Raw genomic sequence first — 56,871 nt, 5'->3', positions numbered from 1 at the left:
ACGCCGAACTCGCCGCCGCGCTCGGCAGGAAGAGCCGCACCACGATCGTCATCGCCCACCGCCCCGCGACCATTCGCCGGGCCGACCGCATCGCCGTCCTCGAAGCCGGCCGCATCGCGGAGGAAGGCACCTGGGAGCAGCTCACCGCCCGCCCCGACAGCGCGCTGAACCGCGTACTGGCCGTCACGTCACCCTGACGCCGCCGGCCGGAGACGACCGGGTGTTCAGAATGCCCGGGGGTAGAGGCCCGCGGCGATGTCGGCGACGGCGTCGACGTTGCCGAGGGTGCCGGGGTAGACGTCGGAGGCGGAGATGGCGATGAGGCGGTCGTTGCGGACGGCGTCGAGGTCGGGGAAGGTGCGGGTGAGGTAGTCGCGGGTGGCCTGCTCGTGTTCGGGGCTGTTGACGGCGAAGACGAGGGCCTGTGGGTTGCGTTCGGCGAGCGTCTCGGGGTTGATCTGGGCGGCGAAGAAGTCGGCGAACGCGGCGTCGTCGGGGCCGAAGACGTTCTCGCCGCCGGCGCGGCGGATGATGTCGTACTCGATGCCGGCGCCGATCGCGGAGAGTGTGCTGCCTTCGACGTAGACCTGGGCGACGGTCACGGGCTGCCGGCCGGCGACGCGTTCGGCGACGTCGTCCAGGGTGGCCTGGGCCTCCTCGGCGAGCTGGGTGGCGGCCCGGGTCACGCCGAGGGCGCGGCCGAGGCTGTCCAGGTCGGTGAAGAGGTCGTCGACGGTGCCGGTCATGCGGCGGTCCTCGCAGCCGCCGGTCGCGATGTAGGCGGCCACGCCCGCCTGGTCGAGCTGCTCGATGCTGGCAAAGCCCTGTTCGGCGGTGAACTCGTAAGCGGTGGGGGCGACCACGAAGTCCGGCCCGGCCTGCAGCAGCACCTCCCGCGTCGGCGGGGCGTCCTGGCTGAGCACCGGAATGTCCTTCGCCTCCTCCCGCAGGTCCTGGGGCAGCGGCGCGGTGGCGGTCTGCGCCTGGCCCACCATCCGCTCACCCACGCCCAGGCGCAGCAGCAGCTCGGTCTGGGAAGGGCTCAGTCCCACGATCGCCCCGGGTGTGGTGGAGAGTTCGACCTGGCGGCCGCAGTTGGTGACCACGGTGGGCTGCCGGCCGCCGGCGCCCTGGCCGTCGTCCTGCGGTTCGGTGACGCCCGAGCCGCAGGCGGTCAGGGCGAGCAGGCCGAGACAGGCCAGGCCCGCCCCCGCGACAGCGAGCCGGGAGGGGTGGGTGGGTCGGGTGGGGCGGGTCATGGTGCGTGCTCCTTGGCGTGCTGCTCGGGTGCCGGGTCGTGTGGTGCGGGGGATGGCCGGGGGGAGAAGGCGATCAGGGGCCGCCCGGTGGCCGGGTGGCTGAGCCGGTGTGCCCGCACGCCGAAGACCTCGCCGATCAGCTCGGGCGTCAGGACCTCCTGCGGCGGTCCGTGGGTGATGATCCGCCCCTGGTTCATGACGGCGACGACATCGCAGTGGGCCGCCGCCAGGTTCAGATCGTGCAGTGCCGCGAGCGTGGTCAGCCCCAGTTCGCCGATGATGCGCATGAGTTCGAGCTGGAAGGAGACGTCCAGGTGGTTGGTGGGCTCGTCGAGCACCAGCACCCTGCTGTCCTGCACCAGGGCACGCGCCAGCAGCACCCGCTGCTTCTCCCCGCCCGACAACCCGGCGAAGAGGCGTCCCGCCAACCCGGTGGCTCCGACACGGGCCAACGCCCGGTCCGCAAGCTCCAGATCGAGCGCGGAGTCACCCCCGAAGCCCCGGTGGTGGGGCAGACGGCCCAGCAGCACCACGTCCAGCACATCCAGATCGAAGTCGGCGGTCGTCTCCTGCGTCATGACCGCGACCTGCCGCGCCACCACCCGCGGCGGCAACTGCCACACGTCCTTCCCGCCGATGCCGACCGTGCCGGCTTCCGGCCGGACGACCCGGTACAGACTGCGCAGCAGCGTGGACTTCCCACTGCCGTTGGGGCCCACCAGCCCCGCGACCTGACCCGGCTCCACACTGAACGTCGCCCCGTGCACGATGCGGGTACCGCCCAGCGCCACCGCCACATCCGCGAAGTCCACCCTCATCGCAGCATCCCCGCCCGGGCCGCGCGTCCCTGGCGTATCAGCCACAGGAAAAACGGCGCACCCACCACCGCGGTCACGATCCCGATGGGAATCTCCGTCGGCTCCGCGACCGTCCGCGCCAGCACATCGGCAGCCATCAGGAACAACGCACCACCCAGGATGGCGACCGGCAGCATCCGGCGGTGGTCGGCCCCGACGAGGATGCGGGCGGTGTGCGGGATGACCAGCCCGACGAATCCGATGCCGCCGCTGACCGCCACGACCGCGCCGGTCAGCAGGGAGGCGGCGATCACCAGGCGTCCACGCAGCCGGTTGACGTTGACACCCAGCGCCGTGGCGCTCTCATCGCCCACCAGCAGGGCGTTCAGCGCCCGGGCGTTGGCCAGCGCGTAGAGCGTGACGGCGGCCAGCGCGGCGGCCGGGACCGCCAGCTGATCCATGGTCGCCGCCGAGACACTGCCCAGGAGGAAGAAGAGCACGCTGAAGACGTTCTGGGCCTCGGTGGTCAGCGTCAGGTAGCTCGTCACCGCGCTGAGCAGCGAGCCCAGGGCGACCCCCGCCAGGATCATGCGCGTCGGCGCCAGCACCCCGTCCTGCCGGGCCAGCAGGTAGACGGCAGCGGTCGCACCCAGCGCGCCGAGGAACGCCGCACCGCTGAGCGGGAGCCCGCCCACGGCGGCCGAGCCCAGCGTGATCACCGCCACCGCACCGACACCCGCCCCGGCCGAGACCCCCAGCACATACGGCTCGGCCAGCGGATTGCGCACCGCCGCCTGCATCAGCGCACCCGCCAGCGCCAGCCCCGCCCCCGCCAGACCGGCCAGCAGCGTACGCGGCAGCCGGAACTGCCACACCGACTGATCCTGGAGCAGGCTGATCGAACCGTCACTCATCCACGGCGCGTCGGGGATGAGGTGACCGACGATGATGCGCACGGCATCGACCGCCCCCACATCCGCCGGCCCGGTCGCCGCGGAGACCACGAGAACGGCCAGGATGGCCAGCACCAGGCCGAGGTACGCGCCCACCAGCGCCCCGGCGGACCGGCGCCGCCCCCGCAGTCTCGCGGCCTGTCTCGCGGCCTGTCTCGTGGCGGACAACGACGCGCCCCTCCATCTGCCACTCGTTGAAAACGGTTTTCGTGACCGTATCCATTAACCCCGCCGACGGGCAATGCGTCACGCACGGATGTGAAGACGATCACCAAGGAGCGGCCTCGTACGGCGCCACCAGGTGACGGCCGGTCAGGCTCCCGGCCCGCGGGGCTACCGGGCGCTGGTCCGCGGGCGGAGCAGCGTCAGGGTGCCGGCGGGGTTGAGCGCGGAGTCGAGCCGCAGGCCGGCGGCGCCCGCGAGTTCGTCGAGCCGCTCGTCGCCGGCGTCCCGCGCCGAGAACCGCTGGTCGGCGGCGAGCCCGTCGAACTCGTAGCGCACGGTGGCGGTGAGCACGCCGTCCCGCCGCTGAACGCCGGTCAGCGTGAAGCGCACGCCGTCGCGCTCGCGGCTGGACTCGGCGCAGGTCGCCACCCATCCGGGCGGGTAGCGCTCGGCGACGACGAGGCCCTCGTCCCGCAGGTGGCGGCGCGCGGTGCGCAGCGCGGCCGCGACGAACGCCTCGTCCGCGACGTTGATGAGGTGGCTCATGAGGAGCACCGCGTCGAAGCGCTCGCCGCCCAGGTCGAGGGCGGCGATGTCGGCGCACACGGGGGTGGCGGAGCGCAGGTGGGCCAGCATCTCCGGCTCGTTGTCCACGCCGGTGACCGGGTGCCCGAGCCGGGCGAGGGGCTCGGCCAGCCGCCCGGTGCCGCAGCCGAGGTCGAGCACGCTGCCGCCCTCGGGGAGCAGCCGGTGGAGGAGCGCGGCGTCGTCGGATCGCTCGGGCAGGCGGCGGTAGAGCGCGACCGGGCTGCCGTCCGGGGCGGTGTGCATGCCCTCCATCCTCGGACATCCCTCGGGCGTTCCTCGGGCATCGGCGCAACGCCGGACGCGCCCCGGACTCCGCGCGCGTGGTGGGAGGGGGTCGCGCGGAGGTCCGGGGCGGCGCCGCCCGGTGTTCGGCCTCCCTCGCCCCCCGTGGGCGAGGGAGACCCGGCCGCGTCGGTCGCTTCGCGGCGTCGGGCCGTCAGGTGCCCTCGATCAGGCGCATGGCGATGTCGGGGCTGAACTGGCCGGCGGGGACGTCGGGTGCCATGCCGCACTCGCCGTCGGAATCGCCGGGGACCTTGATCCACAGGAGGAGTTCGGCGCCGCTCGCGCCGCCCTCCTGCGGCGGGGCGCCGAGCATGCGGCCGGACGGGTTGCACCACTCGCCGCCCAGCGGGCCGCTGCCGTTGCGGCTGGTGTCGACGACGAAGGGGCGGGTGTAGCCGTGCCGGGCCGAGAGCTGGGCGTTGAGGGACTGGGCGTAGGAGGCGGAGTCCTGCGTGGTCTTGTAGTTCGAGACGTTCACGGAGAAGCCGTGGGCGTGGGCGAGCCCGGCGGAGGCGAGGCGCTGGGCCATCACGTCGGCGGCGATCCAGCCGGCGTTGCCCGCGTCGTGGTAGGTCCAGGTGCTCGGCGCCTGGGCGGCCAGCCGGTCGGTGGCGTAGCGCAGCAGGTCGAGCCGGGTGCGCTGCCCGGCGTCGTCGAGGCAGGCGTCGAGCTGAGCGAGGGCGTCGGGCTCGAGGATCACCAGGGCGGGCCGCTGGCCGATGCCGGCGGCGAAGGCGTCGATCCAGGCCCGGTAGGCGGCGGCGTCCTCGGCGCCGCCGCCGGAGTGGCTGCCGCAGTCGCGGCCCGGGATGTTGTACGCCACCAGGACCGGCAGCCGGTCGGCCAACGCGGCGGCGTCGACGTACGCCGCCACGTTGGTGCCGATGTCGAGGTCCCAGTCGCCGAACCAGCGGGCGAGGGGCCTGCCGGCGATCTGCTCCCGGATGGGCCCCGCGCGCCCGTCGCCGGCGTTGGCCGCCACCCAGGCGGCCGGGTTGGAGTTCGGGTCGACGTAGAAGCCGTCCGTCATCTCCAACGGGTTTCCGGCCGCCGGCCGGTGGACCCCGGCCGGCGTCGCACCGGCTGGGTCCCCGTCCGACGAGGCGCCGGCCGCGTAGGGGGCGACGCCGAGCGCCGTCGCCGCGACGACACCGGCCGCGGCCGCTCGTAACCGCCGCATGGCGTTCCCCTTTCCTTCGTGCTTTCCTTGCGGACGCCGAGGATCGTGCCGGGGCGGCGAGGTCGCGGTCCAGGCACGGGGGCCAGGACGGAACGACGGGGAACGTTCCATCGCGGTGAGCTGGGGAAACGCGCGCGGCGAGGGAACGTTCACGGCGCGGTTGTGCCGCGCGGGAGCGGTGACTAGGGTCTACGGGAGTGAGAAGTGGGCACTGGAGGCCGTTACCCGAGAAGCTGCCGGCCGCGGCTCGGGAACTCGCCGAACACTTACGCACCATGCTGGATGAGAGCGGCATCAGCCTGCGGCAGCTGGCCGGCACGAAGGACGTTCACTACAGCCTGACGTCCCTTCACCGCTTCTTCGCCGGCCGGGCGCTGCCTCCCCGTCAGCTCGTGGAGCTCCTGGGCAGCCGGTACGGCCGGGACGACGCCGCCCGCGAGCGGCTGATGCTGCTGTACGAGCGGGCCGCCGCCTCCGCCTCCGCCTCGGACTCCACCCCGGCCCCGGCCGCCGCCGAGCAGGCGGAGCGCCAGGAGCCGCCGGAGCACGAGAAGGCGCGGGAGAAGGAGCGGGAGCCGGAGCCCGAGCCGCCACCCGCCGCCCCGGAGCCGGAGCCCCCCTCCCCCGCCGGCACCGGCCGGCGGCGGCTGATCATCCCCGGCGCGCTGGTCCTGCTGGCCGGGACCCTCGCCGGGGCCGGGGCCGCTGTGGGCACCGGGCTGCTCGGGGGCTCCTCGCGCGAGCCCGGCGAGCCGTCCGACGTCGAGCTGCTGCGCAACGGCGGCTTCGACACCGGGCGCGTCCACCCGTGGTGGCCGCACGGCGAGGTGGAGCCCCGCATCCAGCAGGGCGCGCTGCGGGTCGGGGTCCGCGGCGGCACCGAGCAGCCGTGGGACGCCATGGTCGGGCACAGCGGCGTGGGGCTGCGCGAGGGCGTGAGCTACACGCTGCGGTTCACGGCCTGGGCGAGCGTGGCGGCCGAGATGTTCGTCACGGTGCTGCGGGAGGAGCAGCCGCGCCAGCCGCTGGTCGAGGTCCGGACCTGGCCGGTGCACCTGGGGACGGCGCCGCAGAAGTTCTCCTTCGGCTTCGAGTCCATCCTGACCAGCGACTTCGGCCAGGTCACCTTCCGCTTCGGCGGCGGAAAGGACAGCTTCACCGCCTTTCTCGACGACGTTTCCCTCACGCCGACGCCTGGGTCCGCGCGGCGTTAGGAAGGCGGGCGCACGGGTACCCGGACGCGACCGAGGCGACGGAGTGCCGACCCCGAGGGAGGGCGTTCGCATGACCACTGACCAGTACCTGGCCGAGCTCGGGCAGCAGCTCCGCGTGGACTCGGTGCGCGCCAGCTCCACGGCCGGCTCTGGCCACGCCACCTCGTCGCTGTCCGCGGCCGACCTCATGGCGGTGCTGCTGGCCCGGCACCTGCGCTACGACATCAACTGGCCGGCACACCCCGGGAACGACCGGCTCGTCTTCTCCAAGGGGCACGCCTCGCCGCTGCTGTACGCCATGTTCAAGGCGGCCGGCGCCATCTCCGACGAGGAGCTGCTCACCTTCCGCGAGCTGGGCAGCAGGCTGGAGGGCCACCCCACGCCCCGGCTGCCGTGGGTCGACGTGGCCACCGGCTCGCTCGGGCAGGGGCTGCCCATCGGCGTGGGCATGGCGCTCGCGGGCCAGCGGCTCGGCGACATCCCCTACCGGGTGTGGGTGCTGTGCGGCGACAGCGAGATGGCCGAGGGCTCCATCTGGGAGGCGTTCGACCACGCCGGGTACGAGCGGCTCGGCAGCCTCACCGCCATCGTCGACGTCAACCGGCTCGGGCAGCGCGGGCCCACGCGCTTCCAGTGGGACCTCGAGGCGTACGGGCGCCGGGCGCGGGCCTGCGGCTGGCACACCGTCGAGATCGACGGGCACGACCCGGCCGCCATCGACGCGGCCTACGCCGAGGCGGCGTCCGTCACCGACCGCCCCACCGCCGTGATCGCCCGGACGCTGAAGGGACGCGGCGTCGCCGCCGTGGAGAACCGGGAGGGCGCCCACGGCAAGCCGGTGCCCGACGCCGAGGAGGCCATCGCCGAGCTGGGCGGCGACCGCGGGCTGCGGGTCGAGATACGCCCGCCGGCCGCCGCGACCGCGCCCCGCCGGCCGCGCGAGGCGCCGGTGGCGCTGCCGCGCTTCGAGGCCGGCGAGAGGGCCGCCACCCGCGACGCCTACGGGCGGGCCCTGGCCGCGGTGGGCGCCGCCCGTCCCGAGGTGGTGGCGCTCGACGGCGAGGTCAGCGACTCCACGCGGGCGGAGCACTTCGCCAAGGAGCACCCCGACCGGTTCTTCGAGTGCTACATCGCCGAGCAGCAGCTGGTGGCGGCGGCGGTCGGCATGCAGGTCAGGGGCTTCACGCCGTTCGTCACCACCTTCGCCGCGTTCTTCACCCGCGCCCACGACTTCATCCGCATGGCGGCCGTCAGCCGGGCCGGGATCTGCCTGGTCGGCTCCCACGCCGGCGTCGCCATCGGCGAGGACGGCCCCTCGCAGATGGGCCTGGAGGACCTGGCGCTGATGCGCTCGGTGCACGACAGCACCGTGCTCTACCCGTGCGACGCCAACCAGACCGCGCACCTGGTCGCCGCCATGGCCGACGGCACCGGAGTGCGCTACCTGCGCACCACGCGCGGCGCCTCGCCGGTGATCTACGGCCCCGACGAGCGGTTCCCGGTCGGCGGGAGCAAGGTCCTGCGCGCCACCGGGCGCGACCAGGTCACCATCGTCGCGGCCGGCGTGACGGTGCACCAGGCGCTGGCCGCCGCCGACGCGCTGGCGCGCGAGGGCCTCCTGGCGCGCGTCATCGACCTGTACTCGGTCAAGCCCGTGGACGTGCCCACGCTGCGGGCGGCGGCCGAGGAGACCGGCTGCCTGATCACGGTCGAGGACCACCGTCCCGAGGGCGGCATCGGCGACGCGGTGCTGGAGGCGTTCGGCGACGGCCGCCCGCCGCCCCGGCTCGTGCGGCTGGCCGTGCGGAACATGCCGGGATCGGCGACCGAGGCCCAGCAGCTCCACGCGGCGGGCATCGACGCGGAGTCCATCGCCGAGGCCGCGCGCCGCGTCCACGTCCCGGCCTGACGCGGGGCCTCCCGCCGGAGACCGCCAGACCCGGTGGGGGCGGCGGCCGGCGCCTGCGGGAGCGCGGGCGGCTCCCGGGCTACGCGCCGCTGTGCACAAGGGCCGCCCAGGTCCAGGGGCGGCGGGGAGCCGCCTGGCGCATGCGGCGGGTGACGGCGTGCAGGGCCAGGGCGGCCGGGAGGCGGCCCGGGGCCGGCAGCGCGGGGGCGAGCTCGCGGTGCACCTCGGCGGCCACCCGGGCGGCGACGTCGTCGCCGATCTCCCACAGGGTGCCGACGGCCTGGGCGTATCCGGCGAGCTGGAACGCGGACACCGCGTGGACCGCCTCGTCGGCCAGGCGGGTGCCGCCGCGGGCGGTGCCGCAGGCCGAGAGGTACGCCAGCTCGGCGGCGTTCAGGTGCAGCCTGCTGAGCTCGGTGACGCTCAGCGGCCCGTCGTGCAGCAGCAGGTGGCTGGCGGCGGGGTCGTTGCGGTCGCTCGCGGCGTGGCAGGCGAAGTGCGCCACGGAGGCCGCGGGCAGTGCGGCCAGCACCGCCTGGCGGGTCGCGGCCGGGCCGGTCAGCTGCCCGGGCCCGGGCAGCCGCGCGGTGAGGGTGGCGGCCTCGCCGACGGTGCGGGGCAGCGGCGCGTGCCCGGGGGTCTCGGGCATGGCCACGGCGAGCGCGGAGCGGGCGCCCGGCTCGGGTACGCGGTGCGAGCGGGCGTGCATCAGCGCCCGCACGTTCGGCGTGTAGGAGGAGGCGACCCGGTCCAGGACAGAGGCCCCCGCCTCGCCGTGGTGGCCCGCGGCGTGCACGGGCAGGAAGGTCAGCGCCCCCGTCGGCGACCACCACAGCCGTGGCCAGGGGACGCCGTGCTCGACCGGTCCGGCGAAGCCGAGCGCGGTGAGTACCGGTTCGGCCAGCACCTCCCACAGCCAGCCGAGGGTGTCGGTGACGGTCTGCCGCGCCTGGCCGGCGGCGAGCGCGCCGCCCCGCCCGCCGGTGAGGAGGCCGAGCGCGTCGTGGAATGCCTCGGCACGCTCGGCGACCTCGGTGGCGGCCAGGGCCGGCAGCTCGACGAGGCGGACGCCGTCGCGCGTCAGCGCCAGCGCGTCGCAGCGGCGGTGGTTGACGTTGACGGTGACGACCGGGCCCTCGGCCGCGGCGGCGCGGAGGTCGGGCACGCCAAGCGGCAGCGGCAGCAGGAACCGGTCGAAGTCGGGGAGTGCCTGGATGCGACCGACGAGTTCGTGCCACTCCCGGGCGAGGTCCCGGTAGCGCTGGAGGTCCCCGGCGGGCCGGGGTTCGAGGCCGGGGTTGCCGAAGTCCGAGAGCCGCGCGCGCAGCTCGGCGAACCGGTCCGCCAGCCGCGGGTCGGCGCGGCGCAGTGCCTCGGCCTCGCGGCGGGTGCTGATCGCCTTGGACAGCAGGTACGCCCGGCCCTCCTCCAGGGCCTCCAGCGCGCCGGGGCCGTCGCGGTAGGAGGCGGCGTGCGCGGCCTGGTCGGAGGCCAGCCGGGCCATGCCGCTGGAGGGGATGGCGTCCTCGCCTGCCTCGGGCGGCGGGTGCTGGATCCTGGCGACGACCGCCCGCCCCCACGCGCAGACCAGCATCGGGTCCGGCGGCAAGGAGGCGGCCACCAGCTCGCGTGCCAGCTCCCGGCCCTCGGCGTAGCTGGGCTCGTCGTGCAGGAGCTCGAAGTGGTGGAAGAGGGTGTTGGCCAGGGCGGTGCGCTTGGCGGTGTGCTCAGGGGTGCCGGGCGTCAGTGCGCTCAGCTCGCGCCGCTGGCGCCGCAGGTGCTCCTCTGCCTGGGCGAGGGCCTCGAACGGCGAGGCGAGGGCGGTGCCCATCACCACGGTGCTCTGCAGCGCGGTCCAGGGGATGTCCACCGCACGGAGGATCTCCGGCAGCACCGTCATGGCCTCGGTGATCGCCTCGGTCATCGCGGCGAGCCGCTCCTCGGTGGGCGGGGCGTCGGGCCGCAGCCAGTCCACCATCCGCAGCTGCAGGCGTATCAGCCGTACCAGCGGCAGGTGCTCGTGGTCGGGCGGCAGCTCGCGCAGCGCCCGCTCGCACGCCTCGGCGACCGGCGCCACCTCGGCGGGGTCCGGCCGGCGGGCCGGCGGCGGGTTCTGGTCGAGGAACCGGGCGATCGCCTGGGGGCGTTCGGCGGGGTCCAGGTGCTCGAACTGCCGCTGCAGGCCGTCCATCGCGGCCGCGATGACGTCTTCGAGGCCGGCGCGCCGCGGGTAGTTCATGAGGAGGCCGACCATGTCCATGAGCTGCGCGTTGCGGCTGCCGTCGTCCTCCGCGCCGGCGCCCAGGAGGCGGAAGGCGAGGGCGAGCATGCCGGCCAGCTCGCCGCCGGGGCCGTCGGGGCCGTCTCGTCCTGGGGCGAAGGCGTCGTACGCGACGGCGTCGATGGCGTCCATGCGGCGGCGCGTGGCGGGGTCGTGCCGCTCGCGGACCGTCTTCGGGACCTGCTGCATGACGGCGCGCTCGAGGACGAGGCCGAGGGGTATCCGCTCCGGGCTGTCCTCCGGCAGCGCGGCGAGCGCCTCGCGCAGCAGCCGGACCGGCTCATCCACGTCCGTTCCGGGCGCGTCGGGCCCGAGGTCGCCGGCGATCCGGCGGTGTTCCAGCTCGACCAGCACCAGGCCGAGGCGGGCCTGCCGCAGGGGGTGTTCGGGCGAGCCGGGCGGGGTGGCGGCCAGCAGCCGCCGCAGCACCGCGGCGGCCTGGCGCAGGTCCCCGGGCTGGGCCCCGGCCTCGTCGTAGCGGAGCTGGAGGGCCCCGGCGAGCAGGTCCAGGCGTTCGGGCAGCTCCGGCGCGTCCTCGGGCGAGAGCGCGACGGCGTTCGCCAGCGCGGTGACCGCCTCGTTGACGGCCGCGTGGTCCGAGTCGGCCCACATCAGCAGCGAGGAGCCGAGGTCGGCGTGTATCTGCGGCAGGTTGTCGTCCACCTCGGTGGCCGTGGCCACGGCGGTGCGGAAGTGGCCGATCGCCTCGCCCAGCGCCTCCCGGTCGCCGCTTTGGAACGCCTTGGCGCGCAGCGCCTGGGCCAGCCCGTTGGCGCAGCGGGCGTAGTTGAGGTGGCCGCGCTGGGTGGTGTCGAACGCCTCGCGCAGGACGCGCAGCGCCTCGTCGACGTGCGGCATCGCCGCAGCGCCGGGCTGGACGGGGGCGGCGGGGTCGTGGGCGGCGATGCCGGTCAGCAGCAGGGCGTACCCGAGGTTGCACAGCACCACCGGGCGCGAGGGGTGCCCGGGTGGCAGGCCGTGCGCGGCGGTGCGCAGCAGCCGCAGCGCCGCGGTCATGGCCGGGCTCTCCCCCGCCTGGATGCCGCGCCGCATCAGGAGCATGGCCAGGTCCGACAGCGCCTCGGCATGGACGTGTGTGCGGTCCCGCCCGGCCGCCGCGGTCGCGAAGGAGGCGCGCACCGCCTCGGGCAGGGCGTCGGGCCGGGTGAGGGCGAGGGGCATGAGCAGGGTCGCGGCCAGGGCGGCGTCGGCCTCCCGGTCGGCCACCGGGTCGTGGGGGCCGGCGACCGCGGCCCGCGTCCAGTGGAAGACGCCGAGGGTGCGCAGCACCTCGGGGTCGACGCCGCGCTCGGTGGCGAGGAGGCCGAGCAGCGATTCGGCCTGCGGCCCGGCCTCTGGCGCGCGGACCCCGCCGGGGCCGCCGCGGCCGTCCTCCGCGTCGATGCGGGCGGTGAGCGCCGCGAGTAACTCCTCACGCGTCATGGCGTCACGCTAGCGCGATCTTCCGGCCCGGGGCTGGCCGGGTGCGGGCCGCGGCGGAGACGGCCCACGGGCCAAGGAGGCTGGTGGGCGCGGGATCGGCGTCGGGGGACGGGGGCGGGGCCCCGGGCTCAGGGGCGTTCGAAGCGGGCGGCGGCCACGAAGTCGGGGCGGGGGTCGAGCGCGGCGGCGAGCCGGAAGTGGGCGATGGCCTCCTCGTCGCGGCCGGCGCGCTGCAGCGTGCGGGCGAGCGCGAAGTGGCCGTAGGCGTTGTCCGGCTCCCGCTCCACCACGTGCCGGAAGTCGCGCTCGGCGGAGCGCAGCTGGGCGGAGAGGAAGTACGCGCGGGCGCGCAGCAGGCGCGCGCCCCGGTGCTCGGGGTGGGCGGCCACCACTGGGTCGAGCAGCTTCAGCGCGCCCCGCGGGTCGCGGGCGGCCAGCAGTTGCTCGGCCGCGCGGTAGGCGACGAGGTGGGTGTGGGGGGAGGCCTCGGGCATGGTTCTCTCCTTGCGCTCTCCGTAGAGTCCGGACAACGCCGCGGACGAGGGGCCTATTCCCCGTGGGGCCGCCCGGGACTCGGCCGGGCCCGGCCCGGTTTGCCCCGGGATCGGGGGCCGGGTTGTGCGGCGCCCGTGCGGCGGGGAGCCTTAGGACGATGCCGACCGAACCCTCCCCACCCGGGACACTTCCCCGCCGCCGCCGGCTGGTCGTGCTGGCGATCTGCTGCATGAGCCTGCTCATCGTCGGCCTGGACATCACCGCGCTCAACGTCGCGCTGCCCTCCATCCAGCGGGAGCTGGGCGCCGAGGTGTCGGGGCTGCAGTGGACGGTCGACGCCTACACGGTGGTGCTCGCGGCGTTCCTGATGCTGTCGGGCTCGACCGCCGACCGCGTCGGGCGCCGCCGGGTGTTCCGCACGGGCCTGGTGGTCTTCACCGCCGGCTCCGCGCTGTGCGCCCTGGCGCCGGGCCTGGGCTGGCTGATCGCCTTCCGGGCGCTGCAGGCGCTGGGCGGCTCGATGCTCAACCCCGTGGCCATGTCGATCATCACCAACACCTTCCGCGACCGCAGGGAGCTGGCCCGCGCCATCGGCGTGTGGGGCGCGATGGCGGGCATCTCGATGGCGCTGGGCCCGGTGCTGGGCGGCGCCCTGACACACGCCTTCGGCTGGCGGGCGATCTTCTGGCTCAACCTGCCGTTCGGCCTGCTGGCGCTGTTCCTCACCGCGCGCTGCGTGCCGGAGTCGCGCGCTCCCCGGCCGCGCCGGCTGGACCCGGTGGGGCAGATCCTGATGGTGGCGCTGCTGGGCTCGCTCACCTTCGGCATCATCGAGGGCGGCGAGGCGGGCTGGACCTCGCCGCCGATCCTGGGCTGCTTCGCCGCCTCGGCGTGCGTCCTGGCCGGGCTGCTGGCGTACGAGCCGCGCCGCCGCGACCCGCTGCTTGAGCTGCGCTTCTTCCGCAGTGTGCCGTTCACCGGCGCGGTCGCGATCGCGGTCTGCGCCTTCTCCGCGATGGGCGGCTTCCTCTTCCTCAACACGCTCTACCTGCAGGACGTGCGCGGGCTCGATCCGCTGGCCGCCGGGCTCCACCTGCTGCCGATGGCGGCGACGACGCTGGTGTGCTCGCTGCTGTCGGGGCGGCTGACCGGCCACCTCGGGGCGCGGCTGCCGCTGCTGCTGGGGGGCACGGCGGTCACCGCGAGCGGGGTGCTGCTCGCGGCGGGCGTGGCCGAGGCGTCCACGCTGTGGCTGTTCACCTCCTACGTGCTGTTCGGCGTCGGCTTCGGGCTGGTGAACGCCCCCATCACCAACACGGCGGTGACCGCGATGCCCCGGGCGCAGGCCGGGGTCGCCGCCTCGGTGGCGGCGACGGGGCGGCAGGTGGGCTCGGCGCTGGGCGTCGCCGTGGCCGGCAGCGCGCTGGCGGCGGGTTCGCGGACGGCGGGCTGGTGGGTGGTGGCGGGCTGCGGCGCGCTGGTGCTCCTGCTGGGCGCGGCCACCACGGGCCGCCGGGCGCAGGCGACGGCGGAGCGCGCGAAGCGGCGGCTGGGCGACTTCTCACGGGTTCTCACCTGATGGGAAACATGCGCGTCATCCGCTGAGACTATGATCTGCCTCACACACGACCCCGCATGGCCTGACGGCGGCCTCCCGCCGTCGGCGGCTTTTGCCTGCGTGGTCCCGGTGATGAGAGGAGTGTCGCGATAGCTCTACGGATATGGCTCAGCAGCGCAGGGGCAGCCACGACTCAGGTGGTGCGGATGTTGCGCGACAATCCCGACGGCGCTCCGGTGCGCATCTACGGCACCAACGTGGACCCTGCCGCGCCCGCACTCGCGGCCTGCGATGTGGGCGAGGTCGAACCCCATCGAGTGAACAACGACGTCTACGCCGACTTCGCTGTCGATTTCTGCCGACGGCACCGGATCGACGTGCTGATACCTCCCCGGCGCCTCGACGCGCTGGCCGGCCGGGCGGACGAGTTCGCCGCGGCCGGCACCCGTCTGATGTGTTCCTCGCCCGCCTCGGTCGCCGTGCTCACCAGCAAGAGCCGGACCTACGAGGTGGCGGCGGCGCAGGGCGTGCCCGTGCCCGCCTGGCGGGTCGTCTCCGACGCCGACGGCCTGCGTCAGGCGGTGGAGGAGCTGTCCCTGTCCGGCGAGACGGTCTGCATCAAACCGGCCGGCGAGTACTCGGCGTTCGGGTTCCGCATCCTGGACGACGCGCCGCTGCGGATGCGGGACCTGCTCGCCCCGGCGCGCCCGCTGGTCTCCGTCGACGCGGTGGCGGAGGCGCTGAAACGGGCCGCGGACGAGGACGAGAAGGTGCCGCAGTTCATCGTCATGCCCTACCTGGACGGGCCCGAGGTCAGCGTCGACTGTCTCTCCGCCCCGGGGGGCACCCTGCTGACCGCCATCGCGCGGGCCAAGCAGGGCCGTTACCGGCGGCTGTACGCCGATCCCGAGGTGCTCGGGATCGCCGAACGGCTGGTCCGCCACTTCCAGCTCGCCTATCTCTCCAATGTCCAACTGCGTCACCGGCGTGGCAAACCGGTGCTGCTCGAAGCCAATCCCAGGGCGTCGGGAGGCATCTTCCAGACGGCGTTCAGCGGCGTGAACCTGCCGTGGGCCGCCGTGCGGCTGCTGCTCAGCGGCGACCCCGGGCCGCTCGACGGCCTGCGCCTGGGCGGCCGGGTCGCCGTCACGGAGACCGTCACCGAGGTCACCGAGGTCACCGACGTCGCCGGCTTCACCGAGGTCGCCGAGGCACGCTCCGGGACGCTGGCGGCGGCGGGCCTGCCGTCGCCGTCCACGGCCGCCCCGGTCTGAGGCGAGGCCGGAGGGAGCGGGCAGGAGAGGGAATCGCCGCGGAGGAGGCCCCTCCGCGGCGGCTCACGGTGCGGGGGCGGTGGTCCCCCGCTGCACGAACCGGGCGGGCGGCGACTGGCGGTGCCCGACCGGCTCGCCGTCCAGCAGCCGCAGCACCGCGTCGGCGACGATCACGCCGAACTCGTGCACGTCGACGCTCATCACGGAGAGCGCGGGCGAGGCCAGGCGGCACAGCGTCGAGTCGTCCCAGGCGATGAGGGACAGCTCGGCGGGCACCGACACGCCGAGATCCTTGGCCGCGCCGAGGCCCGCCACCGCCATCACGTCGTTGTCGTAGATGATCGCCGTCGGCGGCGTCTCGCCCTTGAGGAGGCGTGCGGTCAGCCGGGCGCCGGACTCGGCGGAGTAGTCGCCCTTCACCAGCGTCGGCTCGATCCCGGCCCGGGCACAGCCCTCGCGCAGCGCGGCCGTCCTGGCCCGGGTGTGCAGCAGCGCGGCGGGCCCGGTGACGCGGGCGATGCGCCGGTGGCCCAGGCGCAGCAGGCGGCTGAGGGCGTCGTGCATGGCGCCGGCGTGGTCGCTGCGCACGGCCGGGGTGACCGGCCCGCCCGGCTCGTCGTCCCAGGTGCCCACCAGCAGGGCGGGCAGTCCCAGTTCGTGCAGCACGCCGGGGCGGCGGTCGCCGGCGATGAGGTCGACGACGACGACCGCGTCGACCAGGCCGCGCTCGGCCCACCGCCGGTGCGTGGCGATCTCCTCGGTCTGGGTGGGCACGACGTGGAGCAGCACCGACAGGCCCCGCACGGCCAGGCGTTCCTCGATGCCGGCGATGAACTCCATGAAGAACGGCTCCACGCCCAGCAGCCTGGCGGGCCGGGCGAGGACCAGCCCGATGGCTCCCAGCGTCTCCATCCCGCGCTCACCGCCTCAGCGAGTTGACGCTGCGCAGCACGAGGGGGCCGGTGAAGGCGTCGGGGTCGACGTCGGCGCCGGTCCGCACGGTGAACGCCCGCGTCTCGCCGGCCAGCAGCGGCACCAGCATCTCGTCGACCTCGGCGTCGGGGGCGACGCGGTCGGCGAGGATCGCCACGTCCCGGGCGAAGGAGGCGGCGCGCACCTCGACGCGGTAGCCGCCCGGGACGGCGGTCGCCGTCGCGCGCAGCGCGCCGGGGTCGTACGCCAGGTCACGGTCCTCGCCGAACAGGTGCAGGGCGCGGGCGTCGTCCGCGGTCGCCACCAGCACCTCCCCCCTCGCGTCCGCGGGCTTGGTCAGCGCGTCGGACAGCTCGAACCCGGCGACGGAGCGCGCCGGAACGTCGAGGGAGAGGGTATCGCCGTCCAGGACCTCGCCGCCGAAGGTGGTGCGCCGCAGGGTGAGCTCGGCGCGCCAGGGGGTGTCGGTGTCGTTGACGGCGAGCAGCGTGGACCGCCCGTCGCGGGGCTGCACGGTCAGCAGTCGGGGGGCGAAGACCCGGCGCAGGGCGTACCACAGCGGCTTCCTGCGCTCCTCGCTGTCGACGGCGGCCCAGGAGGTCACCGGCCAGCAGTCGTTGATCTGCCAGACGAGGGCGCCGGCGGTGTACGGCCAGTGGGAGCGGAAGTGCTCGATGCCGTAGGCCACGGCGCGGGCCTGGTTGAGCTGGGTGGCCCAGTGCCAGTCGTCGAAGGTGCGGGGGTCGGGCAGGTGGGGCGCCATGCCGCGCTCCAGCTTGCCGTTGCCGTCCTCGGCCTTCTGGTGCAGCAGGAACGCCGGGGATGTGGGGGCGAGCGGCTCGTCGTGGATCCAGGCGGTGAGCGTGGCCCAGGTGGGCGGGCCCTGGAAGCCGAACTCGGAGCAGAACCGGGGGGTGTGGTCGCGGTAGTGGGTGTAGTCGATCCGGTTCCACACCTCCCATTCGTGGCGGGTGCCGTGGTGGGCGTCGTTGGGGTGCTTCTCCTCGGGCGCGTGGCGCGGGGTGTAGGGGCTGCCGTCGGCGTAGGCGCGGGTGGGGTCGAGTTCGGCGACGATGGCGGGGAACAGCTCGGTGTAGTAACGCCGTCCCCAGGTGCTCTCGCCCAGCTCCTCCCGCCAGCCCCAGTCCATGTAGCCCCAGAGGTTCTCGTTGCCGCCGTTCCACAGGGCGAGCGAGGGGTGCGAGGCGAGGCGGGCGACGTTCTCGCGCGCCTCGGCCTCGAACTCGCTCCACAGCGGCTCCTCCTCGGGGTAGGCGGCGCAGGCCAGGAGGAAGTCCTGCCAGACCAGGACGCCGCGCTCGTCGCAGACCTCGTAGAAGTCCTCGGTCTCGTAGATGCCGCCGCCCCAGACGCGCAGCATGTTCATGTGGGCGCCGAGGGCCTGGTCGACGCGGCGGGCGAGGCGCTCGCGGGTGATGCGGGTGAGGAAGTGGTCGTCGGGGATCCAGTTGGCGCCCTTGGCGAAGACGGGCCGGCCGTTGACGACGAAGGTGAAGGGGGTGCCGGTGTCGTCGGGCGTGGTGTCGACGGTGATGGTGCGGAAGCCGATGCGGCGGACCGCCATGTCGAGAGGGGTGTCGAGGGGCGCGTCAAGCCGGGTCCCAGCGGCCTCCAGGGTGATCTCCAGGCCGTACAGCGGCTGTTCGCCGTAGCCCGCGGGCCACCACAGGCGGGGGGCGGGGACCTCGACGGTGGCCACGGCCGTGGTGGCGCCGGCGGGGATGGTGGCCGTGGCGCGGTGGCCGTCCACGGTGGCGGTGAGGGTCAGCTCGGCTGCGTCCTCGGCGGCATCGCCGAGTCCGGCGCGCTCGACGACGGCGTGCACCTCGACGCGGCCGGTGCCGTCCTCGGCGACCGTCACCAACGGGCGTACCTCGGCCAGGCGCGCGGTGCGCCAGCGCTCCAGCCGCACCGGCTTCCAGATGCCGGCGGTCTGCAGGTCCGGGCCCCAGTCCCAGCCGAAGGAGCAGGCCATCTTGCGGACCATGTTGAAGGGGTGGATGTAGGCGTGCGGGCGCGCGCCGAGCTCGCGTTCGCGCTCCTCGGCGTAGGCGAGGGCGGAGCGGAAGGTGACGGCGAGTTCGAGCGGGGCGTTGGGCGTGCCGCCGGCCTCGCCGAGCGGCTCGCGCACGTCGAAGCGGTGGCCGCGGTGCATGTTGGCGACCTCGCCGAGGAGGTGGCCGCCGAGTTCGACGGTGGCGACGGTGTCGAGCCCGTCGAAGACCAGGTCGACCCGCTCGCCGGGGGCGGCGGGCTCGGCGGCGAGTGTGGTGGCGTAACGCCAGTCGGTGCGGTGGGCCCAGGCCAGCTCCGCCTCGTTGCGGTCCAGGTACGGCTCGGGGATGAGGCCGGCGGCGAGCAGGTCGAGGTGGGCGCTGCCCGGCACCTGGGCCGGTACCTCGCGGCCCCGGACCTCCTCGGGAACGGGCCCGGCCACCGCGGTCAGGCGCCAACCGTCGTGCAGGGTGCGGTGGATCATCGTGGCAACACTCCCAAGGACTTTCCGTCAGCCAAACGGATGAGATTCTTATTCAGCCGAATAAAGTAAGTCAACACGCGACAACGAGAAGGAGAACCGACAACGTGCTGTCCGACACCCGCACCCCGATCCACCTGCGCGCGGCCGGCGTCAGCCTCGTGCTGGACCTGGCGGACGCCACCCTCCCCCGCGTCGTGCACTGGGGCCCCGACGTGGGCCCGCTCACGCCCGACGAGCTCGACGCGCTCCGCCTCGCCGGGCGCCCCCAGCCCATCGGCTTCTCGGTGGACGGGCCGGTGAACGTCGCGGTGCTGCCCGAGCAGTCCGCCGGCTGGCTCGGCACGCCGGGCCTGGTCGGCAACCGAGGCGGCGCCGCCTTCTCCACGGCCTTCGCCGTCGAGGAGGTCTCCTCCGCCGACGGCGCGGTGCGCGTGCGGGCGCGCGACGCGAACGCCGGGCTCGGCCTGGAGCTGGCCATCGAGCTCACCCCGGCCGGACTCGTGCGGCAGCGGGCGCGGGTGACCAACCAGGGGTCGACGCCGTTCGCCGTCGACGCCCTCCACCTGACGCTGCCGGTGCCCCCGCAGGCGACCGAGCTGCTGGACTTCACCGGCCACCACCTGCGCGAACGCGAGCCGCAGCGCGTGCCGTTCACGCAAGGGCTGCGGATGCGCGAGAACCGCACCGGGCGCACCGGCTACGACGCGGCGTACCTGCTGGCGGCGGGAACGGCCGGCTTCGGCAACCGGGACGGCGAGGTCTGGGGCGTGCACACGGCCTGGTCGGGCAACCACCGCACCTTCGCCGAGCGCACCTTCCACTCCGTCTCGCTGCTGGGCTCCGGCGAGCTGCTGCTCTCCGGCGAGGTGGTGCTGGCGCCCGGCGAAAGCTACGCCTCGCCCTGGCAGTACGGCTCGTACGGCACCGGGCTCGACGAGCTCTCCGCCCGCTTCCACCGCGAGCTGCGCGCCCGCCCGCACCACCCCGCGCGCCCGCGCCCGGTCGTGGTCAACACCTGGGAGGCGGTCTACTTCGACCACGACCTCGGCCGGCTGAAGCGCCTGGCCGACGCCGCGGCGGCGGTCGGCGCGGAGCGCTTCGTCCTCGACGACGGCTGGTTCGGCTCGCGCCGCGACGACCGCCAGGGCCTGGGCGACTGGTACGTCTCCGAGGAGGTGTGGCCGGACGGCCTCACCCCGCTGACCGACCACGTCACGGGCCTGGGGCTGGAGTTCGGCATCTGGGTCGAGCCGGAGATGATCAACGAGGACTCCGAGCTGGCCCGCGCCCACCCCGGCTGGATCATGGCCCCCGGGCCGGGCCGGTTCCCCGGCGCCGCCCGCTCCCAGCAGGTGCTCGACCTCGGCAACCCCGAGGCGTACGCCCACATCCTGGGGCGCCTGGACGCGCTGCTGAGCGAGTACCCCATCGCGTACCTGAAGTGGGACCACAACCGCGACCTCGTCGAGGCCGGGCACCAGGCCGACGGCCGCGCCGGGGTCCACGACCAGACGCTCGCCGTCTACCGGCTCCTGGACGAGCTGCGCCGCCGCCACCCGGGCGTGGAGATCGAGTCCTGCTCCTCCGGCGGCGCCCGGGTGGACCTGGAGATCCTCCAGCGCACCGACCGGGTGTGGGTCTCGGACTGCATCGACGCCCTCGAACGCCAGCGGATCCAGCGCTGGACCAACGCCCTCATCCCGCTGGAGCTCATGGGCACCCACGTCGGCGCGGGCCTGGCCCACACCACCGACCGCCGCCACCCCCTGGACTTCCGCGCCGGGACGGCCCTGTTCGGCCACTTCGGCATCGAGTGGGACCTCACCGCCGCCGAGCCCGAGGAGCTGGCGCGGCTGGCGGAGTGGGTCGCCCTGTACAAGGAGCTGCGGCCGCTGCTGCACTCCGGCACCTCCGTGCACGCCGACCACCCCGACCCGGCGTACGAGCTGCACGGCGCGGTGGCGCAGGACGGCTCGGACGCGGTCTACGCCCTGGTGGCCACCGGCACCTCGGCGTTCTACCCGCCGGGCCCCGTGCGGCTGCCGGGCCTGGACCCCGACGCCGTCTACCACGTCCGGCCGCAGCCGCCCGGCGAGGTGCCGGACGGCAACGCCCACCGCTGGGGCGTCGCGCTGCCCTGGTGGACCGCCGACGGCGTGCGGCTGCCGGGGCGGGTGCTGACCGGGGCCGGGCTGCAGACGCCGGTCCTCTTCCCCGAGCGCCTGGTGCTGCTGCGCGCCACCCGCGTCACGGCGTAGTGGCGGGTGACCCCGGAGCCGGGAAGCCCTCGCCCGGCTCCGGGGGCGGTCAGGCCGCACCGCCCTTGACGGCGGCGGTGTCTCGGTCGCCCGGGTCGTGCCACGACTGCGTGTGGTGGTCGTAGGTGCGGGTCAGCTCCTCGGGGTCGATGGCCTCGGTGTCCTCGGCCAGCGAGCGGCCGCGCTCCTCGGGGTTGGGCGCGGCGGCGGCCAGCAGGCGGGTGTAGGAGTGCTGGGGGGTGAGGATGACGTCGTCGGCGGGACCGCGCTCCACCACCCGTCCCCGGTACATCACGAGGATGTCGTCGGAGAAGTGGCGCGCGGTGGCCAGGTCGTGGGTGATGTAGAGGACCGCCAGGTTGTCCTCGCGCTGGAGGCGGGCGAGGAGGTTGAGCACGCCGAGGCGGATGGAGACGTCCAGCATGGAGACCGGCTCGTCGGCGACGATGACCTGAGCGCCGGGCGCCAGCGCGCGGGCGATGGCCACGCGCTGGCGCTGGCCGCCGGACAGCTCGTGCGGGCGGCGCTGGGCCATGTCCCGCGCGGGGGTGAGGTTCACCCGCTCCAGCAGCTGCTCGACCTGCTTTCTGGTCTCCGCCCGCCCCCGGGTCCGGCCGTGCAGCTTCAGCGGCCTGGCCAGGTGGTGCTCGACGGTGTGGAACGGGTTGAGCGAGGCGAACGGGTCCTGGAAGACCATCTGCACGTGGTCGCGGTACTCCCGGCCGCCGACCGGACGCCCGTCGGGCCTGGTGGCGATGATCTGCCCGGCCGTGGGGCGTTCGAGACGGGCGATCATCTTCGCGACGGTGGACTTGCCCGAGCCGGACTCTCCGACGAGGGCGACGGTGCGGCCGGGGGTGAGGGTGAAGGAGACGTGGTTGACCGCCCGCAGGCGGGCTCTGCGGAGGCCGTCGCGCACGCCGTAGTCCTTCACCAGGTCGCGGACCTCGAGTGTGGTCATCGCGCTGCCCCTTCGGTCGCGGTCTTCTTCGTCACGATCTCGGTGCCGGTACGGACGAACGCGCCGCGCTCGCCCGTCAGGCTCGGGAAGGAGCCGAGCAGCTGCCGGGTGTAGGGGTGCCGGGGCCGGGCGTAGATCTCGGCCGCCGGGGCGTACTCGACGATCTGGCCCTCCCGCATCACCGCGATGGTGTCGCTCAGCTCCAACAGCAGCGGCAGGTCGTGGGTGATGAAGATGACGGCGAAACCGAGCTCGTCGCGCAGCCGGATGATCTCGCGGAGGATGCCGCGCTGCACGACGACGTCGAGCGCGGTGGTCGGCTCGTCCATGATCATCACCTGCGGGTCGAGCAGCATCGCCATGGCGATCATCACGCGCTGGCGCATGCCGCCGGAGAGCTCATGCGGGAACGACTTCAGCCGCACGGGGTCGACGCCGACCAGCCGCAGCACCTCCTCGCAGCGCTGGCGGCGTTCGTCCCTCGGCATGGTGGGGCGGTGGGTCGTCAGCACGTCGTCGAGCTGCTCGTGGATGGAGATCACGGGGTTGAGCGAGTTCATCGCGCCCTGGAAGACCATCGAGAGCTTGTCCCACCGGAAGCGGCGCAGCTCCTCGCGCCGGAGCCCCAGCAGGTCGATGTCCGTGCCGGACCGGTCGTGGAACACCACCGACCCGGCGGTGACCTCGGCCGGCGGCCGGTGCAGCCGGTTGACGGCGTACGCGAGGGTGGTCTTGCCGCAGCCCGACTCGCCCGCCAGCCCGAGGATTTCCCCCCGGCCGAGGGTGAACGAGACGTCCTTGACGGCGTGCACGGGGGACTCCGTCTGGTAGACGACGTCCAGCCCCGTGACGGTGAGCACGGCGTCACGCTGCGCGGCGCCTCTGCCGCCGGCGGGCGGCGCGTCGGCGGCGCGGACCGCCGCGGACAGAGGGGTGCGCCCATCCGTTGCGGAGGCCGTGGCCGACGCCTCCGGCGCGGCATCTCCCCTCGCCCGCTGCTCGCCGGGGGCGGCGTCGCCGTCTGCCTCCGCCCCGCCGCCCCGCACGGCGGCGGACGCCCGGCCCTCCTGGGCCCGTGCCGCCGAGGCCGTGGCCGAGCCGGCGGGCGAGGCCGCGTCGCCGTCCCGAGAGGCCGCCGCGTCCTGCGTGATGGCCGAGTCCGTGACAGCCTCACCGCGCGTCGGCGCGCCGGGCTGCGGTGCCTGCTCCCCGCCGGGCGCAGCGGCGGCGGTCCCCGCCTCCGGCGCGGGTGTCTTCGCCGCCGCCACGGCCGGGGCCACCGCGCCGTTCCGCGCGGAGCGCCGCCGCTTCTGGACGCGCAGCTTGGGGTTGATGATCTCGTCGATGGCGAAGTTGATCAGCGCCAGGCCGCAGCCGAAGAGGGCGATGACCAGGCCGGGTGGGCCGAACCACCACCACGCCTCGTACTGCAACGCGAAGCCGTTCTGGGCGAAGTACAGCATCGTGCCCAGCGTGTGCGAGTTGGAGGCGCCGAGGCCGAGGAAGGACAGGCCCGCCTCGGAGAGGATCGCCGCGATGACGGCGAAGACGAACTGCGAGGCCAGCAGCGGCAGCAGGTTCGGCAGGATCTCCACGGCGACGATCCGCCAGGGCTTCTCCCCCGCGACGCGCGCCGCGGCCACGTAGTCGCGGTTGCGCAGCGACAGGGTCTGGGCGCGCAGCACGCGTGCCGACGCCGCCCAGCCGGTGATCGCCAGCACCAGCGCGACCGTCCACCAGCCGCGGTCCTCCGCGGGGACGAAGCCCGCGATGACGATGACCAGCGGCAGGCCGGGGATGACGAGCATGACGTTGGAGAAGAGCGAGAAGCTCTCGTCCACCAGGCCGCCGAGGTAGCCGCCGATGATGCCGAAGACCGCCGACAGCGCGGTGGCCAGTACGCCCACCAGCAGGCCGACCTGGAGCGAGCCGCGGGTGGAGTGGGCGAGCTGGGCGAGGACGTCCTGGCCGGTCTGGGTGGTGCCCAGCAGGTGGTCGCCGCTCGGCTCGGTCATGCCGATGCTGTTGATGGCGTCCGGGTCGCTCGCGAACATCGGCCCGAGCACGCCGAAGAGGGTGATGCCCAGGACGAGGAAGAGTCCGACGCCGAGCTTCGGCGACCAGCTGGGCAGCAGGGCACGCCAGCCACTGCGTCCGCCGCCGCCCTCCGCGGCGCCCGGCTCGTCGGTGGTCCCCGCGAGCGGGCTGAGGGTTGTCACGGTGCCTGCTCCTTCGCTCAGTTCTCGACTCGGGTGCGGGGATCGATGAGGCCGTACAGCAGGTCGACGACGAGGTTCGCGCCGAGCACCGCGACCGTGATCACCAGGAAGATGCCCTGCATCAGCGCGTAGTCGTTGTTCTCCACGGCCTGGAGGAGCTTGCCGCCGATGCCGGGATAGGAGAACACCTGCTCGGTGATGATCGACCCGGAGACCACGAAGCCGAGCGAGATGGCGAATCCGGCCACGGAGGGCAGGACCGCGTTCCTCGCGGCGTAGCGGGTCATGATCCGGCGCTCGCGCAGCCCCTTGGCGCGGGCGGTGAGGACGTAGTCCTCGTCCATGGTGGAGACCATCATGTTCCGCATCCCCAGCAGCCAGCCGCCGACCGAGGAGATCACGATCGTCAGGGCCGGCAGCGTGCCGTGGTAGATGACGGACTGGATGAACTCCCAGTTCCAGCTCATGGGCAGGGTGACGTCGTACCCCTGTTGCAGCGGGAACCAGTCCAGCGTCGAGGAGAAGAGCAGGACCAGGATGAGCGCAAGCCAGAAGTACGGCACCGCCGCGAGCACCGTGGTGGCCGGGACCAGGGAGTCCAGCCAGGTGCCGCGCCGCCAGCCGACGACCGCGCCCAGGGCGACGCCGATGATGAACGACAGCAGGGTCGCGATGCCCACCAGGCCGATCGTCCAGGGCAGGGACTGGGAGATGACGTAGGTGACGTCCTCCGGGAAGGCGCTGACCGAGATCCCCATGTCGCCGCGGAGCATGTTCCCCAGGTAGGAGACGTACTGGTCCCACAGGGGCTCGCCGGTGTCGGTGCCCAGCAGCAGCTCGTAGGACCGGCGCACGGCCGGGTCGACCGAGCCGCCACGCTGCTGGAGCTTGGCCAGCAGCGTGTCGACAGGGTTGCCCGGCATCAACCGCGGGATGAAGAAGTTCAGGGTCAGCGCCGCCCAGAGGGCGACGAGGTAGAACCCGAGCTTACGGACGTAGTACCTCATGGACTGGTGTCACTCACTCACTCGCCGACGGGCTGGAGGCGCTTGTAGATCTCCGCCTGGTCCGGCTTCTGCCAGACGGCGGGGAAGGCGTAGAGGTCGTCCTCCGTGGGCCAGCCGGTGAACTTGTCGACGTGGACCTCGCTGGTGTTGCCTCCCACCATGATCGGGATGTACGGCATGTCCTGCTCGATCCGGGTCTGGATGGTGTCGAAGTGCGGCTGCCGGGCGGCGGTGTCCGTCGGGTCGATCTGCCGCAGGGCCTCGAGCGCCTCGTTCACCTCGGGGTTGTCGTAGCGGGCGAAGTTGGGGTTGGCGGTCTCGCCGACCGGCGCGGTGTTGCCGCCGGCGTAGAAGTAGCTGTAGCCCCAGTACGGGTCGCCGGACGGGCCCGGGTGCTGCGAGTCGATCAGCAGCTGATAGTCGCCCCGGCCGCGCGCGTCGGACCACTCGTTGAAGGAGGACTGCTCCACGTTCAGCTCGATGCCGGCGGCCTTGAGCTGCTCGGCCATGGTGTTGACGGCCGTGATGTAGTCGGTCCAGCCGGCGACGACCCGCACGCTGAGGGAGAGCTTCTGGCCGTCCTTGGCGTAGATGCCGTCGTCGCCCTTGGTGTAGCCGGCGTCCTGGAGGATCTGCTCGGCCTGGTCCACCTGCGCCGTCATCGGGGCGGTGCGCTCGGTGAGCTGGTCGGAGATGATCTGGTCGTCACGGCCGGGGAGCGCGAAGCCGGGGGAGATCTCGCCGGCGGTGTTCTGGAACGCCAGCGCGTTGAGCTGGTCGCGGTCGATGGCGTAGTAGATGGCGTGGCGCACCGCCGGGTCGGTCTGCGGGCCCTCGCAGCCGAGTTCGGCGCTGGAGCAGGTGAAGAGCGCCATCTGGAAGACGTGGGCGGTGACGGCCTCGTAGCCCGGGTAGAACTCCGAGACCTTGTCCATGTTGGGGACGGGGCCGGTCTGCCAGTCGATCGTCCCGGCGGACAGGGCGTCGGCGCCGGCCTGGTTGCCGGAGAGGGCGATGTAGCGCACGTTCTTCACGGCCGGCGCGCCGTCCCAGTAGTCCGGGTTGGCCGAGAGGGTGAACGCCTGCGGCTTGAACTCGGCCAGCGTGAACGGGCCGGTCCCGACGGGCTCGGGGACCTGGTTGGTGGAAGGGTCCTCGATGTCCTTCCAGATGTGCTCGGGGACGATCCAGATCTTGCCGAGGAGTTGCGGGGCGTCCATGTAGGCCGGGTTGTCGAAGCTGACCCTGACCTCGGTGGGGCTGACCACCTCGGTCTCGCCGGAGAAGCCGACGGTGTTGATCGCGTCGTTCTCCACCAGCATGTCGAAGGTGAACTTCACGTCGTCGGCGTTGAAGGCCTCGCCGTCGGACCACTTCACGCCGTCCCGGAGGGTGATCGACAGCTCGGTGCCGTCGTCGTTCCAGGAGAAGCCGGTGGCCAGGCGCGGCTGCGGCTCGTCGGGGCGCGCGATGTTGTAGAAGTACAGCGGCTCGAAGATCGTCCCCGCCCCCTCGTTGTTGGCCGGGAGGTACGGGTTGAAGTTCCGCTGGTAGTCCCCGGACTGGCCGGTGTAGGCCACCAGGGTGTCCGCACCGCCGCCGGCCGAGCCGCCGCTGTTGCTGGAACCGCATCCGGCGGCGAGCAGGGCGACCGCGGCCGCTCCGATCACCGCGGCGCGTATACGCCGTGATCTTGCGTGCAGGGACATCGTTCGTTCCTCTCGTGCCCGCCCCGTCCTTGGGGCTCGACGCCGGGTTAGGATTGTTAAGCTGCCGAATTAACAAAGTCAACCCTCGGGTGGCACGAACCCACAACGATGGCCGACAAGGGGCGGCGTCCAGCACGGATCGGCGGCTTCCTCAGGGATCTAAACTAAGCGTCGCCCAGCGTCACGTGCGCACTGCGCGCAGGCGTCGGGCCCCACCCACGGCGGAGGATCGAGTGAGCACGGACCACGGGGGCGCAATGGTGAGAGCGGGTATGCCGTGAGCGACGCACGCGCGGCGGCTGGGCCGCTCGGGACGACGATGGCCGTACGCCGCCGCGCGGGCGGAGACGCGAACGGGACAACGCCGTGAGCGGACCGGCGAGCACTCCCCACGCCAGCAGCCAGGCGGCGGTCCTCGACGTGATCCGGGCGGCCGGGACCATCAGCCGCGTCGGCCTGGTCAGGGCAACCGGTTTCACCGGCGCGACCATCTCGACCGTGGTGCGGCGGCTGATCGACGACGGGCTGGTGCTGGAGACCGGCCGCGCGGAGTCCACCGGCGGCAAGCGGCGCGTTCTGCTGCAGCTCAACCAGTCCTCCCGCTTCGCCGTGGGCGTGCACCTGGACCACGCGGGCATCACCTACGTCCTGACCAACCTCGGCGGCTCCGTCGTCGCGCGGATGTCTCGCGCCGGCGTGGGGACCGACGACCCGCCCGCCGTGGTGGCCCGCATGGCGCTGGAGATCGACGCGCTCATCGAGGGCGCCGGCATCGACCGCGGCCGGCTGCTGGGCCTTGGCCTGGTGGCTCCCGGGCCGCTGAACCAGGCGAGCGGCATGCAGCTGGTCCCGCCGGCCATGCGGCGCTGGGAGGACTTCCCCCTGGACCGGGAGCTGGCCACCGCCGCCCGGCTGCCGGTGGTGCTGGACAACGACGCCACCGCCGCCGCGCTCGGCGAGCACTGGTCCGGCGGCGTGGGCAACGCCTCGACGCTGGCCGCGATCTACATGGGCACCGGCATCGGCGCCGGCCTGCTGATCAACGGGATCCCCTACCGGGGCCCGAGCGGCAACGCCGGCGAGATCGGCCACATCTGCATCGACGCCGAGGGCCCCGAGTGCTGGTGCGGCGCCCGCGGCTGCACCGAGGTGCTGGCCGGCCCCGGCGCGGTCGTCACCGCCGCCCGCGAAGATCCGGAGCTGGCGCGCGCGGTGGGCCTGGCCACCACCCCGGACCGCTCCCGGCGGGTGGCGGACTTCGCGGCCGTGACCCGCGCCGCGCTGCGCGGCGATGCGGGCGCGCGCCGGCTGCTGGAGCGCTCGGCCCGCTACCTGGCGGTCGCCGCGCGGACCCTGGCCAACGTCATGGACCTCGAACAGCTCGTCCTCACCGGCCCGAGCCTGGCGATCGCCGGCTCGATATACCTGCCCGTGGTCCAGGAGGAGCTGGACCGGGCGTTCTTCTCCCGCGCCACGCACTCGGTCGCGGTGCGGCTGTCGCGCTCGGCGGCGACCGCGCCCGCCATCGGGGCCGCGGCCATGGTGCTGCAGTCGGAGCTGGTGCCGCTGCGCGAGGGGCTGCGCCTGCCGGACAACCTGGCGGACGCCGAAGCCGCGGGCGGCGGCGTGGTGACCACCAGCTAGGGCCCTGGCCACTCCTGTCGCTCACGCACCGTCAGACGCTGCCCTTTATGTTCCCCTTATGGGTTAATTCACTGGCGCGTGTACATGACCCTCAGGGCCCGGGGGGACACATCGGTCGTCCGGGCGAACAGCCGTCACTCGGCTGATCCGTCGTGTCCCAATGCACATCCTGAGCGATCTGGAGCGCTGGAGTGGAGACCTCCGACCCCGTATGGAGCTGCCCCTTCGACTACGCCGAGGCCCTGGAGTTCGACCCCCTGCTGCGGCAGCTGATGACCGAGGCGCCCATCGCCCGGATCCGCATGCCCTACGGCGAGGGCGAGGCGTGGCTGGTGACGCGGTACGAGGACGTGCGATTCGTGACGACGGACCGCAGGTTCAGCCGTGCCGCCGTCATCGGGCGTGACTTCCCCCGCATGACTCCCGAGCCGATCGTGCAGTCCGAGTCGATCAACCTGATGGACCCTCCGGAGAGCAGCAGGCTGCGCAAGCTGGTGTCCCAGGCGTTCACCACGCCGCGGGTCGAGGCGATGAAGCCCGCAACCCAGCGGATCGTCGACTCGCTGCTGCGCGAGATGGCCGACCACGGGTCGCCGGCCGACCTCGTCAAGCACGTGTCAATGCGGCTGCCGATGACGACCATCTGCGAGGTGCTCGACATCCCCGAGGACGACCGCGCCGAGCTGCGGCGGCGCCTGACGGCGATGCAGTCGATCGGGGCCGCCAGCAAGGAGGGCGCCGTCCGCGCCAAGTGCGAGCTGCGGGCGTACTTCGGGGAGCTGACCGCCGAGCGGCGCCGCGAGCCCGGGGAGGACCTGATCAGCGTCCTCGCCACCGCGCGGGACGGGGACGACATCCTCTCCGCCGACGAGCTGACGGTCATGGCGATCGTGCTGCTGATGACCGGTCACGACACCAGCACCTACCAGCTCAGCAACATCGCGTTCATGCTGCTGACCCGGCCGGACGACCTCGCGAGGCTCCGCGACGAGCCGGAGCTGTGGCCGCAGGCGCTGGAGGAGCTGCTGCGGTTCATCCCGTTCCGCAAGGGCGTCGGGATCCCGCGCATCGCCTCGGAGGACGTGGAGATCGACGGGGTGACGATCCGGGCCGGCGAGACGGTGCACGTCTCCTACCTCGCGGCCAACCGCGACCCGTGCCGGTTCGAGCGGCCCGACGAGCTGGACCTGGGGCGTACGCCCGCCCCGCACATGACCTTCGGCTGGGGCGCGCACCACTGCATCGGCTCGCCCCTGGCCCTGATGGAGATCGAGCTGGCGCTGCGCAGCCTCTTCGAGCGCTTCCCCGCGCTGCGCCTGGCCGTCCCGCCCGAGGAGGTGCGCTGGAACACCGAGTCCATCTGGCGCTTCCCGCACGAGCTCCCGGTCGCCTGGTGACCGGGTCGGCACACCGAAGAACCGCCGAGAAACCACCGAAGAACACCGAAAGATCACACGCCATCGATGCCGTAGCGCTGGGAAAGCACGCCCGCGCGCGGTGTGGGAGGGGATCATGGCAACTCTGTGCAGACCGTCCATCGCTGTTCCCGACAACATCATCACGATGGACGAGACCCTTCAGCTCGCCCGCACCATCCACGCCGACCATCCGCAGCTCGGCCTGGTGCTGCGCCTGATCGAGAACACGGGGGTCCGTACCCGGCACATCATCCAGCCGATCGAGCAGACGCTGCAGCACCCGGGCTTCGAATCGCGCAACCTGCTCTACGAGCGGGAGGCCAAGCGGATGGTCCCGCCGGTGGTCTTCGGCGCCCTGGACAACGCCGGGCTGGGCGTGCGAGACATCGACCTGATCGTGTACGTCTCGTGCACCGGGTTCATGATGCCGTCGCTGACGGCGTGGCTCATCAACGAGCTGGGCTTCGGCACCGAGACCCGGCAGCTGCCGATCGCGCAGCTCGGCTGCGCGGCGGGCGGCGCCGCCATCAACCGGGCCCACGACTTCTGCCTGGCGTATCCGCACGCCAACGCGCTGATCGTGGCGTGCGAGTTCTGCTCCCTGTGCTACCAGCCGACCGACATCGGGGTCGGCTCGCTGCTGTCCAACGGCCTGTTCGGGGACGCGGTGGCCGCGGCGGTGGTCCGGGGCCACGGCGGCGCCGGCGTCCGGCTGGAGCGCAACGGCTCGCACCTGGTGCCCGACACCGAGGACTGGATCTCCTACGCGGTGCGGGGCACGGGCTTCCACTTCCAGCTCGACAAGCGCGTTCCCACGACGATGAAGATGCTGGCCCCGGCGCTGCGGGCGCTCAGCGAGCAGCACAGCTGGGACATCTCCGGGCTCGACTTCCACATCGTGCACGCGGGGGGTCCGCGGATCCTGGACGACCTGTGCACCTTCCTGGAGGTGGAGCCCGAGATGTTCCGCTACAGCCGGGCCACGCTCACCGAGCGCGGGAACATCGCGAGTTGCGTCGTCTTCGACGCGCTGGAGCGGCTCTTCCGCGACGGCGGCGTCGGCGACGCCGGGCGCGGGCTGATCGCCGGGTTCGGCCCGGGGATCACCGCCGAGATGGTGCTGGGGACGTGGGCCGCGGCCCCGCGCCCGGCGGTCGGGCACCTGGGCGCCATCGGCCACGGACGCCGGGCCGAGGAGCAGGCCGGCGTGGGCTGAGGCCTCGGCGAGGGGCCTCAGCCGCGAGGCTCAGCCGAGGGCCGCGAAGTACGCCTCGACCACGGCCGTGTGCGTGGGGAAGGCGAGCGGGACGGGCTCGTCGATGACGAGCCACTCGGTGGCCTCGGCGGTGGCGGACGACGCCGGGAGCGCGCTCGCGTCCCGGGACGGCAGCAGGGCGAAGACGTTCAGCGTCCGCTCGCCCCCGCTCACGTCGAAGAGCGTGGCGTCCGCCGCCGAGGCGACCAGTCCCGTCTCCTCCCGCAGCTCCCGGGCGGCGGCCTCCCGCCAGGTCTCGCCGACTTCGATGTATCCGCCGGGCAGGGCGAGTTCGCCCCGGCAGGGCTCGATGTCCCGGCGGACGACCACCAGCCCGCGGCCGCCGTCCCGCTCGACGGGGAGCAGGGCGACGGCGACGGGCAGCGGGTTGAGCCAGAGCGTTTCGCCGCACGCCGCGCAGTCGCGGGGCCAGGCCACCCCGTAGGGGTAGGCGGCGCCGCAGTACGGGCAGTGGGTGATGAGGCGGCCGTACGTGTAGGTCATTGGTTACTCCTACCACCCCCGGCGGCGGGCCGTGCCGGGATCACGACTTGCGGCCGACGCCGCCGAAGACGTCCAACTCCCGGGCCGGTTCCCCGTCCGGCGGCGGATCGGGGTTCCACCGGGGACAGGAGACCACGCCGGGAGGGACCAGTTCGAGCCCGTCGAAGAAGCCGGCGATCTGGCGCGGCGTCCGCAGGTGGTACGGCACGGCGCCGGTGGCGGCGTACTGGCGCGCCGCCCGCCGGGATTCGGGGCGGACGACGCCGGTGCCGTCGTTGAGCGACAGGTGGCTGCCGGGCGGCAGGCCGGCCATCAGCCGCCGCACGATCGACCGGGCCTGCCGGTAGTCGCCGACGTGGCCGAGGACGTTGCTCAGGATCAGCGCGACCGGCCGGGACAGGTCCATGGTGCGGGCGGCCTCGTCCAGGATCCGCCCGGGGTCGCGCAGGTCGGCCCGCAGGTAGTCGGCCGAGCCCTTGGGCCCGGAGACGAGCCGGGCACGGGCGTGCGCGATCACCAGCGGATCCTTGTCCACGTACAGGACCCGGGCGGTGGGTTCGATGCGCTGGGCAGTCTCGTGGGTGTTCTCGGCGGTCGGCAGCCCGGCGCCGATATCGAGGAACTGCCGCACGCCGGCGGTGCGCGCCAGGTAGCCGACGCTCCTGGCCGTGAACGCCCGCGAGGCGCGCGCCACCCGCACGACGTCGGGGGACGTCTCGGCGAGCCGGTCCCCGGCCACGCGGTCGACCTCGTAGTTGTCCCGGCCGCCCAGCCAGTAGTTCCAGATGCGGGCCGAGTGCGGCACGGTGGTGTCGATCCCTGACGGCTCGCCTGACGCCTCGTCGGTCACGGAAGGTTCTCTCCTGATGGTGGTGCTCGGTGCGCCGCCCCGCATGGATCGCTCAGCCCGCCTCGTCGCGCACCCGGCGGGCGATCCGGACGTAGGCGTCCACGACGGGGTTGTCGTGGTCGGGGTGCCAGGCCAGGTCGATCCGCAGCGGCTCGACGCCGGTCAGCGGCACCCACACGATGTCGGGGCGGGAGAAGTAGACGGCCGAACTCGCCGGGCCGATCGAGGCGCCGCGCCCGGCGGCGACCTGGTCGAGGAGTTCGTCGATGGTGTTGTTCTCGGCGCCCCAGCGGGGCCGGGAGCCGTCGGGACGCGGGTCGACGGCCCACCACCCGACCCAGTGGCGCGGCGCCTGCCGCGTCCGGACCAGTGGCTCGTCCCTGACGTCCATGATGGTCAGCGACTCGCGGCCGGCCAGCGGGTGCCCGGCGGCGAAGCCGATGACGCGCGTCTCCTCGGTCAGCGGCATGCTGGCCAGCCCGGTGAGGTCGTTGGGCTGCCAGACGATGGCGACGTCGACCTCCCCCTCGCGCAGCGCGGCGACCTCGCGGCTCCAGTCGTGGCGGCGGGGCTCGACCAGCACCTCGGGGTGCTCGGCCTCGAACGCCGCGCGGATGCGGGTGGCCAGCGGGCCCGCGCCGCTGGCCTGGAAGCCGATGCGGAGCCTGCCGGCGGCGCCGGTGGCGTGGCGTTCGGCGACGGCACGGACCCGGTCGGCTGCCCGCAGGGCGCGGCGCGCCTCGGCGGCGACCTCCCGCCCGGCCTCGGTGAGGTCGACGCCGCGCGCGTGACGGCGCAGCAGCGTGATGCCGAGCTCGCGCTCCAGCTTCTTCAGGGCGTAGCTCAGCGAGGGCTGGCTGATGAACAGCTGTCCCGCCGCCCTGCCGACGTGTCCGGTCTCCGCGACCGTGACCAGGTACCGCAGCTCCCGCAGGTCCATGACGAGTGGGCATCATAGACGCGGTCTATCGGGTTGTCGAAAGCCTGTCCTGGACGCGCGGCCGTGACCAGGGCGAACCTGCTGGCATGGCCAGCACAGCACCCACAGCGTCGCGGGCTGTTCGGCTAGGTCCGGTCGGTGGCGACGACGATCGCAAAGCCGCCGACACCAAGGAGCCGTTCGGCGGGGATCTCGTGATCCTTGGTGATCAGACGATGTATCCGGCCGTCGCTCACGTCGAAGTCGATGTCCGTGACGACGCCGAGCCCCTCACCGGCCTCCGTGATGACCTGCTTGCCGATCGGGTCGTAGCGCGGATCGGCCCGGTCGCGCGGGGCGTCATCGTCGGTTTGGAGCATGTCGGGCGAGCGGATCGTCACCGCGTCGGGGCCGAAAGCCTCAATGTTCTCCCACATCAGGACGTTGCCATGGCCACGGGCCCTGACCCTGAACGCCGTCACGTGCGGAGGCAAGGGGGCAATGGCGCATTCCCTGACCCTGGCAATCGTCTCGGCCTTCTGGAGGCCGACGACCTTGTGGCCCTTGGCCTGGCTGAACAGCATCACTTCTCCCCTTCGAGTCCGGTCCGCAGGCCCTGCGCCGCCTCGGCGAACCCTCCGAAGTCCCTCGCGATGAACCGGCTCGCGGCCTTCGGGACGACGACCATCTCCTCGGAGACGGGTGCCGGCTCGACCACGGGCAGCAGAGCGCGATGCCGGCCGTCCCCGGCGGGCTGGATCTCGTAGCCGACGACCTGGGGTCGCCTGCCGGTCTCGACCACGGCATCGACGATCTTCCCCAGATCCGTGCCGTCGTCGGTCATCACTCGGGCCCCCAGCACGTTCCCGCCGCGGGCGGACCGGGGCATCTTGGCCGCCCGGTCGTCGTCCTCAAGAGCACGCTCGTCGGGGATCACGACCGCGTCGGGCCCCAGGGCGTGCACCTTCTCCCAGAGCAGCGCGCGTTTGAGGGGGCCGGCCAGCAGGCCCCGGCCGCTGAGCGTGAAGCAGCGGACGCTGCCGCGTGCCGGGTCGAAGACGATGTCCTTGACCTGGCCGACATCCTCTCCGCCCAGGGTGACCACCGGTTTCTTGACGATCTCGCTGGCCCGCACATACGCCATGCCTGTCACCCCTTCCCGCGGCGTGACCGCCGGCCACCCGCGATGATTCCGCCCCTGCGCCGGCGTGCCTGCGTTGTCACCATGGCGACAGCGAGGACGACCAGAATGACGAGGACGATGATGGCCCAGACCCACCAGTCCATGAGTCCACCTCCGGTGTTCCCTTATCGCCCCCTGTTGCCCAGGGTGCTCCTTCCCGCCGGGGCTGTCGAATGGAAGCCGGGGCACCGCCCGCGCCCGCCGTGCCCGGCGCCGCCGTGATCCGGCGGGGGAACATGGCGACGGGGGACACTCCGCCGGGACGAAACGCTCTGTCAGCGTGCCGGGACGGCCTCGGCTCGATCGGGGGCCGGCCGTGTGGCGGGCCCGGCGTCCAGCAGCCTGCGGATCTCGGCGACGGCGGACCGGCCCGCGCGGTTGGCGCCGATCGTGCTGGCGGAGGGGCCGTAGCCGACGAGGTGGATGCGGGGGTCGCGGGTCGCGCGGGTGCCCGTCAGGCGGATGCCGCCGCCCGGTTCGCGCAGGTGCAGGGGGGCCAGGTGGTCGAGGGCGGCGCGGAAGCCGGTGGCCCACAGGATGGTGTCGGCCGTCACCGTTCGGCCGTCCCGCCAGGCGACGCCGTCGGGGGTGACGCGGTCGAACATCGGCAGCCGGTCGAGCACACCCGCCGCCCGGGCCCGGCGCATCGCCTCGGTCATCGGCAGGCCGGTGACGGACACCACGCTCCGTGGCGGCAGGCCCTGCCGCACCCGCTCCTCGACGAGGGCGACCGCGGCCCTGCCCTGCACCTCGCCGAAGCTGCCCTCGCGGAAGAGCGGCGGCCTGCGCGTTACCCAGGTGGTGCCGGCCGCGACCTCGGATATCTCCAGCAGGTGCTGCACGGCCGAGGTGCCGCCGCCGACCACGATCACGCGCTCACCCGAGAACGCCGAGGGCCCGCCGTACCGGGCGGTGTGCAGCTGGCGGCCCCGGAAGTCGCGCGCGCCGGGGACGTGCGGCCAGAAGGGGCGGTCCCAGGTGCCGGTGGCGTTGATCAGCGCGCGGGTGCGCCACTCCCCCGCCGTGCTGGACACCAGCAGCCGCCCGTCGCCGTCGCCCGCCTCACGCACCGCGCGCACGTGCGCCGGGCGCCGCACGGGCAGGGCGAACGCCCGCTCGTAGGCGGCGAAGTAGTCGCCGATGACCTCGGCGGAGGGCCGGTCGGGGTCGGCGCCGGTCAGCCCCATGCCGGGCAGGGCGTGCATGCCGTGCACCCGGCCGTAGGTGAGGGTGGGCCAGCGGAACTGCCACGCGCCGCCGGGCTGGGGCGCGTGGTCGAGCACCACGAAGTCGCGGCCGGGCGCGAAGCCGCGGCGGAGCAGGTGGTACGCGGCCGACAGCCCGGCCTGGCCGGCGCCGGTCACCAGGACCTCGACATCGTTCATGGTCGCTTCAACCATCTTCAGGCGCGCGGGCTTCCCCCGGCGCCGGCGTGGGGTTGACTGGGGGCGTGGACGACGCTCACTGCCTGTTCTGCCGGATCGTCAGCGGCGCGGTGGACAGCCACCGGGTCTTCGAGGACGAGGCGGTGGTCGCCTTCCTCGATCACCGTCCGCTGTTTCCCGGGCACGTGCTGGTGCTGCCCCGGCGTCACGTGGAGACCCTCACCGACCTGCCCGAGGACGCCGTCGGGCCGTTCTTCTCGCGGGTGCGGCGGATCACCGGCGCGGTGGAGCGCGCCATGGCGGCGGCCGGGTCCTTCGTCGCCGCCAACAACCGGGTCAGCCAGTCGGTGCCGCACTTCCACGTGCACGTGGTGCCGCGCAACGCCAAGGACGGGCTGCGCGGCTTCTTCTGGCCGCGCACCCGCTACGCCGACGAGGCGGAGGCGGCGGCCGTGGCCGGGCGGCTGCGCGCGGCGCTCACGGACGATGCGGGTGGGCGGTGAGCACCTCGGAGAGGTCGTAGTGGACCGGCTCCTGAAGCTGCGCGTAGGTGCACGAGCGCGGCTCGCGGTCCGGCCGCCAGCGCCGGAACTGGGTGGTGTGCCGGAAGCGGTCGCCCTGCATGTGCTCGTAGGCGACCTCGCACACGCGCTCGGGCGCGAGCGGCACCCACGACAGGTCCTTCTTCCCGGTCCAGCGGGAGGGCCCGCCCGGCATGCGGTGCGTCTCGTGGGCCTCCTCGCGGGCCCAGTCCTCCCACGGGTGGCCCTCGACGGAGTCCGTCACCAGCGGTGCCAGCTCCTCCATCAGCTCGGCCCGGCGCCGCATGGGGAACGCCCCGCACACGCCGACGTGGTGGAGCGCGCCGGCGTCGTCGTAGAGCCCGAGCAGCAGGGAGCCCACCACCGGGCCCGTCTTGTGGTGCCGCAGCCCCGCCACCACGCAGTCGGCGGTGCGCTCGTGCTTGATCTTCACCATCACCCGCTGGTCGGGCCGGTAGGGCTGGTCGAGGCGCTTGGCGACGATGCCGTCCAGGCCGGCGCCCTCGTACTGCTCGTACCAGCGGCGGGCCACCTGGATGTCGTCGGTGGCGGGGGCGAGGAAGACCGGCTGGTGGGTGCCGCGGAGGGCCTCCTCCAGGGCGGCGCGGCGTTCGCTCAGCGGGGCGTCGAGCAGCGAGTCGTCGCCGAGCGCGAGCAGGTCGAAGGCGACGAAGCTGGCGGGCGTGCGCTCGGCCAGCAGCCGCACGCGGGAGTCGGCGGGGTGGATGCGTTCGGTGAGGGCGTCGAAGTCCAGCCGGCCCGCCAGGGCGATCACGATCTCGCCGTCCATCACGCAGCGCTCGGGGAGGCGGGCGCGCAGGCCGTCGGCCAGCTCGGGGAAGTAGCGGGTGAGGGACTTGCCGGTGCGGCTGCCGATGTCGACCTCGTCGCCGTCGCGGAAGACGATGGCGCGGAAGCCGTCCCACTTGGCCTCGTAGTGCATGCCGGCGGGGATCTCGTCGGCGAGGCGGGCGAGCATCGGCTTGACGGGCGGCATCACCGGAAGGTCCATGGTCACCGATTGTGCGGCCGACAGCGGCCGGCCGCACAATCGGCGTCGTCGTCGGCGTCGTCGTCGGGCGGGGTGGCGCGCCGCGGCCTACCGTGGGCGTATGGCGGAGGCGCTGGAACTCGAGGTGGGCGGGCGGACGGTCCGGATCTCCAACCCTGACCGGGTGTACTTCCCCGAGCGCGGCTTCACGAAGCTCGACGTGGCGCGCTACTACGAGGCGGTCGGCGCCGGCGCCCTGCGCGCGCTGCGGGACCGGCCGACCACGCTGCAGCGCTACCCCCAAGGGGTGGCGGGCGAGTGGTTCTACCAGAAGCGGGCGCCGCGCAACCTGCCCGAGTGGATCCCCACCGCCCGCATCGGCTTCCCCAGCGGCCGGTTCGCCGACGAGATCTGCCCGACGGAGGTCGCGGCCGTGGTGTGGGCGGCCAACCTGGGCTGCCTGACCTTCCACCCGTGGCCGGTCCGGCGCCACGACACCAATCACCCCGACGAGCTGCGCATCGACCTGGATCCGCAGCCGGGCACGGACTACGCCGACGCCGCGCGGGCCGCGCAGGAGCTGCGGGAGGTGCTGGCGGAGCTGGGCCTGGTGGGCTGGCCGAAGACCTCGGGCGGGCGAGGGCTGCACGTCGTGGTGCCGATCGTGCCGGAGTGGGACTTCACCGGGGCGCGGCGGGCGGTCATCGCGATCGGCCGCGAGCTGGAGCGGCGGGCGCCCGAGCGGGTGACGACGGCGTGGTGGAAAGAGGAGCGGGGGCCGCGGATCTTCGTCGACTACAACCAGATGGCGCGCGACCGCACCGTGGCCAGCGCGTACTCGGTGCGTCCCCTCCCCCGGGCGACGGTGTCCGCGCCGCTGCGCTGGGAGGAGGTGAGCGACGCCCGCCCGGAGGACTTCGACCTGGTGACCATGCCGGAGCGCTTCGCCGCGGTCGGCGACCTGCACGCCGAGATGGACGACCACGCCTTCCGGCTGGACGCCGCGCTGGAGTGGGCCGAGCGGGACGAGCGGGACCACGGCATGGGCGAGCTGCCGTATCCGCCGGATCACCCCAAGATGGAGGGCGAGCCGCGGCGGGTGCAGCCCAGCCGCCGCAAGCGCGAGACGTAGCGCGACGGGCGGCGTGCGGGGGCGTTACGCCGGGGTGGCGGCGTGCGTCAGCCGCAGGAACTCGGCGTTGCTGGCGGTCCGGCGCATCCGCTCCAGCAGCGGCTCGACCGGCCCCCGGCCGCCGCCCTCCCGCTCCGTCAGGGCGCGGCGCAGCCGGTGGACGACGGCGAGTTCGGCGGGCGGGACGAGGAGTTCCTCGCGGCGGGTGCCGGAGGATTCGAGGCCGATGGCGGGGAAGACGCGCTGCTCGGCGAGGGCGCGGTCCAGGCGCAGCTCCATGTTGCCGGTGCTCTTCAGCTCCTCGAAGTAGAAGTCGTCGGCGCGGGAGCCGGTGTCGACCAGGGCGGTGGCGAGGATCGTGAGCGAGCCGCCGTCCTCGGTGGCGCGGGCGGCGCCGAACAGCTGCTTGGGCGGGTGGAGGGCGGCGGCGTCGATGCCGCCGGTGAGGATGCGGCCGGCGCCGCGCGCGGTGTTGTTGTGGGCCCGGCACAGCCGGGTGAGGGAGTCGAGCAGGATCACGACGTCGTGGCCGAGTTCGACCAGGCGCTTGGCGCGTTCGACGGCGAGGGCGGCGACGGCCGTGTGGTCGGCGGCCGGGCGGTCGAAGGGGGAGGCGATGACCTCGGCGGGGACGGAACGGGCCAGGTCGGTGACCTCCTCGGGCCGCTCGTCGACCAGCAGCAGCATCAGGTGGCACTCGGGGTGGTTGCGGGCGATGCCCTCCGCCACGGCCCTGAGCACGATGGTCTTGCCGGTCTTGGGCGGTGCGACGATGAGGCCGCGCTGGCCCTTGCCGACGGGGGTGAGGAGGTCGATGACGCGGGTGACGAGCTGGGCGCGTCCGGTCTCCAGGCGCAGGCGGCGGGTGGGGTGGACGGGGGTGAGGGCCGCGAAGTCGGGGCGGCCGGCGAGGGATTCGGGCGTGCGTCCGTTGACGCGGTCGACGCGGGCGAGCTGGCGGGTCCCGGCCCGGCGCCCGCCGGGGGCGGGCGGGGCGGCGCCCTCGACCAGGTCGCCGCGCCGCAGCCCGTGGCGGCGTAGCTGAGCGGGCGTCAGCTGCGGGTCGTCGTCGCCGGGCAGGCAGCTCACGGGCCGCAGGACGGCCCGGTTTCCGAGGAGATCGAGAACGCCGGTGACGGCGACCAGCCCGTCGCCGGATTCGGTGGGTGCGGCTGTGCGTGTGGGTGCTGGTGTGACTGTGGGTGCTGGTGTGAGTGTGGGTGCTGCTGTGGTGGATGGGGCGGACATGGTGGTTGCCGATCCTTTGGTGAGAGGGGGGTGCGCAGACAGGAGGGGGTAGGGGGAACGGGCCGTGAACACGGCGGACCTTCACCGGCGGCGGCGCGGCACGGTCGGCGCGCGGGGCGCGACAGCGGTGGCGCTGGTGGCAGCCGCAGCGGCACTGAGGAGACAGCCGCGGTGGTGGTGAGGCGCTTCCGGAGCGCCGTGGGGATAAGAGGGGCACGGACGCCGCGACGGGCGTACACACGTGCTAGTCACTACTGTACCACCCGCTACCACACGCCGTGCCGTCGCGGGACTTGTCCTGGAGCGCGCTCCAGGACGTAGCGTGCGGACCGCGCAGCGGCGAAGGGACAAGGGATGCGACTTGGCGTGCACGTGTGGGACTTCACCGTCGAGGGCGGACCGGCGGCCATCCCGGCCGAGCTGGTCCGCGTCGCGGAGGCATCGGAGGAGGCCGGCGTCGCCTGGCTGTCGGTGATGGACCACTACTTTCAGATGGATCAGGTGGCTCCGGCCGAGGACCCCATGCTGGAGGGCTACACCACCCTGGGCTTCCTGGCGTCCCGGACCTCCACCGTCCAGCTCGGCCAGCTCGTCACCGGGGTGACCTACCGGCACCCCGGGCTGCTGGCGAAGATCGTCGCCACCCTCGACGTGCTCTCCGGCGGCCGGGCCACCCTCGGCATCGGCGCCGCCTGGTACGAGCGGGAGCACCACGGCCTGGGCGTGGCGTTCCCGCCGGTCGCCGAGCGGTTCGAGCGGCTGGAGGAGACGCTGCGGATCTGCCTGCAGATGTGGGACCCGGAGAACAACGGCCCGTATCTGGGCACGCACTACCGGCTCGCCGAGACGCTGTGCTCCCCGAGCCCGGTCAGCAGCCCGCGCCCGCCGATCCTCATCGGAGGCGGCGGGGAACGCAAGACGCTGCGCCTGGTCGCGCAGTACGCCGACGCCTGCAACCTCTTCGCCTCGTCGCCCGAGGACGTGGCCCACAAGCTGGAGGTGCTGCGGCGGCACTGCGAGGCGGTCGGGCGCGACCCGGCCGCCATCCGCACGACGATCCTGTACGGCGGGGAGGAACTGTCCGACGGCGACGTGGACGGCTTCGTGGCGGCGATGCGGCCGTACGCCGAACTGGGCGTCGACACGGCGATCGTGATGCCGACCGGCGACGCGCCGGGGGCGTGGATCGAGCGGGTGGGCGCCCCCGCGGTGGCAGGGCTGGCCGCGCTGCCGACGGCCTGACGCCGTCGGGGGTCCGTCGTCCCGGTCCCCCGGTTCCCGGACCCGGTCCCCCGCGAGCCGGCGGGGAGTCTCCGTCACGGGAGGGGCGGGGCGGGACGGGGCGGGTCAGTCCCGCGCCGCCGGGTCGGTGCCGAGGCCGGCCACGGTCGGCACCCGGTCGTCGATGATGAACTCGGCGCGGCCGGCGGGGCCCCGCACGCTCACGACGGCGTTGACCGCGCCCTCGCTGGCCGTGTCGGCGAGTCATCCGGCCGCTTCCCCGGGCGGGGAAGCGGGCATGGCGATACGCCAAGCGACCACCCCGGCGGCCGTCAGCCCTGCGACGGCGAGAAGGCTGCTGGTGAGGAACGGGTCGGTGCCGGTGAAGGCGGGGGCGAACTGCTCGGACGCTGGGGTGCCCAGGCTGTGCCCTGGCCGGGATCGGCTTCACGGCGCTGGCCATGGCCGCCCTCGCCGTCACCGCACACCTCGAGGCGAATGCTGTCGCGATGATTCCCGCGATGCTGCTCATCGCCGCCGGCATGGGTTTCGGGCTTGTCGGCTTGCAGTACGCCGCGGTGACCGGCGTTACCGAGAACGAGGCCGGCATCGCATCCGGCGTCCAGCGAGCCGCCGACCAGCTCGGCGGCTCCACCGGTATCACCCTCTACGTCGGCATCGGGGAGTGGCTCTGCGCGACGTCCCGCGGAATCCGATGGCGCGAGGCGGCTCTGGCGCCAAGAATCGCCGGATGCATGAAGTGAAGCTGTCCGACGGCATCACCACTCCGTCCCCGCTGCACCTGGACGATGTGGATGCACACCTCGCAGGCAAAGATGAGCTGCTCGTTCGCTATCTCAACGGCGGTCCCGGGACGCGCGAGGGCGTCGAAGCGTACTTCCGGCACGGTCGGGAACAGTGGGAGATTGCCGGGTCACTCCGCGCGTTCGGCATCCGGGCGGGCACCGACGAGGCGCTCGCGGGGGTCTCGCTGCGGCCCTGGGCATAGTTGTTCGAGGTGTCGATCATCGCGAACGCCCGCCTCGGCCGGTGTCCCGTCAGGAAGCGGCGGGTTGCCCATGGCCCTTGGAACGTCCCTGCATCGTGGGACCGCGCCGTCTCCGGTGCGGAGCGGTGGGTGTTCCCCCGCAGTAGCGGAGGATCCACTCTCATCATCGAAGCGCTTCGCTACCCAGCCAGGGTCCTGATTCTGTCAAGAGATCGCGTGACAACGGCTTGCGGTGCCGGCTGGAACCCGACGGTAACGTTGCCAGATCCCCTCGAACTTCTGCCGCAAGACTTGTGCGCTCCGCTGACGGCTCCTAACCTCAGCCAGACGTCGAAGCGCTTCGATCATTCGTCCTACGTATCACGGGAATCTTGGATTTTGCGATGAGGCAGAACCATGGAGGGTCGCTGACGACATGCCGAACCCACGCTCCGAGCGCAGCCGGAGAGGTTCGAGAAGCTGCCGCTGCAGAACGTGCTCTACCAGATCGTCGTACGCCGCCAGCGGCCCGCCGGCATGTCGGAGATGATCGCCAGCCGCCAGGTGCCCAGCCTCGCCGCGCAGGCCGCCGTCATGATCCTCGCGCTGCTGCCCGTCGCCGTCCTCTCCCCCTTCGTCCAGCGCCACTTCAAGAAGGGAGTGCTCATCGGCGCCATCAAGGGCTGAAACGTAGCGCACCACATCGACAGTCCGGACAGCCTCCGGCGGAACGAGGCCGACCGGAACCGCTTACTCAGGAATCAGTCAGGCACTAGGAGTCCCCCCATGCGAATAGGAAGAATCAGCCGCGGGCGTCTGTCCGCGATGCTCACCGCCGCGGTCGCGGCCTCGGCCGCGGTGGCGGCGTTGCTCGTCGGCAACCCGGCCCAGGCGGGCACCAGCGACACCAAGCAGTGTTCTCTTCCATCGACGTACAACTGGTCCTCGACGGATGCGCTGGCGGAGCCGGCCAACGGGTCGGTCTCGCTGAAGGACTTCACCAACGTCGTCCACAACGGCCAGCACCTGGTCTACGGCTCGATCTTCACCGAGTCCGGGTACGGCTCGATGGGCTTCGCTCCCTTCACGGACTGGCCGGACATGGCCTCGGCCCCCCAGACCCAGATGAACGTGGGCACGGTGGCGCCCACGCTGTTCTACTTCGCGCCCAGGGACATCTGGGTGATGGCGTCCCAGTGGGGTCAGTGGCCCTTCTTCTACAGCACCTCCACCGACCCCACCGACCCCAACAGTTGGTCCGAGCCCCAGGAGCTGTTCACCGGCAGCATCTCCCCCGACGCCCCGATCGACCAGACCATGATCGCTGACGACCAGAACATGTACATGTTCTTCGCCGGCGACAACGGCAACATCTACCGGTCCAGCATGCCGATCGGGAACTTCCCCAGCAGCTTCGGCTCCTCCTACGAGACCATCATGACCGACACCAGGGAGAATCTGTTCGAGGGGGTGGAGGTCTACAAGGTCGAGGGCCAGGACCAGTACCTCATGATCGTCGAGGCGATGGGCGCCAACGGGCGCTACTTCCGCTCCTTCACCGCCTCCAGCCTCGACGGTGAGTGGACCCCGCAGGCCGCCACCGAGGACAACCCCTTCGCGGGCAAGGCCAACAGCGGCGCCACCTGGACCAACGACATCAGCCACGGTGACCTGGTCCGCCACAACCCCGACCAGACCAAGACCATCGACCCCTGCAACATGGAGTTCCTCTACCAGGGCCTGCCCCTCGGCACCCCGCCGGACACCCCCTACGACCAGCTGCCGTGGCGGCCGGGCCTGCTCACCCTGCAGCAATGACCAGCCGGATCCACGGTGATCGCGATGTGGTGCGGTCCGCCGACGCGTAGACGAGCGGTTTACGGCGTGGGCCACTTCACCTGCTGACCGATACTCACCGCCTTGAGGAACCCCAGCCGCGCGTCGGCCGGGGTTCCTCTCTTTCGTGGTCTCCCTCGCCATCAGCGAACGACCCGGACACCCGCGCAACGTGATCGAGCCTGCGCACGGGACCGGGTGGTGGTCCTGTACGCCCCGATCGTGTGGTCAGCGGGGGGCGAGCTGGCCGGTGGTCACGGCTGTGATGACGGCAACGGCGGTCCCGGCACACACGAGGGCGTCGAAGCGTACTTCCGGCACGGTCGGGAACAGTGGGAGATTGCCGGGTCACTCCGCGCGTTCGTCATCCGGGCGGGCGCCGACGAGGCGCTCGCGGGGACGATCGACTTGCGGTTCGAAGGAGAGGGCCTGACTCCCGTCCCGGTCAGGTGAATGTCGCGTACGGCCTCTACCCGTCCTGGAGGGGGCGCGGCCTGGCCACCCCGCGCGGTCCTCCTGGCGTCCCCAGTACGCGGCCAGTGAGGGCGGGCAGGAAGCGGTGATCCCGGTGGAGCCGGAGAATCCCGCACCTGCCGCAGTCGCACAGCGGGCAGGATTCACCCCCAGCAAGCAGACGCACGGGACACGGCTGCTCGGGCTGATTGCGGTGTGGCGGCGAGTGGCCCGACGTGCAACCTGGGCGACGGCGCTGCGCGTCCTGATGCCAGGAGGTGCGCTATGCGACGGTTCCGGCAGGGGGAGACCGCTGTTCGACGTGACGTGTTCCGTCACAAGGTGTGGAGCGCTCACGCGTTCCATGTCGTTTGACGACGGGGCCGAGGCGCTTGTCCTGGGGTGCCGGCCCGGCGCGGAAAAGTTGGCCGCGACGACCTGGATCGAGTGGCTGCTGACCGGGGACGAGGCCGTGAGGCGCCAGGCCCAGCCGAACCTCGCCCGTGGCAGCTGGCAGCTCGGCCGCTGGTCTTGGCACGGTACGGCGCTCCTGCAGTGGGTCCCGCCCCGGGCATGGTTCAGCGTGAACGCGTTCTACGACGTCTCAGGCGACCATCGACTGACGCAGTGGTACGTCAACTTCCAGCGGCCGATGCACCGCACGGCTCTGGGCTTCGACACCTTCGACCTCGTCTTGGACCTGGTGATAGCGCCTGACCTGGCGCGGTGGGACTGGAAGGACGAAGGAGAGTACGACCACGGCCGTCGGCTCGGCGTGGTGAGCGAGGCTGATCATCGGGCAGTCGAGAAGGCCCGCGAGGAGGCCGTGGCAATGATCGAGGGGCGTGTCGGGCCGTTCGCGACGGAGGCGAGATGGCGGGATTGGCACTCCGAGCCCGACTGGCCGACTCCCGCCTTGCCGGACGACGTCCTGGCCTTGGTCTCAATTGAATGAGACGGGCGCCCAGCGGCACCGTCGACGAGCTGGCACTCGTCCAAGGTGCCGCCGAAACGTCACGGGTTCGGCTTTATCTCGGCGTGTGGATGACGTGGTTGATCGCCGAGGCGATATCGGCGGCGATGTGAGTGGGCTGGTAGGCGTCCTGGGTCCATGGCTGGCCATCGGAGACCCACACGCTTCGAAGACCGAGTGCGTTGGCACCCGCGATGTCGGCGTGCGGTGAGTCGCCGACGACCCACGCCCCGGAGAGGGAGGTGCCGACGATTTCCGCTGCCGCCTGGAAGATCTTCGGTTCCGGCTTCTTGTGACCGACGTCCTCGGAGATGATCCAGCCGTGGACGAGCTGGTCCAGTCCCGCTTGACGGATCTTGGTTTCCTGCTGGGCGGTGCGGCCGTTGGTGACGATCACGCAGGTCCAGCCGTTCGCCTGCGCTTTGCCCAGGGCCTCGCGAGTGGAGTGCGCGAGGACGACGCGGTCAGCGGCGCCGTTGTCGACCAGGACGTGGATGGCGGTGGCCGGCACCATGTCTCCATATCGGTCGGCCAGGGCAGCGGCGACCTCGTAACGGGAGGTATAGCCGCTCGCGTCGACGGTCATCACCCACGTGACATCGGTGTCGGGCAGGCCGTGCTCGGCGAGGAAGGCGGCGACGGCGTCCCGGAAAGCCGCATCGCGGTCGACCAGGGTGTTGTCGAGGTCCAGCAGCAGCAACGGCATGATCGGCAGTAGATCACGGCCGCTGACTTCGGGGCAGGTGGGTTTTCCCGTCCGGCATCGATGTGGTCGGCGAGACAGATCAGGGCGGCCTGCGGGTCCATGCCGAACGCGGCGACGACGAGTTTGGGGTCCACGGTGTTCACCAGAATGGCGGTGCGGTCGCTTGCACCGATCCGCCACCGGCTCCTGCCTGCCCTGAGCGATGTGCGCCGCCCGCGCGGGAACGGCCGGGCGGCGCACCCGACGGCACGGGCGCCGGGACAGGGCTCAGGCGATGCGCTCCAGCTCCTCGACGTGGACCGGGTGCTCCAGCGGCAGGCCGACGGTGTAGCGCTCCAGCTCGGTGAGGACCACCTCGGCCAGGCGGTGCACCTCGCCGCCCTGGGCGCCCGCAAGGTGCGGGGTCAGCCAGACGTTGGGGAGGGTGTAGAGCGGCGAGTCGGGCGGCAGCACCTCGGGCTCGGTGACGTCGAGGACCGCCTCGATGCGGCCGGAGACCAGCTCCGCGACGAGGGCGTCCTGGTCGATGAGCGAGCCGCGCGCGGTGTTCAGCAGCACGGCGCCGTCGCGCAACAGGCCCAGGCGCCGGGCATCGATCATGTGGCGGGTGGCGGGGATGGCGGGGGCGTGCAGGCTGACGAGGTCGCTCTGGGCGAGGAGCTCGTCCAGCGGCAGCAGGCGTACGCCCATCAGCCGAGCCTCCTCCGGGCCGAGGTAGGGGTCGGCCATGGCGAGGTCGAGGGAGAAGGGGCGCAGCAGCTCGACGACGCGGCGGCCGATGCGGGAGGCGCCGACCAGGCCGACCCGCCGCTCGTGGTTGCCGATGCCGGGGAACTCCCGCAGCACGTCGATGTAGCGGCGCCGCTCGCGGTAGACGGCGGTGGCCGCGCGTACGCGCTTGAGGGCGAGGAAGATCATCGCGAGGGTGTACTCGGCGACGGGCTCGGCGTTGGCCTGCGCGGCGGTGGAGACCTGCACGCCGCGCTCCCAGCAGGCGGGGGTGAGGTGGCCCTTGACCGATCCGGCGGCGTGCAGCACGGCGCGCAGGCGGGGGGCGGCGTCCAGGGTGGCCTCGTCCAGGCGCGGGCTGCCCCAGCCGGTGATGAGCACCTCGGTCTCGGCGAGGACCGCGCGGGCCCCGGGGGAGGTGAACTCCGTGAGCACCGTGCCCTCGTGCAGCTCGGTGAGCTTGCGCAGTCTGACCCACTGGGACGGGCTGAACAGCATGCCGGGCAGGTCGTCGGCCATGGCCAGGGCGGCCTTGGGCGGCTGAGAGCGCTTGCTGGGCTCGGTGGCGTAGTGCACCGGGGATCCTCCGGGTGTGAGGGCGTTTGGTTGTGAAACCCTTTGTGCAGCTCCTCGCGGCCAGGAGCGCCCGACCGCGAGCCGCCGGCCCGCGCGGCCATGAGGGTGACTCGCGGACCGGCGAGCCGGGGGCGCGGGGCGTTATGGGGGCGGCGTCACTTGAGGCTTCCCAGGGTGAGGCCGGTCCGCCAGAAGCGCTGGAGCGCGATCATGAAGATCGCCAGGGGGATCACCGAGAGCAGGGCGCCGGTGAGCACCAGGGCGGTGAGGTCGACCTCGTTGGTCGTGCGCTGGGCGTTCCAGTAGTACAGGCCCAGGCTCAGCGTCCACTTCTCGTCGCCGCGCAGCATGGTCAGCGGCAGGAAGAACTGGTTCCAGTTCTGGACGAAGGAGAGCAGGAAGACGGTCGCACCGCCCGTGGACATCAGCCGCACCACGATCTGGAAGAAGATGCGCAGCTCCCCCGCGCCGTCGATCCTGGCGGCCTCGATCAGCTCCTCGGGCACGGCGCCGTCGGTGTAGACCTTGGCGAGGTAGACCGAGAACGGACTGATGAAGGACGGGATGAGGATCGCCCAGGGGGTGTCCACCAGGCCCATCTCCGAGAACACCAGGTACAGCGGCAGCGTCAGCATGGCGTAGGGGATGAGGAAGGAGCCAATCACGGCGCCGAGCGCGATGCCGCGGCCGGGGAACCGGAAGCGGGAGAGGGAGTACCCGGCGGCCAGCGAGATCAGCGTGCACACCGCCGCGCCGACGCCCGCGTAGAGCAGGGAGTTGCGCAGCCAGGTGAGGAAGATGCCGTCCCGGTAGGTGAGGACGGTGTCGATGTTGTCGAAGAGGCGGAAGTCCTCGAACCACATCCCGTTGGAGTAGAGCAGGCCGTGCTGGTCCTTGGTGGCGGAGACGATCAGCCACCACACCGGGGCGATCGAGTAGATCACCAGCAGGCCGAGGCCCAGCAGGACCATGCCGCGGCAGGCCCTGGACTGGTGAACGCCGACGGGCAGTTCCTCGGGAGTCTGTCGGGAGGCGGTCATGGCTGTGGCCTGTTCGCGAACGTGTAGAAGAGGAAGGAGATCACGCCCACGATCAGCGCGAGGATGATCGACAGGGCCGCGGCGTAGCCGTAGTCGTTGCTGTCGAACGCCTGGTAGTAGATCATCATGATCGGCGTGTAGCTCTTGGTGACGGTGTCCGGGGCCACCTGGCGGAAGAGCAGCGGCTCGTTGAAGATCTGCAGCATCTGGATGATCGAGAGCATGCCGGTCAGCACCAGCGCGCCGCGCACGTAGGGGACCTTGATGGACAGCGCGATGCGCAGCTCGGAGGCGCCGTCCATGCGGGCGGCGTCGAAGAGCTCGCGGGGCACGGCGCGCAGGGCGCCGTAGATGATCAGCATGTTGTAGCCGACGCCGTGCCAGGTCAGCAGGTTGCCGATGGAGATCCAGAGCATCTCCGAGGCGAAGAAGTTCGCGTCGACGCCGAAGAAGTCGAAGATGTCGGTGAGCGGGCCGAGACGCGGGCTGTAGAGGTACATCCACATCAGCGCGGCGACGATGCCCGGGATCATGTAGGGGATGAGGAAGGCCAGCCGGTAGCGGTGGGCCGTGGTCGTGGCGAGGGTGTCCAGCAGCAGCGCCATCGTCAGCGCGAGGCCGAGCATGACGGGGATCTGGAAGCAGGCGAAGGACAGGACCCGGAGGACCGAGTCCCAGAAGTCCCCGTCGGACAGGGCCTTGGAGAAGTTGTCGAAGCCGACGAAGACCTTCTGCTGGCCGCCGATGCCAAGTCCCGAGCTTCGTTCGGTGTGCAGGCTCTCCCAGATCGCGTAGCCCACGGGGACGACGAAGACGAGGAGGAATCCGAGGAAGAAGGGGGCGGCGAATCCCATGCCCTTGAGGGCGCGGAGGGTGTGCCAGCGGGGTGCCCGGCGGGGACCGCGGCGGCTGGGCGCCGCGGTCCCCTTCGGCTCCGCCCTGGTGGCGGTGATCGACATCTGCCAGTGCTCCTCACGTGTCATGGGGTCAGGACTCGTGGTGAGGAAGGGGAGCGCGCGTCACTCGACGACGTTCACGCCCATCTCACGCAGGTCGTTGACGGTCCACTCCTGCATGTGCTCCAGGATCGAGTCCACGGTGATCTCACCGTTCATCGCCTTGCCCCACTGGTCGGCCAGCTCCTCGTACATGGCACGGGAGTTGGGCCCGTAGACCCAGCCCTCGGCGTAGTTCTCGGACTCCTGGATCACCGGGACCGTCTGGTCGGCGTGCTCGCCGAAGAGCTCGTGGGGGACGAGCGCGTCCAGGTACGGCTCGGGGTCGGCGACGGCCGGGAAGTAGCCGGAGCCCTCGGCCGGGTCGGCCAGGGCGGTGACCGGCGCCTCGGAGGTGGACAGCCACACCGCCGCCTCGACGGCCTCCTCCGGGTGCTCGCACAGCGAGGGGACGACGAAGCCGCCGGTGTCGGCCGCCGAGATCGGCTCCTGGTCCATCACGCCGAGGTTCGGGGCGGGTTCGTAGTCGCCGAGGGTCTGCTCCAGGTTGGCCTGCCAGCCGGCGAGCTGCCAGGTGGAGAGCTGGCGCATGGCGATCCTGCCCTTGTCGTACTGCTGCATCATCGCCGCGTACTCGGCGTAGGAGATGCGCTCGACCAGGTCCTCGTCGAGGAGCTGCTGCATGATGTCGGAGGCGTAGTGGGACGCCTCGTCCGTGAAGTTGATCTTCCAGGCGTCGCCCTCGACGGAGTACCAGCGGGCGCCGGCCTGCCAGGCCATGTTCATCCAGGTGGAGGGGTCCTCGCCGGCGAGGTTGAAGATGTAGATGCCGTCCTCGCGCAGTTCCTTGCCGACCTCGATGGCCTCCTCCCAGGTGGTCGGGTACTCAAGGCCCCGCTCCTCGAAGGCCGGGGCGTAGAAGGCGGTGAAGATCGGCTGGCGCTGGTTGGGCACCCCGTAGACCGTGTCCGCGATGCTCATGGAGTCGATCGCGCCCTCGGCGAACTCGTCGGCGTGCGGGTCGAGGTACTCGCCGATGTCGGTGATGATGCCCTGGGCCATGAGCGCGCCGCCCTGGCGGTTGTCGGTCTGGGCCAGGCAGGCGGAGCTGGAGGGGTCGCCCGCCTCGTTGGCGTTGTTGAGGTTGTTGGGGATGTCGGGTGCCGGGACCTCGGTGACACGGATCTGCACGTCGTCGTGGGCGTCGTTGAACGCCTTCACCGACTGCTCGATGCCCGGCTTGTCACTCCACAGCTTCAGCGTGACCGGCCCGTCACCGGAGCCGGAGCCGCCCTCGTCGTCACTGCCGCACGCGGCGAGGCTGACGACGATGCTCAGTGCCGCGCCGCCGAGCATCCAACGCCTCTTTGCGCTGCTCATGTACTGCTCTCCTTCGAGTTCTCATGGGGGAGGTGAGCAACCGGTTCCCAGAAAACGTTTGCTATCTGGTCACCAGTCCGCCTCTCCTCGTGAAGCCGGATACGGATTCCGCAGGGCTCACACCACCCCAGGGGCGGGCTGCCGCGCGCGGTCACGACACAGCCGAACGAACTTTCGGGCCTGTACTCGATTCACCGGCACGTTAGGCGTCCGGTTCGCGCACGTCAATCCTTGGGACGCAACTTCCTGCGGCGACGCCGACGGCACGAAACGGGCGCCCGGCGGCCGGGGCCGGGCGGCGGCCGCGCCCGCCCCTCCGCCGCCCCGCCGGGTGCGGGAACGCCGGGCGGCACAACAGCGGTACCGGTTTCTACGCCCTGCTGGCGCCGGGCGGAGCGGCGCTGGTGACGACGCCGACCGCGCGAGCCAGTTGCGCGGCCGTCAGCACCGCCCGGCCGGTCAGCCGCAGCCGGGGGTCGGGCACCGACGGCGGCCGGAAACAGCCCACCGCCACGCCCGCCTCGCGGCAGCGCGCCGCCCACGCCACCGCCGCCTCCGGCGAGGGCGCGCGGACGGAGACCACGGCGGCGTCGGGGCGGGTGGCGGCCAGCCCCGCGGCGGCGAGGCCGCGGTGCAGCCCGGCGGCGGCGGCCCGCGCCCGGCCCGCCCGCTCCGGCTCGCGGCGCAGCACCCGCAGCGCGGCCAGCGCCGCCGCGGCGGCGGCCGGGGCCAGGCCCGTGTCGAAGATGAAGGTGCGGGCGGCGTTGACCAGGTGCTCGATGACGCGGGCCGGGCCGAGCACCGCGCCGCCCTGGCTGCCGAGGGACTTCGAGAGGGTGACGGTCGCCACGACGCCGGGTGCCCCGGCCAGCCCGGCGGCGGCCGGGGTGCCGCGACCGGCCTCGCCGAGCACGCCGAGGCCGTGGGCGTCGTCGACCATCAGCGCCGCGCCGTGCTCGCGGCAGACCGCGGCCAGCTCCCGCAGCGGCGCCGCGTCGCCGTCGGCGGAGAAGACGCCGTCGGTCACCACCAGCGCCCGCCCGCCGGCGTGCCCGCGCAACGCCTCGCCCGCCGCCTCCGGGTCGGCGTGCGGCACCACCACGGTCTCGGCGCGCGACAGGCGGCAGCCGTCGATCAGCGAGGCGTGGTTGCCCGCGTCGGAGACCAGCCGGGTGCCCCGGCCGGCGAGGGCGGTGAGGGCGCCGAGGTTGGCGGCGTAGCCGGATGCGAAGACGAGCGCGGCCTCGAAGCCGCAGAACGCCGCGAGCTCCGACTCCAGCCGGGCGTGCAGTTCGGTGGAGCCGGTGACCAGGCGGGAGCCGGTGGAGCCGGCACCCCAGCGGCGGGCGGCGTCGGCCGCCGCTGCGGTGACCTCCGGGTGGCGCGCCAGGCCGAGGTAGTCGTTGCTCGCCAGGTCCAGCGTGGCGTCGGCGGCGGCGCGCGGGCGCAGCGCGCGCGTGAGCCCGGCGCGGCGGCGCCGCTCGCGCTCCGCGTCGAGCCAGTCGAACACCATGGGCCCCTCCATGCGCGCTCCGTTGTCGGTTTCCCCTAACCGACGCCTCGGCTCCTTGACGGTAGCTACTCGCCTGGCCTGGTGACATGTGGCGATGCACACACGCACGCCGGGCACCGTTGTCGCTTTCGGCCTTGGCCGCGCGAATCGGGCTGGGACAGGATCGGGTGCCATGGACCTGACGGAGCTGCTCAACTCCCTGGTGGACAAGGGGCTGCGCCCCGACCCCGGCGCCCCGCCCACCCGCGAGGAGGCCCTGGCCGTGCTGGCCACCTCCGACGACGATCTGCTGGAGGTGGTGGCCGCGGCCGGGAAGGTGCGCCGCCGGTGGTTCGGGCGCCGGGTGAAGCTGAACTACCTGGTGAACCTGAAGTCGGGTATGTGCCCCGAGGACTGCTTCTACTGCTCGCAGCGGCTGGGCTCGAAGGCGGACGTCCTCAAGTACAGCTGGCTGAAGCCCGAGGAGGCCGCGGCGGCGGCCGGCGCGGGCGTGGCCGGAGGCGCCAAGCGGGTGTGCCTGGTGGCCAGCGGGCGCGGCCCCAGCGAGCGGGACGTGGACCGGGTCTGCGAGACGGTGGCGGCCATCAGGGAACGCCACGCCGGCGTCGAGGTCTGCGCCTGCCTCGGCCTGCTCGCCGAGGGGCAGGCCGAGCGGCTGAAGGAGGCCGGCGTCCACGCCTACAACCACAACCTCAACACCTCCGAGGCCGCCTACGGCGACATCTGCACCACCCACGGCTTCGACGACCGAGTCGCGACAGTGCGGGAGGCGCGGGCGGCCGGCCTGTCGGCGTGCTCGGGCCTGATCGCGGGCATGGGCGAGAGCGACGCCGACCTGGTCGACGTGGTGTTCTCGCTGCGCGGCCTGGACCCCGACTCGGTGCCGGTCAACTTCCTCATGCCCTTCGAGGGCACCCCGCTGGCCGGGGAGTGGAACCTCACGCCGCAGCGGGCGCTGCGCATCCTCGCGATGACCCGCTTCGTCTTCCCCGACGTGGAGGTGCGGCTGTCCGGCGGCCGCGAGCTGCACCTGCGCTCGCTGCAGCCGCTCGCCCTGCACGTGGCCAACTCCGTCTTCCTCGGCGACTACCTCACCAGCGAGGGCCAGGCCGGGAAGGCCGACCTGGAGATGATCGCCGACGCCGGCTTCGAGGTGGAGGGCGCCGGCACCCCGACCCTGCCCGCGCACCGCGCCGACCTGGTGGCCGTACGCCGCCGGGGCGCGGGGACGGAACTGCCGCCCAATGCGTGAGTCCCGCCCCGAGCCTCCCCCGGGCCCTGAGGGCCTGGGAGGTACCCCCATGCCGGAGCCGCTGCCCGGGCCGCTGAAGCCGGACACGCTGCTCGCCCTCGACCGCGCGCACGTGTGGCACCCGTACGGCCCGATGCCGGGCGCCGAGCCGCCGCTGGTCGTGGCCTCCGCGTCGGGCGTGCGGCTCACCCTGGCCGAGCCCGCCTGGGGCCGGACGGAGCTGGTGGACGGCATGGCGTCCTGGTGGTCGGCGATCCACGGCTACAACCACCCGGTGCTCAACGCCGCCGTCCGCGACCAGCTGGAGCGGATGAGCCACGTGATGTTCGGCGGGCTGACGCACGAGCCCGCGGTGCGGCTGGCCAAGCGGCTGGTGGACATCACGCCGCAGCCTCTCCAGCATGTCTTCCTCGCCGACTCCGGCTCGGTGTCGGTCGAGGTGGCGATCAAGATGTGCCTGCAGCACTGGCGTTCGGCCGGCCGCCCGCGCAAGCAGCGGCTGCTGACCTGGCGCGGCGGCTACCACGGCGACACCTGGCACCCCATGTCGGTGTGCGACCCGGACGGCGGGATGCACCGGCTCTGGTCGGGCGTGCTGCCCGCCCAGGTCTTCGCCGACGCGCCACCGACCGGCTTCGACGCCGAGCCCGACCCGGCGTACGCCCGCGAGCTGACCGCGCTGATCGAGCGGCACGCCGACGAGCTGGCCGCGGTGATCGTGGAGCCGGTGGTGCAGAACGCGGGCGGGATGCGGTTCCACTCCCCCGCCTATCTGCGGGCACTGCGCGAGGCGTGCGACGCGCACGACGTGCTGCTGGTCTTCGACGAGATCGCCACCGGCTTCGGGCGGACCGGCGTGCTCTTCGCGGCGGAGCACGCGGGCGTGTGCCCGGACGTGATGTGCGTGGGCAAGGCCCTCACGGGTGGCTACCTGACGATGGCCGCCGCGCTGTGCACGCCGCGCGTCGCCGAGGGCATCTCGCGCGGCGAGGTGCCGGTGCTGGCCCACGGCCCCACCTTCATGGGCAACCCGCTGGCCGCCGCCGTGTCGGACGCCTCCATCGGGCTGCTGCTGGCGGGCGACTGGCACGCCGAGGTCGCCCGCGTCGAGGGCGCGCTGCGCGGGGGCCTGGCAGAGGCGGCCCGGCTGCCCGGCGTGCGGGAGGCGCGGGTGCTCGGCGCGATCGGCGTGATCCAGCTCGACCACGAGGTGGACATGGCGGCGGCGACCCGCGCGGCGGTGGGCGAGGGCGTGTGGCTGCGGCCGTTCCGGGACCTGATCTACACCATGCCGCCCTATGTCACGAACGACGCCGACCTGGCCCGGATCTGCGCGGCGGCACTCGCGGCCGCGCGGGCGGGGTAGAAGGGCGGCGGCGATGACGGCGATGAGCAGCGCTGGGCGCGCGGCCGACGCGGCGGGTGGCAGCGCCTGCCGTCCCGGAGGGCCGGAGCGCGGCGGGCGGGTCCTGGTCGTGGCCGGGACGTGCACGGGCGTCGGCAAGACGATCGTGACGGCCGCCATCGCGGCCGTCACGCTCGCGGCGGGGCGTTCGGTCGCCGTGCTCAAACCCGCCCAGACCGGGGTCGGCGACGGCGAGCCGGGCGACGCTGCGACGGTGGCGCGGCTCGCGGGCGGGGTGACCGTCCGGGAGCTGGGCCGCTATCCCGAGCCGCTCGCACCCGCGACCGCCGCCGGCCGGTCCGGGCTGCCGCCGGTCCGCCCGGCGGAGGTCGCCAAGGCCGCCGAGGAGCTGGCGGCCGGTCACGACCTGGTGCTGGTGGAGGGCGCGGGCGGGCTGCTGGTCCGCTTCGACGAGGTCGGCGGCACGCTCGCCGACGCCGCCGGGCTGCTGGACGCGCCGGTGCTGGTGGTCGTCAGAGCCGGGCTCGGCACGCTCAACGCCACCGCGCTGACCGCCGAGGCGCTGCGGGCCCGCGGCCTGGCCTGCCCCGGGGTGGTGATCGGCAGCTGGCCCGCCGCGCCCGACCTCGCGGCCACCTGCAACCTCGCCGACCTCCCCGAGGCGGCCGGGGCGCCGCTGCTCGGCGCGGTCCCGGAGGGCGCGGGCGGGCTGCCGCCGGAGGCGTTCCGGCAGCAGGCGCCCGGCTGGCTCGGCCCGCCGCTGGGCGGGCGCCGCACCGCATATCCGCTTGGCCAGGAGCCCGACGGCGTGTCAGGGTCGGCCGGTGAGCCGATCCCGACGTGACCTGCTGCGCTGGCAGTTCGACCTGACCTGGGCGCTGTTCGACTATCACCTCGACCGCCTGGCGCCCGAGGACTTCCTGTGGGAGCCCGCGCCGCACTGCTGGACGGTGCGGCGGGATGCCACCGGGGCGTGGGTGCCGGACTGGGCCGAGACCGAACCCGAGCCCGTGCCGGTCCCCACCATCGGCTGGCTGAGCTGGCACATCGGCTGGTGGTGGAGCACAGCCGTCGCCCACGCGCGCGGCCGGACGCCCCGGGCGCGGGAGGAGATCACCTGGCCAGGGGACGGGAACGCCGCCATCGCGTGGCTGCGCGGCCTGCGCGAGGAGTGGCTGGCGGCCCTGGTGGGCCTCACCGACGCCGAGCTGGACGCCACCGCCCCCCTCCCGTGGCAGCGCGACCCCGAGCACACCGTCGCCCACATGACCGGCTGGGTGAACGCCGAGCTGATGAAGAACGCCGCCGAGATCGGCCAGCTCAGGCTGCTGCGCGCGGCGCGGGAGGCGGGCCGGGTCTGACGACGGGCGGCCGGCTGCCCGATGGGGCAGCGCACTCTGCCTCCGCCCGCCATCGCCCGGTCTGGACGGCCGCCGTTCCCCGCCGTCACGCTGGACGCGAGGGGAGAGCCAGATGCACGCACACGAGCACGAACACGAGCACGACGAGTCCCCCCGGCAGCGGCGTACGCCGGGGGCGCTCGACACCCCGGCGGAGCTGCCGCACCTGCTGCGCGCCGCCGTCGCCGGCCGGCCCGACGTGATCGGGCGGCACGGCATGGGCACCCTCCAGCGGACGGTCGGCAACGCCGCCGTGGGCTCGGCGCTCCCGCGCGAGCCGGGCGACGCCGCGGAGGAGACCGCCGAGCGCTCCTCGGTGCACGACGTCATCGCCTCGGGCGGCGACCCGCTGGAGGGCGACGTGCGCCGCGACATGGAGGCCCGGCTCGGCGCCGACTTCTCCGACGTGCGGGTGCACACCGG

At 73.1% G+C, this 56,871-nt stretch carries 49 protein-coding genes and 1 pseudogene (2 of these 50 only partly in view); 23 read left to right on the top strand and 27 right to left on the bottom strand.

What is annotated here, in order from left to right:
• Positions 1-197: the 3' end of an ABC transporter ATP-binding protein gene (locus ACTWQH_RS01185; protein ID WP_443284355.1), read on the top strand. It extends 1,591 nt beyond the left edge of the window; the window shows 197 of its 1,788 coding nt (coding positions 1,592-1,788); its start codon lies off the left edge, out of view; it ends in the stop codon at positions 195-197.
• Between the two features lie 27 nt (positions 198-224).
• Here ACTWQH_RS01185 and ACTWQH_RS01180 read toward each other — a convergent pair whose 3' ends face one another.
• From ACTWQH_RS01180 to ACTWQH_RS01160, 5 genes are all read right to left on the bottom strand, one after another.
• Positions 225-1,259 carry an ABC transporter substrate-binding protein gene (locus ACTWQH_RS01180; protein ID WP_443284354.1) on the bottom strand — a complete coding sequence of 345 codons (1,035 nt, stop codon included), beginning with the start codon at positions 1,257-1,259 and terminating at the stop codon, positions 225-227.
• Positions 1,256-2,077, bottom strand: a complete 822-nt coding sequence (locus ACTWQH_RS01175) for an ABC transporter ATP-binding protein (protein ID WP_443284353.1) — start codon at positions 2,075-2,077, stop codon at positions 1,256-1,258. Before ACTWQH_RS01175 ends, ACTWQH_RS01180 begins: the two co-directional genes overlap by 4 nt.
• A complete protein-coding gene (locus tag ACTWQH_RS01170; RefSeq protein WP_443284352.1) occupies positions 2,074-3,177 on the bottom strand; it encodes a FecCD family ABC transporter permease in 1,104 nt (367 codons plus the stop codon). Before ACTWQH_RS01170 ends, ACTWQH_RS01175 begins: the two co-directional genes overlap by 4 nt.
• A 165-nt stretch (positions 3,178-3,342) precedes the next feature.
• Positions 3,343-4,005: a class I SAM-dependent methyltransferase gene (locus tag ACTWQH_RS01165; protein WP_443284351.1), complete on the bottom strand. Its 663-nt coding sequence runs from the start codon at positions 4,003-4,005 to the stop codon at positions 3,343-3,345.
• A 193-nt stretch (positions 4,006-4,198) separates the two neighbouring features.
• Positions 4,199-5,227 (bottom strand): glycoside hydrolase family 6 protein, encoded by a 1,029-nt coding sequence (locus ACTWQH_RS01160; protein WP_443284350.1) that lies wholly within the window; start codon positions 5,225-5,227, stop codon positions 4,199-4,201.
• Positions 5,228-5,424: 197 nt separating this feature from the next.
• Between ACTWQH_RS01160 and ACTWQH_RS01155 the strand changes: the two genes are divergently transcribed.
• Together ACTWQH_RS01155 and ACTWQH_RS01150 are read left to right on the top strand one after the other, a co-directional pair.
• Positions 5,425-6,441: a carbohydrate binding domain-containing protein gene (locus ACTWQH_RS01155; RefSeq protein ID WP_443284349.1), complete on the top strand. Its 1,017-nt coding sequence runs from the start codon at positions 5,425-5,427 to the stop codon at positions 6,439-6,441.
• Between the two features lie 70 nt (positions 6,442-6,511).
• Positions 6,512-8,350, top strand: a complete 1,839-nt coding sequence (locus ACTWQH_RS01150) for a transketolase (RefSeq protein WP_443284348.1) — start codon at positions 6,512-6,514, stop codon at positions 8,348-8,350.
• 79 nt (positions 8,351-8,429) lie between these two features.
• Here the strand turns inward: ACTWQH_RS01150 and ACTWQH_RS01145 are convergent, their stop codons facing one another.
• Entirely contained in the window at positions 8,430-12,074 is a 3,645-nt protein-coding gene (locus ACTWQH_RS01145) for a CHAT domain-containing protein (protein WP_443284347.1), read from the bottom strand.
• A gap of 128 nt (positions 12,075-12,202) precedes the next feature.
• Entirely contained in the window at positions 12,203-12,568 is a 366-nt protein-coding gene (locus ACTWQH_RS01140; RefSeq protein WP_443284346.1) for a tetratricopeptide repeat protein, read from the bottom strand.
• A gap of 158 nt (positions 12,569-12,726) precedes the next feature.
• Here ACTWQH_RS01140 and ACTWQH_RS01135 point away from each other — a divergent pair, with 158 nt between their 5' ends.
• Both ACTWQH_RS01135 and ACTWQH_RS01130 read left to right on the top strand, forming a co-directional pair.
• Positions 12,727-14,148 (top strand): MFS transporter, encoded by a 1,422-nt coding sequence (locus ACTWQH_RS01135; protein WP_443284345.1) that lies wholly within the window; start codon positions 12,727-12,729, stop codon positions 14,146-14,148.
• A gap of 95 nt (positions 14,149-14,243) precedes the next feature.
• Positions 14,244-15,401 carry an ATP-grasp domain-containing protein gene (locus ACTWQH_RS01130; RefSeq protein ID WP_443284451.1) on the top strand — a complete coding sequence of 386 codons (1,158 nt, stop codon included), beginning with the start codon at positions 14,244-14,246 and terminating at the stop codon, positions 15,399-15,401.
• A 63-nt stretch (positions 15,402-15,464) separates the two neighbouring features.
• On the opposite strand, the gene ACTWQH_RS01125 is transcribed toward ACTWQH_RS01130, so the two are convergent.
• Positions 15,465-16,313 carry a LacI family DNA-binding transcriptional regulator gene (locus ACTWQH_RS01125; protein WP_443284344.1) on the bottom strand — a complete coding sequence of 283 codons (849 nt, stop codon included), beginning with the start codon at positions 16,311-16,313 and terminating at the stop codon, positions 15,465-15,467.
• Between the two features lie 7 nt (positions 16,314-16,320).
• Positions 16,321-18,834, bottom strand: a complete 2,514-nt coding sequence (locus tag ACTWQH_RS01120; protein ID WP_443284343.1) for a glycoside hydrolase family 2 protein — start codon at positions 18,832-18,834, stop codon at positions 16,321-16,323.
• 104 nt (positions 18,835-18,938) lie between these two features.
• Here ACTWQH_RS01120 and ACTWQH_RS01115 point away from each other — a divergent pair, with 104 nt between their 5' ends.
• Positions 18,939-21,092 (top strand): alpha-galactosidase, encoded by a 2,154-nt coding sequence (locus ACTWQH_RS01115; protein WP_443284342.1) that lies wholly within the window; start codon positions 18,939-18,941, stop codon positions 21,090-21,092.
• Positions 21,093-21,141: 49 nt separating this feature from the next.
• On the opposite strand, the gene ACTWQH_RS01110 is transcribed toward ACTWQH_RS01115, so the two are convergent.
• The 4 genes from ACTWQH_RS01110 to ACTWQH_RS01095 are packed head-to-tail and all read right to left on the bottom strand — an operon-like array spanning position 21,142 to position 26,988.
• Complete coding sequence (locus tag ACTWQH_RS01110) at positions 21,142-22,053, bottom strand: ABC transporter ATP-binding protein (RefSeq protein ID WP_443284341.1); 912 nt, start codon at positions 22,051-22,053, stop codon at positions 21,142-21,144.
• The gene (locus ACTWQH_RS01105; RefSeq protein ID WP_443284340.1) at positions 22,050-24,272 is read right to left on the bottom strand and encodes an ATP-binding cassette domain-containing protein; all 2,223 of its coding nucleotides are present in this window, start codon (positions 24,270-24,272) and stop codon (positions 22,050-22,052) included. Before ACTWQH_RS01105 ends, ACTWQH_RS01110 begins: the two co-directional genes overlap by 4 nt.
• 17 nt (positions 24,273-24,289) lie before the next feature.
• Complete coding sequence (locus ACTWQH_RS01100; protein ID WP_443284339.1) at positions 24,290-25,279, bottom strand: ABC transporter permease; 990 nt, start codon at positions 25,277-25,279, stop codon at positions 24,290-24,292.
• A 17-nt stretch (positions 25,280-25,296) separates the two neighbouring features.
• Complete coding sequence (locus ACTWQH_RS01095; RefSeq protein WP_443284338.1) at positions 25,297-26,988, bottom strand: ABC transporter substrate-binding protein; 1,692 nt, start codon at positions 26,986-26,988, stop codon at positions 25,297-25,299.
• A 366-nt stretch (positions 26,989-27,354) separates the two neighbouring features.
• Here ACTWQH_RS01095 and ACTWQH_RS01090 point away from each other — a divergent pair, with 366 nt between their 5' ends.
• The 3 genes from ACTWQH_RS01090 (at position 27,355) to ACTWQH_RS01080 (ending at position 31,266) form a co-directional block, all read left to right on the top strand.
• Positions 27,355-28,632, top strand: a complete 1,278-nt coding sequence (locus tag ACTWQH_RS01090) for an ROK family transcriptional regulator (RefSeq protein WP_443284337.1) — start codon at positions 27,355-27,357, stop codon at positions 28,630-28,632.
• Between the two features lie 191 nt (positions 28,633-28,823).
• Entirely contained in the window at positions 28,824-30,029 is a 1,206-nt protein-coding gene (locus ACTWQH_RS01085) for a cytochrome P450 (RefSeq protein ID WP_443284336.1), read from the top strand.
• Between the two features lie 115 nt (positions 30,030-30,144).
• Positions 30,145-31,266 (top strand): type III polyketide synthase, encoded by a 1,122-nt coding sequence (locus ACTWQH_RS01080; protein WP_443284335.1) that lies wholly within the window; start codon positions 30,145-30,147, stop codon positions 31,264-31,266.
• Between the two features lie 30 nt (positions 31,267-31,296).
• On the opposite strand, the gene ACTWQH_RS01075 is transcribed toward ACTWQH_RS01080, so the two are convergent.
• The 6 genes from ACTWQH_RS01075 to ACTWQH_RS01050 all read right to left on the bottom strand — a co-directional run bounded on the left by ACTWQH_RS01075 (position 31,297) and on the right by ACTWQH_RS01050 (position 36,146).
• Positions 31,297-31,809 (bottom strand): NUDIX domain-containing protein, encoded by a 513-nt coding sequence (locus ACTWQH_RS01075; protein WP_443284334.1) that lies wholly within the window; start codon positions 31,807-31,809, stop codon positions 31,297-31,299.
• 40 nt (positions 31,810-31,849) lie between these two features.
• Positions 31,850-32,659: an SAM-dependent methyltransferase gene (locus ACTWQH_RS01070; protein ID WP_443284333.1), complete on the bottom strand. Its 810-nt coding sequence runs from the start codon at positions 32,657-32,659 to the stop codon at positions 31,850-31,852.
• 52 nt (positions 32,660-32,711) lie between these two features.
• Entirely contained in the window at positions 32,712-33,599 is an 888-nt protein-coding gene (locus ACTWQH_RS01065; protein WP_443284332.1) for a LysR family transcriptional regulator, read from the bottom strand.
• 125 nt (positions 33,600-33,724) lie between these two features.
• Positions 33,725-34,162, bottom strand: coding sequence for a PRC-barrel domain-containing protein (locus tag ACTWQH_RS01060; protein WP_443284331.1), 438 nt, complete (start codon positions 34,160-34,162; stop codon positions 33,725-33,727).
• Positions 34,162-34,722, bottom strand: a complete 561-nt coding sequence (locus ACTWQH_RS01055) for a PRC-barrel domain-containing protein (RefSeq protein ID WP_443284330.1) — start codon at positions 34,720-34,722, stop codon at positions 34,162-34,164. Before ACTWQH_RS01055 ends, ACTWQH_RS01060 begins: the two co-directional genes overlap by 1 nt.
• A 314-nt stretch (positions 34,723-35,036) precedes the next feature.
• The gene (locus tag ACTWQH_RS01050; protein ID WP_443284329.1) at positions 35,037-36,146 is read right to left on the bottom strand and encodes an NAD(P)-binding domain-containing protein; all 1,110 of its coding nucleotides are present in this window, start codon (positions 36,144-36,146) and stop codon (positions 35,037-35,039) included.
• A gap of 65 nt (positions 36,147-36,211) precedes the next feature.
• On the opposite strand from ACTWQH_RS01050, the gene ACTWQH_RS01045 reads away from it, so the two are divergent.
• On the top strand, positions 36,212-36,649 hold the full coding sequence (locus ACTWQH_RS01045; protein WP_443284328.1) for an HIT family protein: 438 nt from the start codon (positions 36,212-36,214) through the stop codon (positions 36,647-36,649).
• Here the strand turns inward: ACTWQH_RS01045 and ACTWQH_RS01040 are convergent.
• Positions 36,624-37,700, bottom strand: a complete 1,077-nt coding sequence (locus tag ACTWQH_RS01040) for an ATP-dependent DNA ligase (protein ID WP_443284327.1) — start codon at positions 37,698-37,700, stop codon at positions 36,624-36,626. The two genes, ACTWQH_RS01045 and ACTWQH_RS01040, sit on opposite strands and share 26 nt — an antisense overlap.
• 100 nt (positions 37,701-37,800) lie before the next feature.
• Between ACTWQH_RS01040 and ligD the strand changes: the two genes are divergently transcribed.
• Complete coding sequence (ligD, locus tag ACTWQH_RS01035; protein ID WP_443284326.1) at positions 37,801-38,811, top strand: non-homologous end-joining DNA ligase; 1,011 nt, start codon at positions 37,801-37,803, stop codon at positions 38,809-38,811.
• A gap of 24 nt (positions 38,812-38,835) precedes the next feature.
• Here the strand turns inward: ligD and rho are convergent, their stop codons facing one another.
• Complete coding sequence (rho, locus tag ACTWQH_RS01030; RefSeq protein WP_443284325.1) at positions 38,836-40,059, bottom strand: transcription termination factor Rho; 1,224 nt, start codon at positions 40,057-40,059, stop codon at positions 38,836-38,838.
• Between the two features lie 354 nt (positions 40,060-40,413).
• Between rho and ACTWQH_RS01025 the strand changes: the two genes are divergently transcribed.
• The 7 genes and pseudogenes from ACTWQH_RS01025 to ACTWQH_RS00995 all read left to right on the top strand — a co-directional run bounded on the left by ACTWQH_RS01025 (position 40,414) and on the right by ACTWQH_RS00995 (position 45,512).
• Positions 40,414-41,301, top strand: a complete 888-nt coding sequence (locus ACTWQH_RS01025; protein WP_443284324.1) for an LLM class F420-dependent oxidoreductase — start codon at positions 40,414-40,416, stop codon at positions 41,299-41,301.
• Positions 41,302-41,679: 378 nt separating this feature from the next.
• A pseudogene (locus ACTWQH_RS01020) lies at positions 41,680-41,963 on the top strand (MFS transporter); the annotation flags it as partial.
• A gap of 68 nt (positions 41,964-42,031) precedes the next feature.
• Positions 42,032-42,289, top strand: a complete 258-nt coding sequence (locus ACTWQH_RS01015) for a hypothetical protein (protein WP_443284323.1) — start codon at positions 42,032-42,034, stop codon at positions 42,287-42,289.
• A gap of 474 nt (positions 42,290-42,763) precedes the next feature.
• Positions 42,764-42,955, top strand: coding sequence for a hypothetical protein (locus tag ACTWQH_RS01010; protein ID WP_443284322.1), 192 nt, complete (start codon positions 42,764-42,766; stop codon positions 42,953-42,955).
• Positions 42,956-42,970: 15 nt separating this feature from the next.
• Positions 42,971-44,086, top strand: a complete 1,116-nt coding sequence (locus tag ACTWQH_RS01005) for a non-reducing end alpha-L-arabinofuranosidase family hydrolase (RefSeq protein ID WP_443284450.1) — start codon at positions 42,971-42,973, stop codon at positions 44,084-44,086.
• 219 nt (positions 44,087-44,305) lie between these two features.
• Positions 44,306-44,557, top strand: a complete 252-nt coding sequence (locus tag ACTWQH_RS01000; protein WP_443284321.1) for a hypothetical protein — start codon at positions 44,306-44,308, stop codon at positions 44,555-44,557.
• 364 nt (positions 44,558-44,921) lie between these two features.
• On the top strand, positions 44,922-45,512 hold the full coding sequence (locus ACTWQH_RS00995; protein WP_443284320.1) for a DUF402 domain-containing protein: 591 nt from the start codon (positions 44,922-44,924) through the stop codon (positions 45,510-45,512).
• Positions 45,513-45,585: 73 nt separating this feature from the next.
• Here the strand turns inward: ACTWQH_RS00995 and ACTWQH_RS00990 are convergent, their stop codons facing one another.
• The 6 genes from ACTWQH_RS00990 to ACTWQH_RS00965 form a co-directional block, all read right to left on the bottom strand.
• Positions 45,586-46,236, bottom strand: a complete 651-nt coding sequence (locus ACTWQH_RS00990) for an HAD family hydrolase (RefSeq protein ID WP_443284319.1) — start codon at positions 46,234-46,236, stop codon at positions 45,586-45,588.
• Positions 46,237-46,503: 267 nt separating this feature from the next.
• On the bottom strand, positions 46,504-47,484 hold the full coding sequence (locus tag ACTWQH_RS00985) for a hydroxyacid dehydrogenase (RefSeq protein ID WP_443284449.1): 981 nt from the start codon (positions 47,482-47,484) through the stop codon (positions 46,504-46,506).
• Between the two features lie 212 nt (positions 47,485-47,696).
• Entirely contained in the window at positions 47,697-48,581 is an 885-nt protein-coding gene (locus ACTWQH_RS00980; protein ID WP_443284318.1) for a carbohydrate ABC transporter permease, read from the bottom strand.
• Complete coding sequence (locus ACTWQH_RS00975) at positions 48,578-49,435, bottom strand: carbohydrate ABC transporter permease (protein ID WP_443284448.1); 858 nt, start codon at positions 49,433-49,435, stop codon at positions 48,578-48,580. Before ACTWQH_RS00975 ends, ACTWQH_RS00980 begins: the two co-directional genes overlap by 4 nt.
• 165 nt (positions 49,436-49,600) lie before the next feature.
• Positions 49,601-50,917, bottom strand: a complete 1,317-nt coding sequence (locus ACTWQH_RS00970; RefSeq protein ID WP_443284317.1) for an ABC transporter substrate-binding protein — start codon at positions 50,915-50,917, stop codon at positions 49,601-49,603.
• Positions 50,918-51,287: 370 nt separating this feature from the next.
• Positions 51,288-52,430 carry an 8-amino-7-oxononanoate synthase gene (locus ACTWQH_RS00965; RefSeq protein WP_443284316.1) on the bottom strand — a complete coding sequence of 381 codons (1,143 nt, stop codon included), beginning with the start codon at positions 52,428-52,430 and terminating at the stop codon, positions 51,288-51,290.
• Between the two features lie 172 nt (positions 52,431-52,602).
• On the opposite strand from ACTWQH_RS00965, the gene bioB reads away from it, so the two are divergent.
• The 5 genes from bioB to ACTWQH_RS00940 form a co-directional block, all read left to right on the top strand.
• The gene (bioB, locus tag ACTWQH_RS00960) at positions 52,603-53,682 is read left to right on the top strand and encodes a biotin synthase BioB (RefSeq protein WP_443284315.1); all 1,080 of its coding nucleotides are present in this window, start codon (positions 52,603-52,605) and stop codon (positions 53,680-53,682) included.
• Positions 53,683-53,743: 61 nt separating this feature from the next.
• A complete protein-coding gene (locus tag ACTWQH_RS00955) occupies positions 53,744-55,048 on the top strand; it encodes an adenosylmethionine--8-amino-7-oxononanoate transaminase (RefSeq protein WP_443284447.1) in 1,305 nt (434 codons plus the stop codon).
• Positions 55,049-55,070: 22 nt separating this feature from the next.
• Positions 55,071-55,892 carry a dethiobiotin synthase gene (gene bioD / locus ACTWQH_RS00950; RefSeq protein ID WP_443284314.1) on the top strand — a complete coding sequence of 274 codons (822 nt, stop codon included), beginning with the start codon at positions 55,071-55,073 and terminating at the stop codon, positions 55,890-55,892.
• On the top strand, positions 55,873-56,409 hold the full coding sequence (locus ACTWQH_RS00945; protein ID WP_443284313.1) for a DinB family protein: 537 nt from the start codon (positions 55,873-55,875) through the stop codon (positions 56,407-56,409). The genes bioD and ACTWQH_RS00945 overlap by 20 nt, the downstream gene beginning before the upstream one ends.
• Positions 56,410-56,521: 112 nt before the next feature.
• Positions 56,522-56,871, top strand: the 5' portion of a protein-coding gene (locus ACTWQH_RS00940; protein WP_443284312.1) for an eCIS core domain-containing protein. It continues 451 nt past the right edge of the window; the window shows 350 of its 801 coding nt (coding positions 1-350); it begins with the start codon at positions 56,522-56,524; the stop codon falls past the right edge of the window.

Origin of the sequence: Streptomyces sp. 6N223 (genome assembly GCF_052246635.1) — a bacterium.
GTDB lineage: Bacteria > Actinomycetota > Actinomycetes > Streptomycetales > Streptomycetaceae > Streptomyces.
Note: the sequence above shows the minus strand (reverse complement) of the source record. Positions and strands in the feature narration are given on the sequence as shown.

Bases quoted from the DNA above. Each gene is read 5' to 3' on its own strand.
- ACTWQH_RS01180 (WP_443284354.1), bottom strand. From the start codon at position 1,259: ATGACCCGCCCCACCCGACCCACCCACCCCTCCCGGCTCGCTGTCGCG.
- ACTWQH_RS01175 (WP_443284353.1), bottom strand. From the start codon at position 2,077: ATGAGGGTGGACTTCGCGGATGTGGCGGTGGCGCTGGGCGGTACCCGC.
- ACTWQH_RS01165 (WP_443284351.1), bottom strand. From the start codon at position 4,005: ATGCACACCGCCCCGGACGGCAGCCCGGTCGCGCTCTACCGCCGCCTG.
- ACTWQH_RS01160 (WP_443284350.1), bottom strand. From the start codon at position 5,227: ATGCGGCGGTTACGAGCGGCCGCGGCCGGTGTCGTCGCGGCGACGGCG.
- ACTWQH_RS01150 (WP_443284348.1), top strand. From the start codon at position 6,512: ATGACCACTGACCAGTACCTGGCCGAGCTCGGGCAGCAGCTCCGCGTG.
- ACTWQH_RS01145 (WP_443284347.1), bottom strand. From the start codon at position 12,074: ATGACGCGTGAGGAGTTACTCGCGGCGCTCACCGCCCGCATCGACGCG.
- ACTWQH_RS01140 (WP_443284346.1), bottom strand. From the start codon at position 12,568: ATGCCCGAGGCCTCCCCCCACACCCACCTCGTCGCCTACCGCGCGGCC.
- ACTWQH_RS01135 (WP_443284345.1), top strand. From the start codon at position 12,727: ATGCCGACCGAACCCTCCCCACCCGGGACACTTCCCCGCCGCCGCCGG.
- ACTWQH_RS01125 (WP_443284344.1), bottom strand. From the start codon at position 16,313: ATGGAGACGCTGGGAGCCATCGGGCTGGTCCTCGCCCGGCCCGCCAGG.
- ACTWQH_RS01120 (WP_443284343.1), bottom strand. From the start codon at position 18,834: ATGATCCACCGCACCCTGCACGACGGTTGGCGCCTGACCGCGGTGGCC.
- ACTWQH_RS01110 (WP_443284341.1), bottom strand. From the start codon at position 22,053: ATGACCACACTCGAGGTCCGCGACCTGGTGAAGGACTACGGCGTGCGC.
- ACTWQH_RS01100 (WP_443284339.1), bottom strand. From the start codon at position 25,279: ATGAGGTACTACGTCCGTAAGCTCGGGTTCTACCTCGTCGCCCTCTGG.
- ACTWQH_RS01095 (WP_443284338.1), bottom strand. From the start codon at position 26,988: ATGTCCCTGCACGCAAGATCACGGCGTATACGCGCCGCGGTGATCGGA.
- ACTWQH_RS01080 (WP_443284335.1), top strand. From the start codon at position 30,145: ATGGCAACTCTGTGCAGACCGTCCATCGCTGTTCCCGACAACATCATC.
- ACTWQH_RS01075 (WP_443284334.1), bottom strand. From the start codon at position 31,809: ATGACCTACACGTACGGCCGCCTCATCACCCACTGCCCGTACTGCGGC.
- ACTWQH_RS01065 (WP_443284332.1), bottom strand. From the start codon at position 33,599: ATGGACCTGCGGGAGCTGCGGTACCTGGTCACGGTCGCGGAGACCGGA.
- ACTWQH_RS01060 (WP_443284331.1), bottom strand. From the start codon at position 34,162: ATGCTGTTCAGCCAGGCCAAGGGCCACAAGGTCGTCGGCCTCCAGAAG.
- ACTWQH_RS01055 (WP_443284330.1), bottom strand. From the start codon at position 34,722: ATGGCGTATGTGCGGGCCAGCGAGATCGTCAAGAAACCGGTGGTCACC.
- ACTWQH_RS01050 (WP_443284329.1), bottom strand. From the start codon at position 36,146: ATGAACGATGTCGAGGTCCTGGTGACCGGCGCCGGCCAGGCCGGGCTG.
- ACTWQH_RS01040 (WP_443284327.1), bottom strand. From the start codon at position 37,700: ATGGACCTTCCGGTGATGCCGCCCGTCAAGCCGATGCTCGCCCGCCTC.
- ligD (WP_443284326.1), top strand. From the start codon at position 37,801: ATGGCGGAGGCGCTGGAACTCGAGGTGGGCGGGCGGACGGTCCGGATC.
- rho (WP_443284325.1), bottom strand. From the start codon at position 40,059: ATGTCCGCCCCATCCACCACAGCAGCACCCACACTCACACCAGCACCC.
- ACTWQH_RS01025 (WP_443284324.1), top strand. From the start codon at position 40,414: ATGCGACTTGGCGTGCACGTGTGGGACTTCACCGTCGAGGGCGGACCG.
- ACTWQH_RS01015 (WP_443284323.1), top strand. From the start codon at position 42,032: ATGCATGAAGTGAAGCTGTCCGACGGCATCACCACTCCGTCCCCGCTG.
- ACTWQH_RS00995 (WP_443284320.1), top strand. From the start codon at position 44,922: ATGTCGTTTGACGACGGGGCCGAGGCGCTTGTCCTGGGGTGCCGGCCC.
- ACTWQH_RS00990 (WP_443284319.1), bottom strand. From the start codon at position 46,236: ATGCCGTTGCTGCTGCTGGACCTCGACAACACCCTGGTCGACCGCGAT.
- ACTWQH_RS00985 (WP_443284449.1), bottom strand. From the start codon at position 47,484: ATGGCCGACGACCTGCCCGGCATGCTGTTCAGCCCGTCCCAGTGGGTC.
- ACTWQH_RS00980 (WP_443284318.1), bottom strand. From the start codon at position 48,581: ATGACCGCCTCCCGACAGACTCCCGAGGAACTGCCCGTCGGCGTTCAC.
- ACTWQH_RS00975 (WP_443284448.1), bottom strand. From the start codon at position 49,435: ATGGGATTCGCCGCCCCCTTCTTCCTCGGATTCCTCCTCGTCTTCGTC.
- ACTWQH_RS00970 (WP_443284317.1), bottom strand. From the start codon at position 50,917: ATGAGCAGCGCAAAGAGGCGTTGGATGCTCGGCGGCGCGGCACTGAGC.
- ACTWQH_RS00965 (WP_443284316.1), bottom strand. From the start codon at position 52,430: ATGGTGTTCGACTGGCTCGACGCGGAGCGCGAGCGGCGCCGCCGCGCC.
- bioB (WP_443284315.1), top strand. From the start codon at position 52,603: ATGGACCTGACGGAGCTGCTCAACTCCCTGGTGGACAAGGGGCTGCGC.
- bioD (WP_443284314.1), top strand. From the start codon at position 55,071: ATGAGCAGCGCTGGGCGCGCGGCCGACGCGGCGGGTGGCAGCGCCTGC.